General features: G+C 39.5%; 52 protein-coding genes, 2 pseudogenes and 1 riboswitch (2 of these 55 cut by a window edge). Of the genes and pseudogenes, 33 read left to right on the top strand and 21 right to left on the bottom strand.

The genetic code is table 11. The annotated features are described in order from the left end of the window. Positions 1 to 960, bottom strand: partial view of an AI-2E family transporter gene (locus SH603_RS10335; RefSeq protein WP_169471898.1) — the 5' portion only. Its footprint begins 153 nt before the window's first position; 960 of the gene's 1,113 nt are visible here — the first part of the coding sequence; it begins with the start codon at positions 958 to 960; its stop codon lies beyond the left edge, outside the window. Positions 961 to 962: 2 nt separating this feature from the next. After that, positions 963 to 1,802 (bottom strand): sugar phosphate isomerase/epimerase, encoded by an 840-nt coding sequence (locus SH603_RS10330; RefSeq protein ID WP_321533931.1) that lies wholly within the window; start codon positions 1,800 to 1,802, stop codon positions 963 to 965. Between the two features lie 59 nt (positions 1,803 to 1,861). Here SH603_RS10330 and SH603_RS10325 point away from each other — a divergent pair, with 59 nt between their 5' ends. Both SH603_RS10325 and SH603_RS10320 read left to right on the top strand, forming a co-directional pair. Further along, entirely contained in the window at positions 1,862 to 2,818 is a 957-nt protein-coding gene (locus SH603_RS10325) for a hypothetical protein (RefSeq protein WP_321533930.1), read from the top strand. A gap of 156 nt (positions 2,819 to 2,974) precedes the next feature. Further along, positions 2,975 to 3,682, top strand: coding sequence for an MIP/aquaporin family protein (locus tag SH603_RS10320; RefSeq protein WP_169473313.1), 708 nt, complete (start codon positions 2,975 to 2,977; stop codon positions 3,680 to 3,682). Between the two features lie 68 nt (positions 3,683 to 3,750). Here SH603_RS10320 and SH603_RS10315 read toward each other — a convergent pair whose 3' ends face one another. After that, positions 3,751 to 4,755 (bottom strand): D-2-hydroxyacid dehydrogenase, encoded by a 1,005-nt coding sequence (locus SH603_RS10315; RefSeq protein WP_321533929.1) that lies wholly within the window; start codon positions 4,753 to 4,755, stop codon positions 3,751 to 3,753. 189 nt (positions 4,756 to 4,944) lie between these two features. Between SH603_RS10315 and SH603_RS10310 the strand changes: the two genes are divergently transcribed. The 4 genes from SH603_RS10310 to SH603_RS10295 all read left to right on the top strand — a co-directional run bounded on the left by SH603_RS10310 (position 4,945) and on the right by SH603_RS10295 (position 10,998). Further along, positions 4,945 to 6,075: an IS30 family transposase gene (locus tag SH603_RS10310; protein ID WP_013923736.1), complete on the top strand. Its 1,131-nt coding sequence runs from the start codon at positions 4,945 to 4,947 to the stop codon at positions 6,073 to 6,075. 141 nt (positions 6,076 to 6,216) lie between these two features. Continuing rightward, entirely contained in the window at positions 6,217 to 7,959 is a 1,743-nt protein-coding gene (locus tag SH603_RS10305) for an ABC transporter ATP-binding protein (RefSeq protein WP_169473350.1), read from the top strand. Beyond that, the gene (locus SH603_RS10300) at positions 7,952 to 9,763 is read left to right on the top strand and encodes an ABC transporter ATP-binding protein (protein WP_419182120.1); all 1,812 of its coding nucleotides are present in this window, start codon (positions 7,952 to 7,954) and stop codon (positions 9,761 to 9,763) included. The genes SH603_RS10305 and SH603_RS10300 overlap by 8 nt, the downstream gene beginning before the upstream one ends. A gap of 104 nt (positions 9,764 to 9,867) precedes the next feature. Next, positions 9,868 to 10,998 carry an IS30 family transposase gene (locus SH603_RS10295; RefSeq protein ID WP_013923736.1) on the top strand — a complete coding sequence of 377 codons (1,131 nt, stop codon included), beginning with the start codon at positions 9,868 to 9,870 and terminating at the stop codon, positions 10,996 to 10,998. A 230-nt stretch (positions 10,999 to 11,228) separates the two neighbouring features. On the opposite strand, the gene SH603_RS10290 is transcribed toward SH603_RS10295, so the two are convergent. Together SH603_RS10290 and ybaK are read right to left on the bottom strand one after the other, a co-directional pair. Further along, on the bottom strand, positions 11,229 to 12,665 hold the full coding sequence (locus SH603_RS10290) for a C69 family dipeptidase (protein ID WP_321533927.1): 1,437 nt from the start codon (positions 12,663 to 12,665) through the stop codon (positions 11,229 to 11,231). Positions 12,666 to 12,752: 87 nt separating this feature from the next. Next, positions 12,753 to 13,259 carry a Cys-tRNA(Pro) deacylase gene (gene ybaK, locus SH603_RS10285; protein WP_321533926.1) on the bottom strand — a complete coding sequence of 169 codons (507 nt, stop codon included), beginning with the start codon at positions 13,257 to 13,259 and terminating at the stop codon, positions 12,753 to 12,755. A 131-nt stretch (positions 13,260 to 13,390) separates the two neighbouring features. On the opposite strand from ybaK, the gene SH603_RS10280 reads away from it, so the two are divergent. Continuing rightward, entirely contained in the window at positions 13,391 to 14,122 is a 732-nt protein-coding gene (locus SH603_RS10280; RefSeq protein ID WP_065867491.1) for a GntR family transcriptional regulator, read from the top strand. A gap of 269 nt (positions 14,123 to 14,391) precedes the next feature. After that, entirely contained in the window at positions 14,392 to 16,803 is a 2,412-nt protein-coding gene (locus tag SH603_RS10275) for a phosphoketolase family protein (RefSeq protein WP_169473344.1), read from the top strand. A gap of 102 nt (positions 16,804 to 16,905) precedes the next feature. On the opposite strand, the gene SH603_RS10270 is transcribed toward SH603_RS10275, so the two are convergent. Further along, positions 16,906 to 18,237 (bottom strand): ISL3 family transposase, encoded by a 1,332-nt coding sequence (locus SH603_RS10270; protein WP_321533925.1) that lies wholly within the window; start codon positions 18,235 to 18,237, stop codon positions 16,906 to 16,908. A gap of 171 nt (positions 18,238 to 18,408) precedes the next feature. On the opposite strand from SH603_RS10270, the pseudogene SH603_RS10265 reads away from it, so the two are divergent. From SH603_RS10265 to SH603_RS10245, 5 genes and pseudogenes are all read left to right on the top strand, one after another. Further along, positions 18,409 to 19,332: pseudogene (locus SH603_RS10265) on the top strand (IS30 family transposase). Positions 19,333 to 19,537: 205 nt separating this feature from the next. Next, positions 19,538 to 20,893, top strand: a pseudogene (locus SH603_RS10260) (APC family permease). Between the two features lie 34 nt (positions 20,894 to 20,927). After that, entirely contained in the window at positions 20,928 to 21,674 is a 747-nt protein-coding gene (locus SH603_RS10255) for an alpha/beta hydrolase (RefSeq protein WP_169472768.1), read from the top strand. 209 nt (positions 21,675 to 21,883) lie between these two features. Continuing rightward, positions 21,884 to 23,236, top strand: coding sequence for a branched-chain amino acid transport system II carrier protein (gene brnQ, locus SH603_RS10250; protein WP_169471084.1), 1,353 nt, complete (start codon positions 21,884 to 21,886; stop codon positions 23,234 to 23,236). A 25-nt stretch (positions 23,237 to 23,261) separates the two neighbouring features. Further along, positions 23,262 to 24,164 carry an ROK family protein gene (locus SH603_RS10245; protein WP_169478131.1) on the top strand — a complete coding sequence of 301 codons (903 nt, stop codon included), beginning with the start codon at positions 23,262 to 23,264 and terminating at the stop codon, positions 24,162 to 24,164. A gap of 207 nt (positions 24,165 to 24,371) precedes the next feature. On the opposite strand, the gene SH603_RS10240 is transcribed toward SH603_RS10245, so the two are convergent. Continuing rightward, entirely contained in the window at positions 24,372 to 26,300 is a 1,929-nt protein-coding gene (locus tag SH603_RS10240; protein WP_321533924.1) for a translation factor GTPase family protein, read from the bottom strand. A gap of 11 nt (positions 26,301 to 26,311) precedes the next feature. Then, the gene (locus SH603_RS10235; protein WP_003664906.1) at positions 26,312 to 26,779 is read right to left on the bottom strand and encodes a universal stress protein; all 468 of its coding nucleotides are present in this window, start codon (positions 26,777 to 26,779) and stop codon (positions 26,312 to 26,314) included. 200 nt (positions 26,780 to 26,979) lie between these two features. On the opposite strand from SH603_RS10235, the gene SH603_RS10230 reads away from it, so the two are divergent. The 3 genes from SH603_RS10230 (at position 26,980) to SH603_RS10220 (ending at position 29,140) form a co-directional block, all read left to right on the top strand. Next, positions 26,980 to 27,993 carry a lipoate--protein ligase gene (locus SH603_RS10230; protein WP_003669082.1) on the top strand — a complete coding sequence of 338 codons (1,014 nt, stop codon included), beginning with the start codon at positions 26,980 to 26,982 and terminating at the stop codon, positions 27,991 to 27,993. A gap of 284 nt (positions 27,994 to 28,277) precedes the next feature. Then, positions 28,278 to 28,685 carry a hypothetical protein gene (locus SH603_RS10225; protein WP_321533923.1) on the top strand — a complete coding sequence of 136 codons (408 nt, stop codon included), beginning with the start codon at positions 28,278 to 28,280 and terminating at the stop codon, positions 28,683 to 28,685. Continuing rightward, entirely contained in the window at positions 28,682 to 29,140 is a 459-nt protein-coding gene (locus tag SH603_RS10220; RefSeq protein ID WP_169472771.1) for a hypothetical protein, read from the top strand. The genes SH603_RS10225 and SH603_RS10220 overlap by 4 nt, the downstream gene beginning before the upstream one ends. A gap of 233 nt (positions 29,141 to 29,373) precedes the next feature. Here SH603_RS10220 and SH603_RS10215 read toward each other — a convergent pair whose 3' ends face one another. The 3 genes from SH603_RS10215 to SH603_RS10205 form a co-directional block, all read right to left on the bottom strand. Next, complete coding sequence (locus SH603_RS10215; RefSeq protein ID WP_321533922.1) at positions 29,374 to 29,658, bottom strand: hypothetical protein; 285 nt, start codon at positions 29,656 to 29,658, stop codon at positions 29,374 to 29,376. Between the two features lie 436 nt (positions 29,659 to 30,094). Then, a complete protein-coding gene (locus SH603_RS10210) occupies positions 30,095 to 30,973 on the bottom strand; it encodes an XRE family transcriptional regulator (protein ID WP_321533921.1) in 879 nt (292 codons plus the stop codon). Positions 30,974 to 31,147: 174 nt separating this feature from the next. Next, on the bottom strand, positions 31,148 to 32,317 hold the full coding sequence (locus tag SH603_RS10205) for an MFS transporter (RefSeq protein WP_169476632.1): 1,170 nt from the start codon (positions 32,315 to 32,317) through the stop codon (positions 31,148 to 31,150). A 154-nt stretch (positions 32,318 to 32,471) separates the two neighbouring features. On the opposite strand from SH603_RS10205, the gene SH603_RS10200 reads away from it, so the two are divergent. The 4 genes from SH603_RS10200 (at position 32,472) to SH603_RS10190 (ending at position 34,614) form a co-directional block, all read left to right on the top strand. Then, positions 32,472 to 33,884 (top strand): PTS galactitol transporter subunit IIC, encoded by a 1,413-nt coding sequence (locus tag SH603_RS10200; protein ID WP_321533920.1) that lies wholly within the window; start codon positions 32,472 to 32,474, stop codon positions 33,882 to 33,884. A gap of 150 nt (positions 33,885 to 34,034) precedes the next feature. Then, positions 34,035 to 34,121, top strand: coding sequence for a hypothetical protein (locus SH603_RS11415; protein WP_405083607.1), 87 nt, complete (start codon positions 34,035 to 34,037; stop codon positions 34,119 to 34,121). Further along, entirely contained in the window at positions 34,102 to 34,332 is a 231-nt protein-coding gene (locus SH603_RS10195) for a zinc-binding dehydrogenase (RefSeq protein ID WP_406565618.1), read from the top strand. Before SH603_RS11415 ends, SH603_RS10195 begins: the two co-directional genes overlap by 20 nt. 45 nt (positions 34,333 to 34,377) lie before the next feature. Continuing rightward, positions 34,378 to 34,614, top strand: coding sequence for a zinc-binding dehydrogenase (locus SH603_RS10190; RefSeq protein ID WP_225436748.1), 237 nt, complete (start codon positions 34,378 to 34,380; stop codon positions 34,612 to 34,614). Positions 34,615 to 34,668: 54 nt separating this feature from the next. Here the strand turns inward: SH603_RS10190 and SH603_RS10185 are convergent, their stop codons facing one another. Together SH603_RS10185 and SH603_RS10180 are read right to left on the bottom strand one after the other, a co-directional pair. Further along, the gene (locus tag SH603_RS10185) at positions 34,669 to 35,526 is read right to left on the bottom strand and encodes an SAM-dependent methyltransferase (protein ID WP_169471454.1); all 858 of its coding nucleotides are present in this window, start codon (positions 35,524 to 35,526) and stop codon (positions 34,669 to 34,671) included. A 10-nt stretch (positions 35,527 to 35,536) separates the two neighbouring features. Beyond that, positions 35,537 to 35,950 carry a helix-turn-helix domain-containing protein gene (locus SH603_RS10180; protein ID WP_003664887.1) on the bottom strand — a complete coding sequence of 138 codons (414 nt, stop codon included), beginning with the start codon at positions 35,948 to 35,950 and terminating at the stop codon, positions 35,537 to 35,539. A gap of 121 nt (positions 35,951 to 36,071) precedes the next feature. Here SH603_RS10180 and SH603_RS10175 point away from each other — a divergent pair, with 121 nt between their 5' ends. Together SH603_RS10175 and SH603_RS10170 are read left to right on the top strand one after the other, a co-directional pair. After that, positions 36,072 to 37,052, top strand: coding sequence for an alpha/beta hydrolase (locus SH603_RS10175; RefSeq protein WP_169471453.1), 981 nt, complete (start codon positions 36,072 to 36,074; stop codon positions 37,050 to 37,052). Positions 37,053 to 37,065: 13 nt separating this feature from the next. Continuing rightward, positions 37,066 to 37,422: a DUF1304 domain-containing protein gene (locus SH603_RS10170; RefSeq protein ID WP_169471452.1), complete on the top strand. Its 357-nt coding sequence runs from the start codon at positions 37,066 to 37,068 to the stop codon at positions 37,420 to 37,422. 46 nt (positions 37,423 to 37,468) lie between these two features. Here the strand turns inward: SH603_RS10170 and SH603_RS10165 are convergent, their stop codons facing one another. From SH603_RS10165 to SH603_RS10145, 5 genes are all read right to left on the bottom strand, one after another. Continuing rightward, positions 37,469 to 39,430 (bottom strand): sodium:proton antiporter, encoded by a 1,962-nt coding sequence (locus SH603_RS10165; RefSeq protein WP_321533919.1) that lies wholly within the window; start codon positions 39,428 to 39,430, stop codon positions 37,469 to 37,471. Between the two features lie 84 nt (positions 39,431 to 39,514). Further along, a complete protein-coding gene (locus SH603_RS10160; protein ID WP_169471580.1) occupies positions 39,515 to 39,856 on the bottom strand; it encodes a DUF4870 domain-containing protein in 342 nt (113 codons plus the stop codon). A gap of 41 nt (positions 39,857 to 39,897) precedes the next feature. Next, complete coding sequence (locus SH603_RS10155) at positions 39,898 to 40,551, bottom strand: energy-coupling factor transporter transmembrane component T family protein (RefSeq protein WP_169471581.1); 654 nt, start codon at positions 40,549 to 40,551, stop codon at positions 39,898 to 39,900. Next, a complete protein-coding gene (locus SH603_RS10150; protein WP_169472777.1) occupies positions 40,541 to 41,923 on the bottom strand; it encodes an ATP-binding cassette domain-containing protein in 1,383 nt (460 codons plus the stop codon). The genes SH603_RS10155 and SH603_RS10150 overlap by 11 nt, the downstream gene beginning before the upstream one ends. A gap of 4 nt (positions 41,924 to 41,927) precedes the next feature. After that, complete coding sequence (locus tag SH603_RS10145; RefSeq protein WP_169471583.1) at positions 41,928 to 42,488, bottom strand: ECF transporter S component; 561 nt, start codon at positions 42,486 to 42,488, stop codon at positions 41,928 to 41,930. A 67-nt stretch (positions 42,489 to 42,555) separates the two neighbouring features. Then, a riboswitch (TPP riboswitch) is annotated at positions 42,556 to 42,645 on the bottom strand. 106 nt (positions 42,646 to 42,751) lie between these two features. Between SH603_RS10145 and SH603_RS10140 the strand changes: the two genes are divergently transcribed. Further along, positions 42,752 to 43,537 (top strand): sulfite exporter TauE/SafE family protein, encoded by a 786-nt coding sequence (locus SH603_RS10140; protein WP_169472779.1) that lies wholly within the window; start codon positions 42,752 to 42,754, stop codon positions 43,535 to 43,537. A 62-nt stretch (positions 43,538 to 43,599) separates the two neighbouring features. Here the strand turns inward: SH603_RS10140 and SH603_RS10135 are convergent, their stop codons facing one another. Then, entirely contained in the window at positions 43,600 to 44,355 is a 756-nt protein-coding gene (locus SH603_RS10135; RefSeq protein ID WP_016496503.1) for a glucose 1-dehydrogenase, read from the bottom strand. Positions 44,356 to 44,495: 140 nt separating this feature from the next. After that, a complete protein-coding gene (locus SH603_RS10130; RefSeq protein WP_003664874.1) occupies positions 44,496 to 45,458 on the bottom strand; it encodes a nucleoside hydrolase in 963 nt (320 codons plus the stop codon). Positions 45,459 to 45,622: 164 nt separating this feature from the next. Between SH603_RS10130 and SH603_RS10125 the strand changes: the two genes are divergently transcribed. From SH603_RS10125 to SH603_RS10090, 8 genes are all read left to right on the top strand, one after another. After that, the gene (locus SH603_RS10125; protein WP_169471586.1) at positions 45,623 to 46,621 is read left to right on the top strand and encodes an NAD(P)/FAD-dependent oxidoreductase; all 999 of its coding nucleotides are present in this window, start codon (positions 45,623 to 45,625) and stop codon (positions 46,619 to 46,621) included. Next, the gene (locus tag SH603_RS10120) at positions 46,618 to 46,962 is read left to right on the top strand and encodes a zinc ribbon domain-containing protein (protein ID WP_321533918.1); all 345 of its coding nucleotides are present in this window, start codon (positions 46,618 to 46,620) and stop codon (positions 46,960 to 46,962) included. Before SH603_RS10125 ends, SH603_RS10120 begins: the two co-directional genes overlap by 4 nt. A gap of 191 nt (positions 46,963 to 47,153) precedes the next feature. Continuing rightward, on the top strand, positions 47,154 to 48,284 hold the full coding sequence (locus SH603_RS10115) for an IS30 family transposase (RefSeq protein WP_013923736.1): 1,131 nt from the start codon (positions 47,154 to 47,156) through the stop codon (positions 48,282 to 48,284). 60 nt (positions 48,285 to 48,344) lie between these two features. Next, complete coding sequence (locus SH603_RS10110) at positions 48,345 to 50,747, top strand: Xaa-Pro dipeptidyl-peptidase (protein WP_321533917.1); 2,403 nt, start codon at positions 48,345 to 48,347, stop codon at positions 50,745 to 50,747. 100 nt (positions 50,748 to 50,847) lie between these two features. Continuing rightward, a complete protein-coding gene (locus SH603_RS10105) occupies positions 50,848 to 51,759 on the top strand; it encodes a proline-specific peptidase family protein (protein WP_003669047.1) in 912 nt (303 codons plus the stop codon). An 88-nt stretch (positions 51,760 to 51,847) separates the two neighbouring features. Beyond that, positions 51,848 to 52,561 carry a helix-turn-helix domain-containing protein gene (locus tag SH603_RS10100; RefSeq protein WP_169472742.1) on the top strand — a complete coding sequence of 238 codons (714 nt, stop codon included), beginning with the start codon at positions 51,848 to 51,850 and terminating at the stop codon, positions 52,559 to 52,561. Continuing rightward, entirely contained in the window at positions 52,447 to 53,409 is a 963-nt protein-coding gene (locus SH603_RS10095) for an IS3 family transposase (RefSeq protein ID WP_318635842.1), read from the top strand. The genes SH603_RS10100 and SH603_RS10095 overlap by 115 nt, the downstream gene beginning before the upstream one ends. A 165-nt stretch (positions 53,410 to 53,574) precedes the next feature. Then, on the top strand, positions 53,575 to 54,498 hold the full coding sequence (locus SH603_RS10090) for an IS30 family transposase (RefSeq protein ID WP_321533676.1): 924 nt from the start codon (positions 53,575 to 53,577) through the stop codon (positions 54,496 to 54,498). A gap of 95 nt (positions 54,499 to 54,593) precedes the next feature. Here the strand turns inward: SH603_RS10090 and SH603_RS10085 are convergent, their stop codons facing one another. Continuing rightward, positions 54,594 to 55,724 carry an IS30 family transposase gene (locus SH603_RS10085; protein ID WP_013923736.1) on the bottom strand — a complete coding sequence of 377 codons (1,131 nt, stop codon included), beginning with the start codon at positions 55,722 to 55,724 and terminating at the stop codon, positions 54,594 to 54,596. A 241-nt stretch (positions 55,725 to 55,965) separates the two neighbouring features. Here SH603_RS10085 and SH603_RS10080 point away from each other — a divergent pair, with 241 nt between their 5' ends. Next, positions 55,966 to 57,057 (top strand): ABC transporter ATP-binding protein, encoded by a 1,092-nt coding sequence (locus SH603_RS10080; RefSeq protein WP_169471538.1) that lies wholly within the window; start codon positions 55,966 to 55,968, stop codon positions 57,055 to 57,057. Next, positions 57,057 to 57,671: the 5' portion of an ABC transporter permease gene (locus SH603_RS10075; RefSeq protein ID WP_169471537.1), read on the top strand. It continues 192 nt past the right edge of the window; 615 of the gene's 807 nt are visible here — the first part of the coding sequence; its start codon is at positions 57,057 to 57,059; the stop codon falls past the right edge of the window. Before SH603_RS10080 ends, SH603_RS10075 begins: the two co-directional genes overlap by 1 nt.

The following is a 57,671-nucleotide window of genomic DNA, read 5'->3' as shown; positions in this document are numbered from 1 at the left end:
ACCAATTGATCTTCCAACAACTAGTGGATAGGTAATGCGGTTATCTAACTGTTGAAGGAGAATAATAAAGATCAAGAAAATACCGGCTTGAAGTGGAGAAACGGCGAAAATGATAATTACTCCGACACTCGCTCCAAGGATTGCCCCAATGATTGGAATTAATGCACCAAATGCAGTTACAACTCCGATCATTGAAGCATATGGCATTCGTAAGATCGTCATCCCAATAAAACACGAGATTCCAAGAATAGCGGCATCTTTACATTGCCCAACAATATAGTTACTGTAACTTTCATCAAAAACTTTCAGAACTTTAATTATTTGTGTCTGGTATCGGCTAAAGTATGTTGAAAGTAATTTAGTAAATTGACGTTGCAACATCTCTTTATAAATCAAGAGGTAGATTGAAAAGAAAAACGCAATAATTGCGGTTGTGGCAACTGAAAATACAGACGAGGCTGTTGAAATAACCGTCCGGAAAGTTCCACCAACACCAGATGTAAGGTATTTACCAATTTTATCCCATTGAATTTTACTGGTATCAAAGCTATTGATGAAGCCCTTAAAATCACTGCTATGTTCAAAGTAATCAATAAAATGGTTGATAATGTGACTATGATTTGCAATAAGTAGTTTTACACACGTAATAAGTTCGGGAATTACCAGGGCAAAGACGATGGTGATTATTAGGAGGATTGTTAAGTAGGACATTATTATTCCAACTGGCCGCTTGAATTTTTGCGAACTTGGTTTCTTAAATAAATGCGAGTAAAGGTATTCATACTGTCTTAATAATAGGTTAACGATATAGGCGACTATTCCTCCTATTAAAAGAGGCATGGTTGCCGAAAAAATTGTTTGGATAAATTTAGCAACAACTTCCCAGTAAGTGATTGCTAAGTAGAGGATAAATAGGGCTAATACTAAAGAAATATGACGGCAATTAATATATTGCTTCACGATTAAACTCCTCTAATATTAAGCTTTTGGTAAAGTTTAACTAAATAATTATGACTGTCAATTTGTTCACGACAATTATTTTGATCGTGTAAGTTAATTTCATAAATACTAGTAGCAGCTGGATTTAAGTGAGGCAAAACGTTAGCCCAGTCGATTTTACCGGTGCCGAGAGTAAGACTATCATGAGTTTCGCCCATTGAATCAACTAGGTGATAGTGAACGGTACGATCTTTTAAGTGTTCTAGGGATACGGCCAATTTCTGATTATTCCCATGAAGCTCAATAAAACAATGGGAGGTATCAAAGGCAAGTCGATAATTATGCGCAAGAATTTCATCTTCTTGAAGGGGATCGCCGTAAGCAAAGACTGGTGCAATTGAATTTTCAAACATGATATGATCACCGCCAGCATCTGCAAAACGATCCAACCGCTGATAAACAGCATTTCGGGCGTCTTCTACACTAGGGTAGAGTGAAACAAAGTAACGTGACTCAGGACCAGCATAACCACCATGAACCAAAACTTGAACATCAAGATCATCAGCTAAATAAAGGAGCTTTTCAGTTGTGAATTCGATAAAGCGATATAGGTCAGGATACTGTTTTTCAGGGGCCACTACTTCTGAATGATGATCCTGAAACTTCATTGGGTGATGTAGAATAATATTTTTAATTCCAGCATCTTTAACGTATTGAATAGCATCATAGAGGCGTTGGTAGCCTTCATCAGTAAAGTCATCAGCATCAGTATAAAATTCATAAGTAGTAGGATTATACTGTAAGCGATCCTCAATTTGGTCTAGTTGACTGCTTCCTTTTAATCCTAATTGTGGTAAAAACATAAAAATTTACCTCCTAAAACTAACTACTATTTATCTTACCAGATTTTGAGCAATTTCTTATGGTAAGATACCATATTGAGGAGGTGTTTCACATGGAACAATGGTTGCCGCGTCAGCCATTAATCTTGACACCAACTATTCCATTGATGTGGATAGTGGGATGGCTTTGTACAATGTCAGCATATATTATTTTAGGTGGAGAACCCCCATCCCCAAATCAGTTGCAGGACTCTGTTTTACTGGTTTCAGCTGTCATTTTAGTGATGAATATGTATAACCTGATATTAATTTATCAACGAGCAGAAAAATATCGAAATCTGTCCCCTTATGCACCAAGGGCTTTGTTGTTAGCTATTATTTTAATTATTTCGATTGTATTGGCCTGGGGACAGCCTAAAGTAGTATTAATTCCTAGCTACTTAAATATATGGGTCATGATATTTATCGTTTTAAATTGCTTGCAAGCTCTTTTGGGACAATTTTTTGCTCTCCTGGAACGACCGCAATCACGCCGAAGATTTGCTTCGATGTATTGGCCAATAGTAGTTTTATGCACTGCAGGGATTGTAACTCCACCAAGTTTAGAACTACATAATGGTTGGACTTTGCCGTTCATTATTAGTGATTGTATTTTACTCAGTTTCTTTATTGTAAGAAGTTGGCAAGAGATCCCGAGAATACTTATTAAGGTTCAGGCTAATAATAGTATTATCTATGAAATGTTAGTTGGAATTAACCTTGCAACAATAATTTCAACAGTGGTGAGTGGAGTACTTTTTATTATTTTTAACTTTAATAATAATGAAATAAGCGAAGTGTCGGCGTCCTTTGCGCTTAGTCCAACAATAAATGGAATCAGTGGATTAATAATAGGAGCCATGCAACGTTATAATAATGATTATCGGTACGGACACGTAAAAGGACATCCGCAAAGATATATTTACTGTGGGTTTTTCTTGGTGATTATTTTCATAGGACTAGGTTTTATTTTAAGAAAAGCTAATAATTTCTGGTAAGGAACATGATTTTTTTGTGTATTAATTTGTAAAATATTGCCGTTATTGAACAGTTAATACAATAAAGACAATAAAATGCATAATTAATGTGTTAGCATTATATGTATAGAAAACGCATACAATTTGGGAATAATATAAAAAGGTTGGTGTTTAGACATGCATGGATTTATTGGCGAATTTTTTGGCACCATGGTTTTAATCCTATTAGGAGCAGGATGTTGTGCTGGTAATAGTTTGAATAAAACATATGGGAAACAAAGTGGCTGGTGGTTTATCTGTATTTCATGGGGCTTAGCAGTTACAATGGGAGTTTATGTTGCAGGATTTCTGGGTTCATTAGGGCACTTAAATCCTGCTGTAACAATTCCTTTTGCTATTTTTGGCTTATTCCCATGGAGTAACGTTATACCTTACTTACTTGGTCAATTTCTTGGTGCGTTTGTTGGAGCAGTATTAGTAATTGTTCAATTCTATCCACAATTTAAAGCAACCCCAAATGAAGAAGAAGGAAATAATGTTGGTATTTTTGCTACTCGTCCAGCGATAAATAGCCCAATTTTTAACTTTTTCTCAGAAGTGATTGCGACCTTTGCATTTATTTTCATCTTATTAAATCTTGGCAACTTTACGCAGGGATTGAAGCCATTTATCGTAGGAATGGTTATTGCAGTTGTTGGTACATGTCTCGGGACAACTACTGGCTTTGCCTTAAACCCAGCTCGTGATTGGTCACCACGTTTAGCATATACTATTTTGCCAGTTCCTAATAAGGGTGTTTCAGAATGGTGGTATGCATGGGTTCCAATGTGTGGTCCAATTGTTGGGGGCCTTCTTGCGTGTGCTTTACAAACGGCACTAGTTTAGTGAACAAAAAAAGCTCGATTATTAGTTTTGCACTAATAGTCGAGCTTTTTAAGAAAGATTAATAATTATTAACCAACTTTAACCGGTGTATCATCTTCTTCACCATTAATTAATTTAAGGTTATTGTCAAAGGCATTAAGAACCATGTTGCGGACAGCATGAGTAGTATAGAAAGCTGTATGTGGAGTAACAAGGACGTTTGAACGATCAATAAGGTCTTTAAGTCGCTTGTCAGGGAACTCCTTGCCACGCCAATCTTCATTAAAGATTCCAACTTCATCTTCGTAAGTGTCCATGATAAAGCCAAAGATCTTTCCGCTATCAAGTCCTTCGATTACAGCATCAGTATCAACTAATGCACCTCGTGAACAGTTAACAATTACAACATTGTCTTTCATTTTAGCAATTGCGTCTTTATCAATCATATGGAAGTTCTCTTTGGTAGCTGGAACGTGAAGAGAAATTACATCAGCTTGAGCATATAGATCATCAAGGCTGTCAACGTAATATCCTTGCTTCTTTAATTCTGGATTTTCAAATGGGTCATATGCAATTACCTTAGCACCGAAGCCTTCCATAATTTGCATATAGACACGTCCAATATGACCAGTTCCGATAACACCAACAGTTTGATCACGCACTTCTCGACCAATTGTTGGGGCCCACCGTAAATCGCCATTAGCAATCTTTTCATCTAAGACCTTGGTTTGGCGAAGAATTCGGGCTGTTTGAATAGCAGCATGTTCGGCAATTGCGTTTGGTGAGTAAACAGGAACATTGGTAATTTCAAAACCAAGTTCTTTTGCCTTAGCCATGTCAATGTTGTCAACACCAACATTACGTAGTGACATCTTTGTAATACCTTTGTCAGCCAGTGCTTGTAGCGTTTCTGGTGTGTAATCAAGTTGTTGGTAAACGACTACCCCGTCAGCTCCTTTAGCTTTTGCGGCAGTTTCAGGAGTTAAGAGTTCATCCGTATATTCTACTTCTACTTCGGGATGATCCTTAGCCCATTCTTTAACGTAAGGTTCTTCATCTTTTCGGATGCTAAAAGCAAAAATTTTTTTAACCATAAATATCTATCTTCTTTCTGTATGTGCCAAAAGTGTGTAATTGCTTTCAAATAATATTCTATCTTATATAAAAGGTGGATTATAGAATGAAGTTAGCCACCCAGTTGGTGGTAAATAAAAAACGCCATTCGGCGTGACATCAGGTATCATATTAAGTGAACCAAACCTATATGAAAGGATGTCCGTCAAATGACGCACTTAAATGATACCATGTCTACTAGTTTATTGACTACTCATAAAAAGAATGCTCATCTTACTAAAGAAGAACGTGTGATGATTGCGACTTTAAAGTCGCAAGGACTTTCCAATCGCGCAATTGGTCGCCAATTAGGAGTTAATCATCAAACAATTAATAACGAGCTCAACCGTGGTACGGTCCGCCAACTTCGTCGTCAAAAATCTAATGGTAAGATTTACGAATATTCTTACTACATCTATAGTTATGAAGCTGGTCAGGCCACATATCTTGAACATCACCGCCATTCTGGTCGTCGTCGCTTATATTATTCTTCAAAGCAATTTTTACGATTAGCTGATCAGCTAATGCTTGGTGAGTTTGACGACCACCATTACTCCCCACAAGCGGTTATTTATAAGGCTCGAGATTTAATGAATGATGGCACCCTGATCCCAAAGTCGGTTGTAACTTTATATCAATGGATTAATGAGGGTGTGCTTCGTACGTCCAATTTAGACCTCTTTGAAAAACCTAAACGTAAGCATCATCGAACTCATCCGCAAGCTAAAAGGTGCTTAGGGCCTAATATTGCTCAACGACCTCAAACTGCGGACCAACGGTCCGAAATTGGCCATTGGGAACTAGATACAGTTCAGGGACAGAAAAACGGTAATGACAGTGTTGTACTAGTAATGACTGATCGCCTTTCACGAGTTAATATCACGAGTAAAATTGCTGGTAAAACTGCGCATGCAGTAAATCAGTTCTTTATAAATTTACGCCAGAAAATGGGCACAGATGCTTACTATCGCATCTTTAAGACAATAACCTCTGACAACGGTTCAGAATTTAGTGAGTTAACACAAGTTCACGATCATGTTTTCTATGCTGATCCGTATTCCCCTTGGGAACGTGGATCCAATGAGATCAATAACCGGTTTCTCCGCAAGGAGATTACCAAAGGTGAAGCTATAAATAACTATAGTAGTGCTCAGATCATAGCGACTAATGATTGGATGAATCACTATCCACGAGCTATGTTTAATGGACATTCGTCAATGGATATCTATCGTAAGGCCTTCTACCAAGAGATATCACAGCTCCATCAACCAATAATCAATTGGTCAGTATTATTTATTTGAGTCCAGTGGCTAACTTATTCTTGAAATTTAGGATCTTATATAAAAGTGTTAATCAAAGGGATTATCAGAATAAAAGCTAATTTTCTAAAAAGTCTGTATAATAGTTCAAGATGACTAAAAATAGATGAAGGAAGGATTGTTTTGATACGGATAGCACGAAAAAATTTAGCCTTTTGGGCAACAATTGGTGCAATTTTCTTTCTGTTAATCCAAGTTTCGTGTGATCTATATTTGCCGACAGTTACCGCCGATCTTGTTAATCGGGGAATTGTGCAAAAAGATATGGGCGTGATTTGGAATGAAGGAATTAAAATGATAATTGTTGCTGCGATTGGATTAGTGGCCGCCGGATTAAATGTTTATTTTGCGGCGACCCAATCAATGAAGGTGGGTGAAAAGCTACGAAGCCAGATCTATCATAAGGTTTTACGTTTCTCGAATCGTGAAATGGATGAGTTTGGCGATTCATCTTTAATTACGCGGTCAACCAATGATATTGTGCAGATTCAAAATGTCATGGTGCAAATGCTTCGGATGATGCTTCAATCACCTGTAATGCTTGTTGCAGCCTGTGTTTTAGCGTATGTTCGAGAACCGCAACTAACTAAAGTGTTTTTTATTAGTTTGCCAGTTTTAGCGATTATCGTCATGGCAGTTATGTACTTTGCGGTTCCGTTATTCAAGAGCATTCAGAAAAAAACTGATCGCATTAACTTAATCTTTCGGGAAGGGCTAACAGGAGTTCGAGTTATTCGTGCTTTTCGGCAGGAAGAGCGGGAACAAAATCGCTTCAAAAAAGCAAACGAGGACTACACGCAAACCGGAATCAAGGCCTTTACAATTGTTTCGACACTATTCCCAGTGGTAACGCTTATTTTAGGAATGACAAATGTTGCCATTATTCTACTGGGTGGTCATCTTGTAGCTAATATGAGCATGCAAGTAGGGGATTTAATTGCCTTTATGACATATGCCACTCAGATTATGATTAGCTTTATGATGCTTTCAATGATCTTTGTCTTTGTTCCCCGAGCATCGGCATCTGCTACCCGAGTTAATGCTGTCTTGGACCAGCCAATCAGTATTCATAATGCACCGGAAAAGGATCAAGAAAAGATTTCGATTAATCAACCAGCTTCCCTTGAATTTAAAAATGTTGATTTTCGTTTCCATGGGGCAGAAAGACTAGCTTTGCATGACTTAAACTTTAAAGTTACAGCGGGTCAGACTTTAGCGATTATTGGAGGGACTGGTTCAGGTAAATCAGCTTTGGTTAACTTAATTCCGCGGTTATTTGATATTGAAAGCGGGGAGATTAAAGTTGATGGTGTTCCAGTTAAAAAGTTAAGTCAGCATAATCTGCATGAGGTTATTTCTATTACTCAACAGCAAGCAGTTCTTTTTAGTGGGACTATTCGGTCTAACCTTCAATTTGGGTATGAGGAAGCAACGAATAAAGAAATGTGGCATGCACTTGAAATTGCGCAAGCAGCAGATTTCGTCCGTGAAGAAGGCGGATTGGACGCAGTTGTTGAGCAAAACGGGAGTAACTTTTCTGGTGGTCAACGCCAACGGTTAGCGATTGCTCGAACAATTATTAAGCCCGCATCGATTTATGTTTTTGATGACTCATTTTCGGCCTTGGATTTTGAAACTGATGCAAAACTCCGGGCTGCTTTAGCAAAAGACCCACAAATTCAACGTGCCGTAACGGTTATCGTGGCCCAGCGAATCTCTACTGTTGTTGATGCTGATCAAATTATTGTGCTTGAAGAAGGACGGGTAGTTGGTCAAGGAACTCACCAAGAATTAAAAGCACATAATGAAACTTACCAACAAATAATTAAGTCACAAGTCGAGAAAGGGGATGTTGATCGTGCGTAGAGGGCCACAAGTACCTGAACAGGCTCAACACTTTTGGCCAACCACAAAGCGATTAATTGCCTATTTACGACCATGGCGAGTTGGGGTTATTGTTTCAATTCTCTTAGCTGTTATTTCTGTTATTTTGTCAATCTTAGCACCAAAAATTCTTGGTGAAGCTACTACGATCATTTATGATGGAATGCTTAAAGGGTATGCAGAAATGAAAGCTGGTGCCCACTTAAGTACCCTTCCAATTAACTTTACCCGGATTTGGCAAATTGGAATTACAGTCATTTTGCTTTATTTGTTCTCTGGACTATTTAGTTTCCTCCAATTACAAATTATGACACGAGTATCGCAACGTGTTATTTACAATTTGCGTCAAGATTTTGAAGAGAAAATGCGCCGGGTGCCAATTAAATATTACGATACTCATAATAATGGGGACATTATGAGTCGAATGGTTAATGATATGGATAATATTGCGGGAACTCTCCAGCAAAGTTTGATTCAAATCATTACGAGTTTGTTAACGCTTGTTGGTGTTTTCATTTTAATGCTTACGATTAGTTGGAAATTAACAATCATTGCCCTTGTCACAATTCCACTTAGTATTCTGGTAGTTGCTTTTGTTGCCCCTACTTCACAACGTCTATTTGGTCGTCAGCAAGCTGCTTTGGGAAAAATTAATGACCAAGTAGAAGAAACATACGCTGCGCATACGATCGTGCGGACATTTAACAAGGAACAAGATGAAGAAGAAAAGTTTAATAAAGAGAATCATCAGTACTACCAAGCAGCATGGGAAGCACAATTTTTCTCTAGCTTAATGATGCCAATGATGGTCTTTATTCGAAATCTTGGATACCTTGTTGTAATAGTGGTTGGAGCGATTCAAGTTATTCATGGTCAGATTACTCTTGGTAATGTGCAAGCATTTCTACAATATACCAATCAGTTTTCTCAACCAATTGCCCAAATTGCGAATTTAAGTAACACCATCCAACAAACAATTGCTTCGGCAGAACGTATTTTTGCTGTTTTGGATGAACCGGAGATGAGTGATAAGGTTGAGGATATTCCATCACTTACTGGAAAGGATATTCCGAAAGTTGAATTTAAGGATATTAAGTTTAGCTATACTGATGAACCGCTTATTCAAGACTTTAACCTTAAAGCACCGCGAGATAAGATGGTCGCCATTGTTGGCCCAACCGGAGCAGGGAAAACGACCATTATTAATCTTTTAGAGCGTTTTTATGATCCGCAAGGTGGCCATATTTATCTTGATGGGAAAGATACTCGTTCAATGACTCGTGATACCTTACGTAAGCATATTGCGATTGTTCTTCAAGATACTTGGCTATTTACCGGGACGATTTTTGAAAATATTAAGTATGGGAATGAGAATGCATCGGACGAAGAAGTCTACCATGCTGCTAAGATGGCCCGGGCGGATGCTTTCATTTGTGAACTGCCTGATGGTTACCAAACGGTCTTAGACGAGTCCGCTTCTAATATTTCACAGGGACAGCGACAATTATTAACGATTGCACGGGCATTTTTAGCTGATCCGGAAATTTTAATTCTGGATGAAGCTACTAGTTCTGTTGATACCCGAACAGAAGTCTTGATTCAAGAAGCGATGAATGCTCTGCAGCAAGAACGAACTAGTTTTGTTGTCGCCCACCGCTTGTCAACGATTCGGAAGGCTGACCAGATTGTCGTGGTTAATCATGGGAAGATTATCGAAACAGGTAACCATGAATCATTAATGAATAAAAAAGGTTTTTACGCTAATCTTTATAATGGTGGATTATAGAATGAAGTTAGCCACCCAGTTGGTGGTAAATAAAAAACGCCATTCGGCGTGACATCAGGTATCATATTAAGTGAACCAAACCTATATGAAAGGATGTCCGTCAAATGACGCACTTAAATGATACCATGTCTACTAGTTTATTGACTACTCATAAAAAGAATGCTCATCTTACTAAAGAAGAACGTGTGATGATTGCGACTTTAAAGTCGCAAGGACTTTCCAATCGCGCAATTGGTCGCCAATTAGGAGTTAATCATCAAACAATTAATAACGAGCTCAACCGTGGTACGGTCCGCCAACTTCGTCGTCAAAAATCTAATGGTAAAATTTACGAATATTCTTACTACATCTATAGTTATGAAGCTGGTCAGGCCACATATCTTGAACATCACCGCCATTCTGGTCGTCGTCGCTTATATTATTCTTCAAAGCAATTTTTACGATTAGCTGATCAGCTAATGCTTGGTGAGTTTGACGACCACCATTACTCCCCACAAGCGGTTATTTATAAGGCTCGAGATTTAATGAATGATGGCACCCTGATCCCAAAGTCGGTTGTAACTTTATATCAATGGATTAATGAGGGTGTGCTTCGTACGTCCAATTTAGACCTCTTTGAAAAACCTAAACGTAAGCATCATCGAACTCATCCGCAAGCTAAAAGGTGCTTAGGGCCTAATATTGCTCAACGACCTCAAACTGCGGACCAACGGTCCGAAATTGGCCATTGGGAACTAGATACAGTTCAGGGACAGAAAAACGGTAATGACAGTGTTGTACTAGTAATGACTGATCGCCTTTCACGAGTTAATATCACGAGTAAAATTGCTGGTAAAACTGCGCATGCAGTAAATCAGTTCTTTATAAATTTACGCCAGAAAATGGGCACAGATGCTTACTATCGCATCTTTAAGACAATAACCTCTGACAACGGTTCAGAATTTAGTGAGTTAACACAAGTTCACGATCATGTTTTCTATGCTGATCCGTATTCCCCTTGGGAACGTGGATCCAATGAGATCAATAACCGGTTTCTCCGCAAGGAGATTACCAAAGGTGAAGCTATAAATAACTATAGTAGTGCTCAGATCATAGCGACTAATGATTGGATGAATCACTATCCACGAGCTATGTTTAATGGACATTCGTCAATGGATATCTATCGTAAGGCCTTCTACCAAGAGATATCACAGCTCCATCAACCAATAATCAATTGGTCAGTATTATTTATTTGAGTCCAGTGGCTAACTTATTCTTGAAATTTAGGTATATTTATTTGAGTCCAGTGGCTAACTTATTCTTGAAATTTAGGTAATCTTTATAATAGTCAGTTTGCTGGAAATAATTAAAGAAAAATGTGGTTGTTTTGCACGTTATCTTGTTATTGTTCATAAAAATAGTTGAGGCTGAGAAAAAAACAGAGGGCGATAATACCCTAAGTTTTTTCTCAGCCTCATCTTTATTTTTACAAATTCTTATCGATTTGGAATGTTAACTTAGAAAGTTCGAGTCCATTCATTACTAACTCAGCCATTAAAGTTTTTGTTCGTTTAGCCATTTCAGCAACCATTTCATGCGTCTTTGAACTTAAGAAAGCACTGACTTCAGAAGATGACATCCCCTTAACCCGTGGAGCAACTTCATTTACCCAGCGGTAGAGGTATTCACGGGCATCTTTGAGATAATCCAAGTCGGCCTTAGAAAATTCTGCATGGTGTGATTCGACAATCATTGAAAGCGCCCGATACATCCAGTAAGCACTCTTTAAATCCATATTAAGTTTCTCTGGTGTTTCACGATAGCTTACATCAATATCTTCAGCATTACCAAAGAATGGAACGTATGGGGTAAAGGTAGGAATACCAAAGCTCATCCACATAATCGTTGAAGCAGCTTCTGGTAAGTCATTGCGGACTTGAAGAACGTGGGAATTTTGCGTCCGGTTTAGTGAAATTGGCCGGAACATATGCTTTTGCTGATCGGTACCTTCATGGCCTAGTGGATCGTAAGGGGTTCCTTGGTAGTGGCTACTGAGGATCTTTTCCACGTCTTCAAGGGTAATTCGATGATCCGTTTGCATAATAAATGGAATATCAAAATCAAGCGGATCAAATTCAGTTTCTGGATTTAACACCTTATGACCGTACCATTGGCGTGGCGTGTTGTAGTGTTGATCAAAAATATCAGCAGTTCCGAAAATATGACGGAAATTCCATTCGTACTTGTCTGGGTTAAGATGGTTCTTTGCAACAAATTCTTGAATTCCGTCAGACCACATAAAGTTAGCCTTATCATTAAAATCAACTTGCTGAATGGCAATTCGATTTCCAGTAACAGCGTATGCATCATCTGGAATCCATTGTGCAACCCAGTGATGTCCAGTAACGATTTCCATATACCAAACATCATCTTTGTCACTAAAAATAACCCCGTTTCCTTCTGCAGAACCGTATTTAGCGATTAATTTACCGAGGTAAGCAACCCCATCGCGTGCACTATCGATGAAGGGGAGGGTAGCGGCAACGATAAGGTCTTCATTAATTCCTGTTTCAGTATTAAGCGGATCACAGGCTAAAACCCGTGCATTAGCATAAACACTTTCTGTGGCGCTCATCCCAACGTTCTTTTCATTAAAACCACTTTCGTCAAAGACTCCTTCAGTTTTGTAGTTGACATTAGGAGTGCCTTGGTAACGGTAACCATCAGCAGGCCGGTCAATCACACACTTATTTAAATAAGCTTTGACTTGATTGGGATGATTATGGTATGCCGGATAAGTTACAAAACGTTGTGGTGTAAGTGGGGCGAAAGTATCATCGTTCCGTGCTGCCATGGTTGAACCGTCAATTGTAGCATTACGACCTACGAGGACAGTCGTACAAGCAGATAGATTTTTCTTCATTTTTTCAGGACCTTTCTATAATGACCTTAAATAAAACTATAGTAATAAGTTTAGTCTTCACATCTAGGGAGGTCAATCAATCGGAAACTACTTTTGTTCTAAATCAGCAAAAGTTGCATGAACTAATCCGGCTAAGTCTTCAGCGTTTAGTTTAACCGATCGACCAACTTTTCCAGATGAAACATAAATTTCGCCTTGTTCTTTTGCTTCAGTATCAATAAAAATCGGATATTGAAATTTTTCATAGATTCCTACAGGCGTGTTAGCACCATGAACATAACCTGTTGTCTTTAACAAGTTTTTAAGCGGAACCATATTAACTTTTTTGTTGCCGGAAACTTTAGCTAATTTCTTTTCGTCAAGGTGAGTATCGACGGGGATGACTCCGACTAAGGGGCCAGTTACATTACCAGTAAGGACAAGGGTTTTATAAATGACATGTTCATCAATACCGGTACGGTCAACGCTCATTGAACGGACATCGCCACCTTGATGCGTCGGAAATTCAGCTTGCTCATATGGAATATTATTTTTATCTAAGATTTGTTCCACCTGCGTTTTTTTTATTTTACTTTTTTTATTCTTTTTACTCATAAGAAGATCATCTCCTAAATTTATCTGGGTCGCACCAATATTTTACAAAAAGATCCCAATTTAAAATAGGTCTGCTATACTTAAAGTGTATCATTAAAATTCGAATTAAATAAATCCGAGGAGTTAATTAGATGGCAGACTTAGTATATCGCTCAGTGATGCGTGATATAAAACAAAAAATTTTAGGCAATGAATACCCCGGAATGCGGCTACCGGACGAACGAAGCTTAAGTGAGATTTACGAGGTAAGTCGAAGTTCAATCAAACGAGCGCTAGGTGTATTGGCGCAAGAAGGAATTATCTTCAAAAAGCGCGGTTCGGGAACATTCATTAATCCGCTCTACCTAAAAAATCAGTCCTTATTTCATTATGAGGGGAGTAATTTGGGAGTTACGGATAGTTTCCGTGCTGATGGGAAGAAGCAAGGAATTAAGTTGCTTGATTACCAGGTTGTTCCCGCAAATAAGGATGTACAAGAAGAGTTGTTCCTCAATGATAATGACTTTGTATACCAAATCAAACGGTTACGGCTAATTGATGACCAACCTTTTATGATTGAAACTGGTTTTATCCCGATTAAGATTACACCAACCTTATCTCCTGAAATTGTTAACGGCTCTATTTTTAATTATCTTGAGGATAAGATGGGAAAACGAGTTACCAAGTCATTCATGACCATTGGCGTATCACCGTCAGATAAACAAGACCAAGAATTATTAAAGTTAAGCTCGACAGAACCGGTGGGCATAATTGATGGAATCTTCTTTTTAGATGATGGAACACCATTTGAAGTTTCAAATATGCGTATTCACTATAAATACATGAAATATAGTACTTTTGTTAGCTTAGACCAGGAAGGCTAATATTAATTTAAGTTCATTAGATTGTCATAAGTTTGCGCGAGATAACCGTAGAATGTGGCAAATGGTGTTAGACTAAAGATGTTAGCCGGTTTGCAAAACTAAAGAGCGGCTTAAAATTATTAATTTTTTATAATTGGACCGTATCAATTTGTAAAAAGGTTGACTTTTTGAAAAAACAGTTTATCATTAACATTGTAAATTTAATGATTTACGTTATGTTGTTAGAAAGCACAGGACGTATTGATTTATATAGAAGGAGTGTTTATTAGATGGCAGTAGATTACGATTCCAAGAAATACTTGGAAAGTGTTGATGCTTACTGGCGTGCAGCTAACTACCTTTCAGTTGGTACATTATACTTAATGGGTGATCCATTACTTCGCCAACCATTAAAGGCAGAAGATGTTAAGCCTAAGCCAATTGGTCACTGGGGTACTATTGTTCCTCAAAACTTCATTTACGCACACTTGAACCGTGTAATTAAGAAGTATGACCTTGATATGTTCTACATCGAAGGTTCAGGTCACGGTGGCCAAGTTATGGTTAACAACTCATACTTGGATGGTTCATACACTGAAATTTATCCTGAATATACTCAAGATACTAAGGGAATGGCTAAGTTATTCAAGCACTTCTCATTCCCAGGCGGTACTGCATCACACGCTGCACCTGAAACACCAGGTTCAATCCACGAAGGTGGGGAACTTGGTTACTCACTTTCACACGGTGTTGGTGCTATCTTAGATAACCCAGAAGTTATTGCCGCTGTTGAAATCGGTGATGGTGAAGCTGAAACTGGTCCATTAATGGCATCATGGTTCTCAGACAAGTTCATCAACCCAATCAAGGATGGTGCGGTATTACCAATCATCCAAGTTAACGGATTCAAGATTTCTAACCCTACTATCCTTTCACGGATGAGCGACGAAGAACTTACTAAGTACTTCGAAGGTATGGGTTGGAAGCCATACTTTGTTTCAGCTTACAAAGAAGCTGACCGTGATGGTGAATTCAATGGTTACAAGCCTCACATGGAAGTTCACGAAGAAATGGCTAAGACTTTGGACAAGGTTGTTGAAGAAATCAAGGCTATTCAAAAGAACGCTCGTGAAAACAATGATAACTCATTACCACAATGGCCAATGATTATCTTCCGTGCACCTAAGGGTTGGACTGGTCCTAAGACTGACCTTGATGGTAACCCAATTGAAAACTCATTCCGTGCACACCAAATTCCAGTTCCAGTATCCCAAGATGACATGGAACACAAGGACATCCTTGTTGACTGGTTGAAGTCATACAAGCCAGAAGAATTGTTTGACGAAGATGGTCACCCAGTTGCTCTTGTTGAAGAGAACACACCAGAAGGTAACCGTCGTATGGCTATGAACCCTATCACTAATGGTGGTATCGATCCTAAGCCACTTGTATTGCCAAACTACCGTGATTTTGCTATTGATGTTCAAAATCCTGGTTCTGTTGTAAAGCAAGACATGCTTGAATGGGGTAAGTACCTCAACAAGATGGCTGAATTGAACCCAACTAACTTCCGTGGATTTGGTCCTGACGAATCTAAGTCAAACCGTCTTTACGCATTCCTTGATGGTCAAAAGCGTCAATGGATGGAAAGTGTCCACGAACCAAACGACGAAGATGTGGCTCCACAAGGTCGTATGATCGATTCACAACTTTCAGAACACCAAGCTGAAGGATTCCTTGAAGGTTACACATTAACTGGTCGTCACGGATTCTTCGCAACTTACGAAGCATTCGGTCGTATTGTTGATTCAATGCTTACTCAACACATGAAGTGGTTACGTAAGGCTAAGGATCTTTACTGGCGTCACCAATACCCAGCATTGAACTTTGTTGATACTTCTACTGTATTCCAACAAGATCACAACGGTTACACTCACCAAGATCCAGGTCTATTGACTCACTTATTTGAAAAGGAACGTCCAGATCTCGTTAAGGAATACTTGCCAGCAGATACTAACTCATTAATGGCTGTATCTAACAAGGCATTCCGTAACCAAGAATGCATCAACCTCTTCGTAACTTCTAAGCACCCACGTGCACAATGGTTCTCTATTGATGAAGCTACTCAATTGGCTGACAATGGTCTTGGCTACATTGACTGGGCATCTACTGACCAAGGTACTGAACCAGATGTTGTATTTGCATCTTCTGGTACTGAACCTACTGAAGAAGCTCTTGCAGCTATTGACATTCTTCATGACAACTTCCCTGAATTGAAGATTCGTTACATCAACATCATCGAAATTATGCGTTTGATGAACACTGACAAGAACCCTGAAGGTTTAACTGATGCTGAATTCAATAGTTACTTCACTACTGACAAGCCAGTTATCTTTGCATGGCACGGATTCCGTGACATGATCCAAGCATTGTTCTTCGATCGTGCTAACCGTAACGTTCACATTCACTCATACGAAGAAAATGGTGATATCACCACTCCATTCGACATGCGTGTATTAAACGAACTTGACCGGTTCCACTTAGCTAAGGACGCTATCCAAAGTGTTCCTGGTTACGAACAAAAGAGTGCTGCATTTGTTGCCAAGATGGACAACATGATCAACAAGCACAACCACTACATCCGTTCAGAAGGTAAGGACTTACCAGAAGTTACTAACTGGACTTGGAAGGGTCTTAAGTAATCAGCTACTGATTGCTAATTAAACACTTAATAAATTAAGAAAAGAGATCGAGTTTAACGGCTCTTCGTCAAGAAGTACTGATGAGAAAATAAAATAATTTTACTAAGCAGCTTGTGCCTGGACTTTGGCATGAGCTGTTTGTTTATTTCTCCAGTTTATTGCAATGTAGGTATTTGGTAATGCAAGGAGGATTCTAATTCGGAAATTAAAGAAATTACGAAAGCCATAAGTAGTTCGTTTAATAACTTTAATTTTATTGTTAGTTCCTTCAACGGGACCATTTGTATAGGTATCATATTTAAAACTATTGTAAATTTCTTGTTTATGGCTGCGAAGAGTATGCTGAACTTTTTGCAGTGCTTGGGGAAGCTGCGTCCATTTAATCGCGAGTAAGTTTTTTAATTCTTTCTTGCTACGATGAGCAATCACCAGAATTAAGTTTTGATAGTATTCATAAGCCCTTTTTAGTTCATTATCAAAGCTTAGAAGACGATGAATGACTTCCACATCGGTTAATTGAGCGTAACTAAAGTTACGCCTTGACCAATAATTATCATATTTAAGCTCATTAGCAGGCGTTAGGAGTAATTTCCAAAAGTGCTTAAGTGCACGCCATTTATGAGTGCCAGCACCGGCACGATTCATTACTTGGATCCTAATTTTGTTAAATGCACGATATGCTTGAGCAACAATATGAAAATGATCAGCGATAATTAAAGCGTGGGGGAAAAGCTCATGAATCAAATGGCGGTAAGGAGTGTACAAGTCAACCGTTACTGTTTGAACTGCTAAGCGTGCTGAACGGTCATATCGAAGAAAGTATTTTCGCAGATAGCTATTTTTACGTGACAAGATAATATCAAGCGTCCGCTTATTTTCAATATTCATTAGAATCATACTCATTCCGCTGGGGGCAAAGCGACCAGACTTGAAATCATCAAAGGCAATATGGCGAGGTAACCAATGATAGTTAGGCTTAAAAAACTGATCAAGATTTGTAATGACTCGTCTAATTGTCCAGTCAGAGACATTTAATTCTTTGGCTAAATCACTTTGTGATTCGTTTTTTGTTAGAAGCATCATTGCCCGTTGTTTTATCGCTAAAGAGATATGATTACGATAATGAATATCTTCAACGGCTGCTAATTTAGTAACTACTTCAGGGCAAGAAGAAGAAGCTTTACAGATATATTTTTGCTTTTTAATCGACCAGATTGTTGGCTTAAAGTGAAGCTCTGGTCCCAAGCAATTAACTGTTCTATAGCCATTTTTACACATTAAGTGTACACATTTTGGGCAATGCATGGGGTAAGTTTGAATAAGATGGACAATGATTTGATTAGGTTGATCTTCAATTGGGTTATCAAAATTCTTTTCATCTAGTTTGAGGTAAGGATCTTTAATTCCTAAGATAGTTTTGATAGAATTGTTCATGAAAGATGGTCCTTTCTTAGCGAAGACGGGGTCCAACCATCTTTCGCTTTTTTATTTTAAATTTTAAACAAGGCAGATTGTAAAATTTAAGTTGAACATTTAAGTGGACAGAAAAACCCATCAAGGTCTTTAATGGTGTTACCACACAATCCATTAGAAAGAAGGACCTTGATGAGCACCACTATTTTATCATTCCAGAACCGTGTTGTCATTGAAACGCTTCATAATGAAGGACGTTCCTTGCGATACATCGCTAACTACTTAGGCTTTAGTAAGACCACCATCTTTAACGAACTTCACCGGCTAAATAGTGGGTATTAAGCTGAACTAGCGCAAACTGACTTTGAACGCAAGGTTAGTCAACGGGGGCGGAAGTCTTCACTCACTAAAAGCCTTAAGCACTTGATTGAGGAAAAGATTCAAGTCCAGAAGTGGTCCCCTGAACAAGTTGCCCATGTAGTTGGGATTGCCTACAAGACGGTCTATAACTGGATTGATCAAGGATGGCTTGATGTACAGTTACCCGATTTGCCTGATCATGGAATTCGTCGTCATCGTGCTAAAGAAAAGCGTGGTACGTTCAGTCACGGCCGCTCCATTGAGGAGCGTCCTCATAAAGTCGAAACTCGCCAAGAATTCGGCCACTTTGAAGCTGATACCGTACTTTCTGGCAAACGTAAAGGTCAAGCTGTGGCGACTTTTGTGGAGCGTAAGAGTCGCCTGACAATTGTTAAACGGCTCCATGGTCGCGACAGTCAGTCCATGACTCAAGCCGTACTTGAACTAGCTAGTCAACTTCAAGACAAGCTCAAGACGCTTACCGTGGATCATGGGAAAGAGTTCGCTAACTATCAGGCAATTGAACAGCTAACGGGTACTCAGGTTTACTTTGCCCATGCCTATTCACCGCACGAACGCGGTAGTAATGAGAACCGTAATCGAGTTTTGCGACGGTTTATTCCCAAGGGACAAGCCATTGAAGAGCTGAGCGATCGCCAGCTGGTTCAAATCAATTGGTATCTGAATTCCCGACCACTTAAATGTCTTAACTGGCACACACCAATCGAGATCTTCTTGATTAATCTACGTCACTAAATTCGTTCAAGTTATTTCTTGCAATCTGCCACAAATAAAGCACTGATGTTAAATTCATCAGTACTTAAAATTGTAGAGCCAGTTTAACTCGGTCTCTTTTTGTTTGTAAATATAAAGATTGGTTACCTTGCTTACTTGTAAACCCTTTAAAATAAGAATAGACTTTAGATGAAGGTAATATTATTTTTGTTATAAAGGATAGAAGGTGGGGCTTATCAATACGAAAAAGAAAAATCCTAAAAAGTTATCGTTTATTTCAATTTATTTTTTAGGTATTAATGGTGTTATTGGTTCAGGTGCTTTTTTGCTACCACAAGTTATCTATAAGGATATGAATTTAGCAAGTGTCTTTGTCTTACTCTGTGCAGCGATTACGGTTAGCATGGTTGCATTATGTTATGCAGATCTTTCTAGTCGGTTTACCGGATCGGGTGCCGCATGGCTTTATTCCTATAATGCATTTGGCCGGTTTACTGGCTATGAGCTCGGCTTCTTTACATGGTTTCTAGGATGTTGTACTTTATCTGCCGAAGTGGTAGCTTTGTTGACAACTCTCCGAAGCTTTTTGCCGGTTTTTAATACTCATTGGGTTTACTATGTTTCTGTTTTTGGCTTAATTTTATTATTCTCAATTATTAATTTCTTTGGCCGGACGCTTGTTAAGTTGGTCGATAACCTCTCTTCAGCTGCAAAAATGATTACGATTCTTACTTTTATTGTAATTGGCGTTTTTTGCATTCATTTTGCTAATTTTTCACCGGTAATTCCTTATGCAGCAACCACCGGAGCAATGCCGCTTGCCAAACATTTTGGCGCAGCTTTTAGTGTTGTTTTCTATATGTTTACCGGCTTTTCGTTTATTCCAATTGCCGCAAAACAAATGACTGATCCGGAGAAAAATATTCCGCGTGTATTAATCGCCGTAATGGTTAGTGTAACGATTATGTATTCGCTAATGATGCTAGTAGCAATCGGTATTTTGGGAACTAGGATGTCAAAATATAGTACGCCAATTGCAAATGCCTTTGGAACTGGTGTCGGTAAATGGGGGTACATTTTAGTAATTGTGGGAATGTTAATCAGTATTTTCGGGGTGGCATTTGCGGCCTCCTTTAACACTCCGTCATTAATTTCCTCACTAGCGAATGAACACGCGATGTTGCCAAAGTGGGTTGGTAAAAAGAACCGCCATGATGCACCCTGAGTAGCAATCATTCTGACAGCCATTGTTTCAATGCTATTAGTTACGCAATCTTACCTCTTTCTTGTTTCTTGTATTGTGCTTGCTTCATTTGTTCAATATGTTCCGTCCATTTTAGCAGTAATTAAGTTTGAACATACTAATGAATTTCCTAATCATGGGTTTAAGCTTCCCGGAAAATATATCATTCCAGTGCTGGCACTCTTAATCTCGTGCTACATGGTAACCAATTTCACAATTAAGACGATTACGGTTGGTGTTGTAGTTGCCATCCTAGCCGCGGTTTCTTACTTCTTTGTTAAGGTGGATGAGAAACACGAGGCACACCACCGTGCAATGTTGGAGAAACTAAAATACTAAGTCAAACAGTGTATAATAGGCGAGAGGTGGTTTGATGGAAATAACAATCAAACGAGATGGTCTAAAACTATATGGCCTTCTTGAAGGAACAACGACGATTAAAAACGATACGGTTGCAATTCTGATGCATGGCTTTAAGGGCAATCTGGGATATGATGATTCTAAAATTCTATATGCTCTTTCGCACTATTTAAACCAACAAGGAATTCCAACGTTACGCTTTGACTTTGATGGAACTGGCCATAGTGATGGTGAATTCAAGAATATGACAGTTTTCAGTGAAATCCTGGATGGAATGAAAATCATTGACTATGCTCATACCACTATGCAAGCAAAGAAGATTTACCTTATTGGTCATTCGCAAGGTGGGGTAGTTGCTTCGATGCTGGCGGCTTATTATCGCGATATTATTACAAAACTGGTACTGCTGGCATCTGCTGCAACCTTGAAAGATGATGCGCTAAAAGGAGTTTGTCAGGGAAGCCAATATGACCCTAACCATATACCAGAAACGGTTGATGTGCATGGCTTTACCGTTGGTGGTGACTACTTTCGAACGGCGCAGCTTTTACCAATTTACGAAACAGCACAGCATTATAGTGGACCGACACTGCTAATTCATGGGTTAGGTGATAATGTAGTTTCCTCGGAAGCTTCAAAGAAATATAATGTGATCATGCCTAACAGTGAGTTGCATTTAATTCCGGAAGAAGGGCATATGTTTAATGGCTCACAACGCCAAGAAATTTTGGAACTGGTAGCTAACTTTTTAAAAAATTAGATTTAAAGGGACTGTGACATAAGCCAAGTTATTTTTATAAAAGACAAATGGCGCAGTACAACAATGGCCTCCAACGCCCGGTAAAAAAAACGAACATTGGAGTCCTATTGTTGCTTGCGGGGCTCGAAATGTACTTCTGCCTGGGCGCTTATTTCATGGTATAATTTAGCGTCAGATTAAATTTAGAGAAAAGAAATGAGTGATTAACTATGAGCTCAATTAAAGCAGCGTGTAAAACCTACTTGGTAATTGGGTCGCTAATTTTTGGAATGTTATTTGGGGCAGGAAATTTAATTTTTCCTGTGCATTTAGGACAATTAGCCGGTAACCAGTGGATAGCAGCGACGGGTGGATTCTTGCTTTCTGGTGTTCTTTTACCGCTATTTGCATTACTAGCGATTAGTATTACACATGCAAATGGATTATATGAACTAGCTTTACCAAATGGGAAAAGGTTTGCCCTTATTTTCCTTGTCCTGGTTCAAATAATTATTGGACCTTTATGTGCAACCCCGCGTACGGCAACTGTTCCTTATACGATTGGAGTTGCGCCATATTTAAGTAAAGGGATGCAAGGCTGGGGATTATTAACCTATACCGGAGCATTTTTTCTAATTGTTTACTTTTTTGCAACGCGTGAAGGAAAAATCACTGAAATAATTGGTAAGGTTTTAAATCCGATTTTCCTTATTATGTTATTTTTGATCTTTCTTCTCGCCTTTATTCATCCAATGGGAAGTACAACTACTCCCCAACCAACTCCAGAATATGTTAATCATGCCTTTAGTAATGGTTTTATTCAGGGATATAACACTGTTGATGCATTAGCAGCATTGGTTTTTGGCGTTACGATTATTACTGCAATCCGCCAACTTGGTTTTAAATCTCAACAATCAGTTTCACTCGCTACTACCAAGGGTGGAATGATTGGAATTTTGGGAATTGGGATTTTATATATTGGACTAATTTATTTAGGGACAACGAGTCGGCACCAATTCGCAATCGCAGCTAATGGGGGAACAACATTAAATCAAATTGCTCATTATTATATGGGAGATTTTGGAAATGTATTATTGTTAACCCTTGCGACAATCACGTGTATGACAACGGCGATGGGGTTAGTAGTTGCTTTTGCTCAGGACTTTCATTATCGTTTTCCCCAGATTTCTTATAAAGCCTTTTTACGGGGCAATTGCCTATTGTCATTTCTAGTTGCTAATATGGGATTAGATCGGATCGTTTCATGGTCGATACCAGTTTTAATGTTCCTTTATCCGTTAGCCATTGTGTTGATCCTACTAGGTATTTTTTCGCCCCTATTCAAGGGAGATTCGTTAATTTACCGGGTCACGACAGGTATAACAATGATTCCTGCGTTTTTTGATATGGTAAATGCTTTCCCACCGGTTTTACGGGATACCTCATTTAGTATGTCATTAATTCATTTTGCAGAAAAATACTTTTCCTTGTATCAACTTGGCTTTAGTTGGTTGCCTTTTACCCTGGTGGGCTTATTCATCAGTATTTGTATATGGTACCCTCAGCAGCGGAGTCGTGTATAATATAAGAAAGATGAGGTGAGGAGTTATGCAACGACAGTATTTGAGTATTGATATTGGTGGGACAGAGATAAAGAGTGCGTTAATTGATCACTCTGGTAATATTTTTGAGAAAAATCATGTCCCAACTCCTCATCAAAAAGAAGCATTTCTGGCTGCAATCTTTGCTGTTGTGGAGCCGGTTTTAGACAGGGTCACTGCGATTTGTGTCAGTCTTCCAGGAGTCGTCAATCCGGCGACGGAAGAGGTAAAGTTTACTGGTGCCCTTGGCTTTATGGGGACCTTTAACTTTGCAGCCTATCTAGAATCACGAGCTCATTGCCCAGTATATGTTGGTAATGATGCTAATTGTGCGACATTGGCGGAAATGTGGCTTGGCAATCTCAACGGTATCAGTAATGGCGCTGTAATTACATTAGGAACTTCAGTTGGCGGCGGGATTGTTATTAATAACCAGCTCTTGCATGGACCACATTTTCAGGCTGGTGAATTAAGTGCCATGATCATTGATAATGATGCGCCTGAACTTCACTATTCGACAATGGGGGCTACTACTTCAGCAGTTAAGATGATTGAAACCATGGCTGACATTTGTGATATTAAGGATAAAACGGATGGCCGACGAGTATTTAAAGAAATTAATCGTCATAATCCAGTTATTTGGTCTTTATTTGAAGGCTTTTGTCGGCGAGTAGCTATCCTAATCTTAAATATTCAGACAGTTGTTGACCTTGAACGGGTCCTTATTGGTGGTGGCATTAGTGCACAAAAAATTTTAATTGATGAAATAAAGAAACAATTTATGCTTTTACAAAAGGGTGATTATCGTCTTCATGATGATGTCACGATGCCAGAAATAATGACCGCAAAGTTTGGCAATAAAGCTAATTTATTAGGTGCATTGTATGGATTGCTATTGACAATTGAATGAAAAAAGAGAGTGAGTGGGAATTAACCTTCTCGACAAGGCGGTGGGCTAAGGATAGAACGGTGATTAGCACGGCACGGGCTGATTATAGTTCGAACTTAGCCTCGAGCCTTGTGGTTAATTTCCACGATATCTTAAATAATGTTCGTATAAATAAAGAGGCTGTTGAAAAAACGAAGTTTTTTCTCAGCCTCTCTCTTTATCAACAACCTATTTTCTATATGGATAATGCGCCATTGCTGGGACTTCATTCCATGGAACGGGGAAAACAGCACCATGCGCACAGAAGACAGAATCAGGAGTGTTTTCTAGGTCAGCAACCGGATCATAATTAACATCACTAATAACATTTTCAGCGTTATGACATGGATAATAGCCAGCAACAACAAGCTCGAGCTGAGCTTGGCCGTGAGTGTAGGCGCGAACACTTTGGGCGTAGTCGCGCATACCCACAACAGGAGCGGTTCCCGTAATCAGGATTAGGTCTTGACTATTAGCTTCATCAAGCTCGAACGTACCATGCATTTGTTGAATATCATTAATTGCACGTCCTACTTGGTCATTCGGGACTTTAAGATGAAAAGCATACCAAGGCTCTAATAATTGACATTCGTTTTGTTTTTTCAACTCCATCAATCCTTGGCGAACCGCTCGCCAACTAGCCTGACGAAAATCTCCACCAACTGTATGTTTAATATGGCCGCGACCACCAATGAGGGTGATTTTGACATCGGTAAGGGGAGCTCCTGTAAGAACCCCTAAATGTTCTTTGGTCTGTAAACTAGTTAAGATCTGGTGTTGCCAATTGCGATCCAGGATATCAAGACTGCAATCACTACTAATAGTAATTCCAGATCCTTGTTTTCCTGGTTCTAAAAGAAGGTGGGCTTCGGCATAATGACGCAAGGGTTCAAAGTGACCGACCCCCTCAACTTTGTTAGTAATTGTTTCCTGGTAGAGAACATTTCCCTCGTCAAATGTAACTTCTAGTTGGTAACGTTTCTGAAGTAATTGTTGTAGGATCTGAAGTTGGACTTCTCCCATAATTTGGACATGGATCTCTTGGATGTGGGTATGCCAAGAAATCTGTAGTTGCGGATCTTCATCTTCAAGCTCTTTTAAGGCGTTGAGACAAGCATGAAGATCTTCTTTAGCAACTTTAACGGCATAATTTAAGACGGGCTTTATAACTGGCGATGGAAGTGGTTTTGTTTTACCAAGGCCAAGCCCAGGGGATGTAGAAGTTAGTCCAGTAAGAGCACCGACTTGACCTGCGTTTAAAACCTGACTTGGGGTAAATTTAGCCCCGTTATATATTCGGATTTGGTTCACTTTTTCTTCATTTAACAAAACTACTTTAGCTGGAATTTTGCCACCGAATACGCGAACCCAACTAAGCCTATTACCCTTGTCATCATGGGAAATCTTAAATACCCGCGCCGCAAACTCATCAGCGAACTCAGGCGTAACAGTCCATTTCTCAAGTCCCTTTAAGAATTTAGTGATTCCAGTTAACTTTAGGGCTGCTCCACGATAACAGGGGAACACTTTACGTTGTTTAATCAATTGCTGAATTGTTTGATCGCTAAGACTGCCAGTATTGAGGTAGTTTTCTAAAACTGTATCATCCTGCATGGCAATTGTTTCACTAACTTCATCAGTTAATGGATCAGCAAAATCAAGGCAAGCCGGCGAAAAATCTTTTTGCAGTTGCTCGATAACACCGCTAGGATTAGCACCAATCACGTCTTCTTTGTTAATGAAAATGAAGGTCGGGATATCATAACGCGCAAGAAGATCCCATAATGTGCGCGTGTATCCCTGAATACCATCGGTGGCTGAAACGACAAGAATTGCATAATCAAGAACTGGTAAGACTTGTTCTGTTTGACTAGCAAAATCGACGTGTCCCGGAGTATCGAGAAGGGTAAGCGCAAGGTTATTGTAGGTTAGTTCAGCTTGATGGGTAAAAAGAGTGATTCCGCGCTGTTTTTCGAGCGTATTAGGATCTAAAAAAGCATCTCCATTATCCACGCGGCCTAGCTTTCGAATAGCGCCGGTTTCATACATGAGGGCTTCGGTTAAAGTCGTTTTTCCAGCATCGACATGAGCAACGATGCCAGTAACAATTTGTTTCACCGTTTTTTCACCTAGTTAACATGGTCGTTTTTGCGAACAACAAGAACATCACATTTTGCCATCCGACTAACATAGTGGGTAACAGAGCCAAGGACAAAGCGTTCAAGACCAGATACACCAGTCGCACCGAGAACAATCAAGTCGGTGTTGTGATCTGACGGAAATTCATGAGCAATAACACGTTTTGGATTTCCAAACCGGATATGAACGTTAACATCTTCAACCCCCGCATCGACCGCGCGCTTTTTCAAGTCATCGAGTCGTTCCTTGGTGGTTTTAACAATGTTATATGTTTCTTCGTTGCTAAGGGCCGCATTACTATAGCCATCTGTTAGTTGCGTTACTTGAACGATCCGTAAGATATCAAGGCTAGCATGATTCCGTAGTGCAGAATCAATGGCACTTTCTAAGACGTTACTAGTAATTTTTGAGCCATCGACAGCAACTAGAATGTGTTTGTATGGATAAATTTCTGTCATAATAGATACCTCCGAAAGTTTATACCTTTATTATAAAATGTTTTCGCCCTAAAAAGATGTAAAAAAGAAAGTATTTTTTGCTTTGTCGATAATATATTGCAAACGCTTACTAAAAGACGTACACTACAAATGGATGACTAAATGACAAAAGTAAATTTTTAGTCTATTTATGTTGATGTTTTTATAAGAGGGTGCTAGTTATGCGTTATGTTTCAATGACTTCTCATAATATTGGAATGAATTTAGCTACAGAACAATATTTAATGAATAATAAGGATTTTGGGAAAGAGCCTTTAGTACTATTTTATTATGAAGAACCATGTATTATCGTGGGCCGGAACCAAAATACGCTTGAAGAGATTAATCATGATTATGTAAAGGAACACAATATCCGGGTAACCCGACGTTTATCAGGCGGTGGTGCTGTTTATCAAGACTTAGGGAACCTCTGTTTTAGTTTTGTGGTCCCAAGCGATAGTGAAGAATTCGGTGACTTTAAATCGTTTACCCAGCCAATTGTTAATGTTCTTCATCAAATGGGTGCTACTAGTGCAGAAGTCAGCGGTCGTAATGATATTTTAGTTGATGGTAAGAAATTCTCGGGGAATGCGATGTATTCACGTAATGGAAAGACGTTCTCCCATGGAACTTTAATGCTTGATGTTGACTTAAGTGTCGTCGCGGATGCACTTCATGTGGCAAAAGATAAGATTGCTTCAAAGGGGATCAAATCAGTTCGATCACGGGTTACGAACCTTCGTCCATACTTGGATGAAAAGTACCAAGATATTGATGTGCCAACATTTAGGGATGAATTGCTAAAAGGTCTCTTCCATGTTGACGACCTTGAGGAGATTAAGGATAAGCAATACGTGGTTACCCCTGAAGATCAAAAAGAAATTGATAAGATCTATGAGCAGTACTATAACAACTGGGATTGGGTCTATGGTAAGTCGCCAGAGTTTACGGTTAAGCGGCGGAAACACTTTGATATGGGGACAATTGATGCCCGCTTTGATGTTAAAGATGGCGTAATCAAAAACGTGAAATTCTATGGCGATTTCTTTGGCCCACAGGATATTAACCAACTGGCAGAAAAGCTCCAAGGGGTTAAGTATGACCATGATGAAATTGCTAAAGTCCTTGAAGCGGAAGGAACCCAACAATATATTACGGGAATTCCAACCGCTGAAGTAGCTGATTTACTCGCATAATTGAGCTTTTTAACTTAATTTAGTAAAATGGAGGCTGAGAAAAAACTTCGTTTTTTCAACAGCCTCTTTATTTATACGAACATTGTTTAAGATATCGTGGAAATTAACCACAAGGCTCGAGGCTAAGTCCGAACGATAATCAGCCCGTGCCGTGCTAATCACCGTTCTATCCTTAGCCCACCGCCTTGTCGAGAAGGTTAATTCCCACTCACTTTTCGTTAATTAAGGGATGTAAAAATATTGGTCATCCGCGGGGATAGCAAAAAAGAAAGTTGGCAAAATAAATGAAAAATAATGAAAAAGTTGTTATTGTAACATCAGTAGCAGCAGTAATTGCATTAGTCCTTGATGCTTTTATGTTTGTTCAGCACGGTCACTCGCTGACATCATCATCTGTATGGCCGCGGCTGCTCCTCTTTATCGTTTTAGCAATCATTGTTAACGGATTGTCGTTTTTAAAGATGCGCTTTTGTGGATATGCAACGATTTTAGTAAACCTTTATTTTGCAATCGCTAGTTTAGCCGCATTTCAAATGGTAAGTCCACGAGAAAGTGCATACGGATTATTTATTCAAGCACTAAGTATTGTTGGAATTTTAGTAGGAGCTACTGGTGTTTATTATGGTGCAAAACAGCGTGCAGACTATACAAAAGCTAAAATTGAAAAAATGAAGGAGCAAATGAAAAAATGAAGATGTCAGTAGCTGATTATTTGTCACAGTTGACGAGCGATCAGGTTGTGACAGAAGAAGTTGAAAAAACTGCTGCCCAATCACAGCAAAAAACAGTATTAACAACTGCGATTAATTTTATGATTGAACAGCTTGATACGGGACACCTTGGTCAATATAAGATGAATATTAAAATGAAAAAAGGTGACCCGGTTAGTTTTCGCTTAGAAACCAACCTAATCAACATACCGATGGATGAGGCAGAGCGATTAGATGTTAAATTATTGGATAAAGAAATCGAGTACCCTGTTAATCTTTATTTAGTAATGGAGAGTGAAGATATTAATAAAACGGGATTGCGGATCGATGAATTAGCAAATGAAACCAATCAAAGCGGAAAGACAACTGATTTGGTTACTAAAGCTCAAGAATGGGTAGCCGAACATCTTGCAGATATAATGGAAGCAAGAGCATAAAATTTGCATCAATGGGGCAAATATGCTAAATTATAGTTTGCGATGAGTCGAGAGGTCTGGTAGCGACCCTAAGAGCTACCATTGACATTTTGACAAGTGGGACACATTAACTCACCGGATTGTGAGGTGTCTAGTTAATCGGCCATGTGGACAGTGCTGATTGACTTGAGATAGTATCAATACACGAAAAACCGGAATACTTAGTATGCTTAGTACTAGGTATTCCGGTTTTTTTAATTGATTAATTTTCGATAGATAAAGCCAAGCCAAGGTAACAGAGTAATAATCGCAGTTACAAATAGTAGCCCAAGATGACTAACCGATAGATGATCAAGGTCGGCATAAAGATAATAAGTTGGAAATAGCTTTTGAATATTAGTAAAAAAATCAATAAAAGAATTAGCTGGTAAGAGATGTTTCCATGGAATAATAAAAGTTGCGATTATAAATAGGATTGGGGTTCCAGCGGCATCGACAGTTGGTGCGTCAAAGGAAAGACCAATTGCAAACCCGATCACGCTTAGATATATTCCGATGATATTGGTTAACAAAATGCTAGTGATAGTAATGAAGTTGAACTCGATAGTATGAAGAAAAATAGCAAGAATCATGATTACGATGGTGATGAACAAATTGATGATAACTTGGGTAATTAATTGCGAAAATAAATAGTTCCACAGAGAGTAGTGAGTAATGTGCGATTGAAGAATGTAGAAGTCTTTATTACTGCAAATCCGTTTGCTGAAAGTAACGATTGAATTACCGAGTATTCCCATCAGGAGAGCAAGCAAGAGTAAAGCGAGCCGGAAGTTGCCTGTAGCGGGGAGGGATGTACTAGCAACTTAAATCATAAATACATACCAAATACCCGGCAGGAGAATAGTAAAAAGAAAGAAACGACGATTGCGTAAAACTTGTTTTAGTTGAATTGCTATGATACTCATAAGAAAGCTCCTAACGATTATGTTGACGATACCATTGTTCGATTGTTTGATTATGTTGGTGGATTTCCTTGACAGGGATGTCTTGAGAGATTTTGCCATCTTTAAGGAGCAGAACACGGGAAAAGAATTTATCAATTTGATTGAAATCATGAGTAATAACTAAAATACTTCCCGAAACCTTTTCAATAAAATGCCAAAAATAGTCAATTGATTCTAAATCCATCCCCACAGTCGGCTCGTCTAGGATCAAAAGCTTGGACTGGCGGAGGACACTAAGCAAGAGCGAAAGGCGACGTTTTTGTCCACCCGATAATTTCGCAATAATTGTATTTTGCTGGGATGATAATTTAAATTGATCAAGAAGATAATTGATTCGTTGTTTTGAATCAACCTTAGTTATGGCAGCCGTCAAGATAATCTGCTCTTTAACTTTTAGGGTCGGAATTAAAATATTTTCTTGGGACATGATATTTAAAGAATCATTTTTATTAAAATACCATTTAACAGTACCTTCGTTGGGTTTCAAAGCACCAATTATCTTTATTAAAGTTGTTTTACCAGCGCCGTTACTACCAAGGAGGGCAATGCGTTCATTATTATAAATAGTTAAATCAAGGTTGTTGAGAATTGGTGCGTTAAAGGCTTTAACAATATTATTAAGTGTTACCAGTGGTTGATTAAAGTCGTTTGTTCCTAAGATGAGACAATCCAATGAAACATTAAAAACTTTGGCAAGCAAAATTAGCTTGTCGATACTTGGTTCAGCGTCCCCATTTTCCCATTTGGAGACGGCCTGGCGGGAAACAAATAGGCGCGTAGCCAGTTCAGCTTGTGATAGTTGTTTTTCAGTCCGCAATTTGAGCAGTTGATGTGGGAAAGAGTACGGCATAGCAAAAAGCTCCTTTTCAAAATCTATATTTAGAATTTAATTGGATCTAGTCAAAAGGTCAATAGAATCCTTAGATAACAACAATTGCTCACCTCGCTACTATTAGTTGCATATAAATTTCCCGGGAAATAAAAAAGCACAGATAGAAAAATCCATCTGTACTCAAAGTTAAGATTAATAATTGCGCATCCCCGTATATTTTTTGCTAAGGACGATGACTAGTATTGTTGCAAGAAGCCCATAGACTGCGCCAACATAACCGAGGTTTTTCATGGCAGTGAAGGTAACACCCTGAGAGGCAGTAAAAGAGCCTAGTGAAATACCAATATTAGCAAAAATCGAGTTTAAGGATGAAGCTAAGTCAAGTGATTGGGGATATTGTTTTTCGGCAATATCAAGGAACATTAATTGGGTGGAAGAACCATAGCATGAAAAGGCAATACATAAGACAGCCACAATAATAATGGCACCCCACTTGAATGGTAAGACGGGGCCAAAGATGAGGAATAAGACTGTCATTGCCGCGTAGATTCCACTGAGCCGGTGGATTCCGCCACGGTCAGCTAAGTATCCGCCAAATTTATTACCAATAATAAAGAAGATTCCCATTCCGGATAAGAGCCAGTTCAACCAGGTATTATCAAAGCCCATTTCGTTAGTGATTAAAGGACGAATATAGGTATAAATTGTGTAGTCAGCCGCACAAATAGCAACAATGAAACTAACACCGAGAATAATTCGTGAGTCCTTAAATAACACAAACTGCTTGCTAAGGGTACTCTTAAAATGAGGCGTATCACGTGGGACGAGCCAAATCAAGGCGACAAAAACAATGATCGTAATTCCAGAAATCATCCAAAAACTGTCATGCCAAGTAAGGGTGGTGCTGATAACGGTTCCGATTGGAATGCCGATAACTGAAGCAATACTAAATCCAGCAAAAACCCATGAAACCAGGCTTGCTCTTTTTTCACGCGGCGCAACATAGCTCGCCATTACGAGGACCATTGAGATAATCGCACCGGCAACACCAGCAGTTAGAATCCGCGAAAGCAACATTGAAATAAAGTTTGGCGCCATTGCTGTCCACGTATTGCCGATAAAGAAGATGACCATGAGAACTAATAAAACATGATGTCGTCGCCACCGATTTGCCATTGAAGTAATAATCGGAGTGAAAATAGCATAAACCAAGGCAAAGACAGTTACAAGTAGGCCTAACTTACCAAGCGAATCATGGTATTCGTGGGCGATATCAGGTAAAACGCCGACAATCATATATTCGTTACACCCGAGCATAAAGGCAACGAAGACAAAAATAATAGCTTGTAAACGATATTTCATAAAACGTACCCTCTCTAATAGATTAAACTCATTATACTTTAGCAAACTTCTGAATAGATTTCTACAGCAAACGCAAATAAACCTTTTGCCTTGCTAAAAAGACTGGTCTTAGGGAAAATATAGGTAACAGTTTATTCGATGGAGGGAGTAAAACATGCTTCAAGAAATTAATGCTATTTTTCAAACTTTTGGCGCGAGTGTAGTTGTCCCAATAATAATTTTTATCATTGCTTTATTACTACGAGTGCAGCCTAAGACAGCAATGATGAGTGCTTTCTATGCTGGTGTCGGTTTAACTGGTTTTACCTGGATTATCACAGAATTTACGCCAGTGGTGACTAAGATTGTCCGCCAAATGGTTGATAATACGGGGATTAAACTACCAGTGGTTGATATCGGCTGGCAAGCAGGGTCATTAGCAGCGTTTGGATCAACGGTTGGTTTATCGTTTTTTGTTTTTGGATTACTAGCTGAATTAATTTTATTTGCGCTTGGCGTTACCAAAGTATTTCTGCCTTCTAATATTTGGAATAATTTTGGGTATATGATTTGGGGCACGCTAGCTTTTTATGTAACTCATAATTATTGGCTATCATTAGGACTGGAATTTTTTATGCTCCTGTACTCGCTAGTCTTAGCGGAGATTCAAGCAGATCGGTGGGCCGACTATTATGGAATTGAGAATACCACCGTCGACTCCTTACATAATATCGAGCAAGTGGTTCCAGCGATTATTTTAGATCCGTTATGGAATTTATTGGGATTTAACAAAGTGAAAATGACCCCTAAAGATTTTCAGAAAAAACTAGGTGTCTTTGGGGAACCAATTACAATGGGAATCATCTTGGGATTAATAATTGGAACCTTGGGTAATTTGTCTTCACTGGGGAAAATAAGCGCGTGGGGACAGATTACTAAATTTGCGATTCAACTAGCTGCCGTTATGGCGATCTTTCCCCTTGTTACAAATGTATTCGCAAAGGCATTTATTCCCATCGCGAATGAAATTGATGAGCAGCAGAAAAAACGACATGGCGAAAATAAAAATAGCCGTTATGATAAAAAGCGGTGGTTCCTAGCAGTTGATGATGGCGTTGGCTATGGAGAATCAGCCACTTTAATTTCCGGAATCATTTTAATCCCGATTATGGTTTTAATTGCTTTTATCCCTCCTGGCAATAAGACCCTTCCGGTAGTTGATTTAATTGCAATTCCGTACATGATTGAATCAATTGTCGCGGTGACTCGTGGAAATATCTTAAAGGTAATTGCGACGGGAATTGTGTGGTTTAGTTTAGGCTTATATGCGGTCAGTTGGCTCAGTCCGGTCTATACTGCAGCAGTGGCTCACTATGGCGTTGCAATTCCAACCGGGGTGGTCTTGGTAACAAGCTTTAATTTAGTGGCACGCCCATTGAATGCATTGGTTTTTGCTGCCTTTATATCAGAAAGTCCCGTTTGGATTTCACTAGCAGTTATCATTTATCTTGTGATGTTATTCGGATTACGAAAATATCGTTCGCAAATTTGGCACTACCTTAATAAGATGGCCATGAAGAATGCTTAGGCAAAGTGCTATAATAATTGTCATAAAATTAAGGAGAACGAAAAAATGAAAGCCTTAGTAGTCGAAAAAGCGGCAGATCGTTCATTGTAAGATTTGAATTTTGCGGAAGTTCCAGTTCCTACGCCAGCTGAGCATGAAGTCTTAATCAAGGTGCATGCTGCTGGACTTAATCCAGTCGACTACAAAATTATTGAGGGCGGCGTTAGCGCTTGGCAGTATCGCTATTCAACTTGCTAAACTTCATGGTTGTAAGGTATTTACAACTGTTTCATCTAGTAAATATGACTATGTAAAGCAGCTTGCTCCAGATGCAATCATCAACTACCAAACGGAAGATGTGGATAAAAAGTTAGCCGATCTCACCGATGGGCTTGGCGTTGATTTGATCATTGATACAGTAGGTAAAAAAGAAGCAGAACTTGATTTACGACGGTTAGCCTATAATTGACGCTTAGTAACGATTGTTGACGTCCCTTCGCTTGATAATGTTCCAATGTTTGATCGCGGTCTAGGGATGGATGTCGTTAATCTTAGTGGGGCACATCTCAGTGGTAACCCATCTCAGCAGGCTGATTTAGACCGAATGAATGCGGAAATGTTAAAATTAATAGCTAATGGGGATGTAAAGCCTTTGATTGAGAAAGTGATTCCGTTTGATCAAATTATTGAGGGCTTAACAGCGATTAAAAATCATGAAGTAGTCGGAAAATTAGTGGCTGAAATTGATTAAATAAAAAGTTGAGGTTAAGAGAAAGTTTTTGTTCTCTTTTAACCTCAACTTTTTTTATTTCGCTAGATAAATCTGTTCATCAATCAAATCAAACGAGTGCAAGTTAGCATTAACTTTCTGTAACTCATCGTCTTGACTCAATTGTGCTTCTTGCCAGAATTTCTTAGAGTTAGTTGCACCATTTTTTTCGCCAATAACTAATAATTTGACTTCGGGGTATGTTGAACGAAGAAGTTGCAGAACATCCCAGTCAATTTCACCCTTGTCGGGAGCCCATGACATAATGACATATTCGACCTCGTCACCATACTTTTTGATTGCTTCTAGAGCGTCCAACTTCTCAATCTTAGTGACAGGGTGTTTGCCCGTTTCATTTTCTTTTATCCATGCCTGACTATCGGTAGTATAAATCGTTTGAGTCACATTGTTATTGCGTAATCCCTTAGAAATATAACCATTACCGGCCATAATCTCCAGTGTCGGCGCCCCGCCTAAATAATCAGAAAGTGCTTTGGCAAAAGGTGCATTGACGTATGACCACATACCGTATGTTTCCTCGAGATAATCACGATAGTTGCGCAACGCCTTATCTAATTTTGGCAACGCCTCGCTATATTTATTCCAAAGTTTGTCGCCACGTGGATCACCTTGTGGGAACTGTTCATTAACCTTTTTGAAAATGGTATCTTGAATGTTATCCGGCAATAATAATTTTGGTAGAGGTTGTGGCAATAAGCCATTTTTGAGTAGTCGATCACTTTCTAAAACATTATTAATGAGGTATTTTACAGGAGGAAAGTCATCGAATAAGTCACGGTAAGTATTTAGTTCTTGAATATATGAAGGCTCATTAACAATTTGATGAGCTTTTTTTACCCGCTTTTTTAGCTGTTTTAATTTTTTAGGATTCATCAGAAACTCCTTATTTAAGTTTTAAATCTAGTTGCTCTTGCTTACCATAGAAAGTGTCTGTATCCCGGCGATTATGCCGTCCCTTTAAGTAACCATCAATTAGTTGAAAAATTTCATATCGATCATCACTTGAAAGTACAGTTTGATTAAACGACAGGTTCTTACTAGAGAAAAATAATTTTGCTAAATCAAAATCATCACGATCAGTTTTTCCGGTAAGGTAGTCCAGACTGACATCAAAAAATTCGGCTAGTTTTCGTGCTTCAACGTATGACGGGGTCCGAATACCGCGTTCCCAGTTACCGATTTGCGAAGCAGTGTTTGGCTTTTCATTGGGGCCAAGGTTTTCATTGAGATGGGTAGCAAGCTCCTTTAAGGTTATCTTTTGTCCCTTACGAAGTGCTCGTAGGCGTTCTGGAAACATTATTTCACTCCCTTAATCTATCATTATCTATTTTAACATTAGCATCGCGATTTTGAATGAAAAGAATATGCAAAATAACAGAAAGTGTGCTAAACTAGGCGCATTGATTAAATAATATAACATGGGGTTAATTATTTTGAGAATAAAGACAAAAAAGAAGCAGTGGCATCCTTGGCGATGGCTCATTGGAATTGTAGTTGTAATTGCAGTGGCAATCTTTGCTGCTAGTAGCTATTTTTTCTCGGTGGCAATGGTACCGGGGCATAAAGATTTTATTAATAATTCAACTAAAATCTCACGAAATGATCCATTGTATGAACAAAAAATGTGGTTTAAGCATGCTAAAAAAGAAAAATGGACAATGAAATCGGCTAGTGGAAATTATAAACTAGTTGCTGATTACATCCCTGCTGCTAAAACAACAACAAAAAATGTGGTAATTGCCCATGGATTTATGGGTGATAAAGAGAAGATGGGCGAATATGCCGCGCTTTTCCATCAGATGGGGTATAATGTTCTAATGCCAGATGCGCGGGCTCATGGTCAAAGCCAAGGGAAATACATTGGTTATGGATGGCCAGAGCGTTATGATATTCGTAAATGGATTAATAAACTTATTCGGCATAATGGGGAAGATAGTCAGGTAGTCTTGTTTGGGGTCAGCATGGGTGGTGCGACAACAATGATGACTAGTGGCATTAACCTTCCATCACAAGTAAAAGCATTTGTCGAAGATTGTGGATATACGAGTCTTAATGATGAACTGAATTATGAAGCTGGTAATTTATATGGGATTCCGAAGTTTTTACGGGTGCCATTAATAAGTACGATGAGTTTAATTAATCGGGTAAAGAATGGTTTTTACATTCATGAAGCTAGCTCCTTAAATATGCTGCATCATAATCATCGCCCAATGCTATTTATCCATGGAGCAAAAGATAATTTTGTTCCAACTGAAATGGTTTATCGCAATTACCGTGCAACAGAGGGAAACAAAGAATTGTGGGTAGTGCCAGGAGCAGCGCACGCAAAGTCATATGCGACCCATCCCAGCGAATATCGCCACCATTTGACAAGATTTTTAGATCACTATATTAAATAGTTGGAGGAAAAAGATGCTTGCAATTATTGTTACGATGTTTGTTGCAATCGAACATTTAGGTATTATGGCCTTAGAAATCTTTGGTAACCCGGCACAGCAAGCCAAGGCGTTTGACTTACCGCTTAAGTTTACGCAACAGCATGAGGCACGGGTTTCATTCGCTAACCAGGGTATTTATAACGGAGCCTTAGGAGCAGCTATCATCGCCAGTTACTGGTTATTTAGTGGGGCAACCTTAGTATTAGTATGGCAAATGCTCTTGGTTTTTGTGATGGTTGTTGCATTATTTGGTGCACTGACTGCAACCAGAAAAATTATTCTAATTCAATTTTTACCAGCATTGATTGCGTTTTTACTTACATTTCTTTAAACATAAAAAGGAAATTGCTTTGCAAGATTTTGCAGCAATTTCCTTTTTAGTCTAATGATTGAGTGTAAACCAATTCATCAATTGAGATCTGTTCGTTTAATGCGTTTGCCAATTCTTGTGAAAATTGGTCATCAGCAAGTTGCATTTGAACATAACTATGCTCAAGTTGAAATGCCTCAATAAATAAAGAAGTAATGAGGTCAGTATCCATCGAAATATCGTGTAGGAAGAATCGTTTTCGTTGGAAGTACGTCCGTCGTACCATGGCAACTTCATTCGCGTTTTGTGGAGTTTCAATCGAATGAAGATATTTATCGATTTCACGATTAATTATTTCTAGGATTTCAGCTGTTTCAGCGCGCTGTTCCTTAGTTAATTGATATTTTGGCCCCACATTATAGCGGGAGCCTTTTTTGAGATGGCGGTAGCGAATAAAACGCCATTTTAACCGGTGCCATAAGATGACCCATAATTCAAGAAAGCTGTGTTTATTTACGCGGAAAATCGACCGTGTAACAAAATTAACGAGAAATTTGGCCTCCTTGTCAGAGATTCGGCCTTTTTCGTTAAGGCGGTCTAAGGTAGCTAATTCAATTTGATGAGCTTTACCCATTAATTGACTATAAACATTGCGATTGAATTCATGGTATTGCGTCATTTGACTACTCAATTGGTCAATAACAGCCGCTTTTTCTGGTGAATATTTTTCTGAAGTCCGTAGCTCATTAATAGCATATTGAACTGTTTTAATAAGTTCTTTTTGAAATTCACTCTTCGAATAGCTCTTAGATTTGGGCGGTAAAATAATTGGATACCCAATTGCGCCGACAGCAATACTAATCAAAATAACAATTGCGGCAATCAAGATCATTGAATTACGAAAGGCAAATTGATGGTTGTTAATCAGTACTGGTAACGAGAAAGCTAATGCCAGAGTGATCGTTCCGTGAATTCCTCCTAACGCCATTAAGAGACTATCACGGTTGAGGTTAGTCGATTGAATGTTGACGAATTTAAACCGGACCCATAAGAATCTTAAGAGGGTTGTAATAATATAGATAGCAAAGGCTAAGGCAACGATTGCACCTAGATTTTGCCAAGAAGTCCTTCCAAGTACCTGCGGAAGCATTACCCCTAAAAGGACAAATACTAACCCGTTTAACGCATCACTAATGATGTTCCAAATAGTGGTAGTAGACATTTGCACTTTAGTAGATGTAAGCCGCATTCGATCATAGAGGATACTATGAACAACTCCCGCTGCAACGACGGCTAGGATTCCTGAAAGGTGTAGTTCTTCAGCCAACCAGTAAACAACGATGGGAGTCATTACGTTGATCGGAATAACGATGGAGCCAATATCAACGTGCTTTCGCATCAAACTAGTACGGAGACTAATTAATAGGCTTCCTAGCACTGCCCCAAAGATAATTCCGCCGAAGAAAACATAAACAAAGATCCAGATCCCATGACTAAGCGAAAATTGTCCAGAACGGTATGTTTCCAGCGCCAAATCTAAAAGCACAATTCCCGATGCATCATTAAAGAGCGATTCATATTCCAGAGCACCGTTAACGTTTTTGGGGACCTTCATATTAGTAGTAATCGACTTTACAGCGACCGCATCAGTCGGCGTAACAATCGCGGCTAGCATAAAGGCGAGTGCTAAAGAGAAAGTTTCCGGTTGAAGCCAATGTAAAAAGCCACCAGTAATCAAGACCGTTACAAGTGCTAATCCAACAGTCATTGATAGGATCGATTTGATATTGCTTGAAAGATAACGGAATGATTGGTTCTGCCCGTCATTGAACATTAAAGGAGCAATGACTACCATCATGAATAATTCTGGATGCATGGTAAAGTTAGTGGCTTCAGTAGGCAGGGATGCTAAAAGAATTCCTGCAATAATTTGATAGATGGATAGTGGAATCTTAGGGTAAACAAGATGAACAACATTAGCTGCAACAACAGCAGTCAATAGAAGAACAATGCCTAAAATCATTTCCATCGATTAATCACCTCACTTGATATTTTGGATAAAAAACGAGAGACCGGGAAAATACTAGCATTTCCTGGTCTCTACTCTCTTAGCTTACTCACGGCCAATCAGCATTTTCACGGCCATGGCAATATTATAAATAAATAACAAAAGGGCTAATAAAAGAGCAAATGTTAGGAGAATTCCAAACAATGCGCCCCCGTGGAAGTTAGCGGGGTTTAATGAAAAGACACTAAAGACTAAAATTGCGCCTATTACATATAACAATGGGAAAATTTGACTCCAAAATGCATAGCGAGCGTTCTTAGCAATAGTTGGTCGATCACTGCTTTTGGCAATTATCCACACGGTTAGTGGAAAGATAACTGGTAAAAATAAGATGCTTAAATAGGATAAAGCATTAACGATCCGGTCCGTTAAATTATTATCGTTCACTATATCAGTCCCTTCTTTTTATATTATTATCGCATGTAATCTTAGGGAAGCGCAATTACAATTATCTGTACAAGGCAAATAATACTCAAAAAATAAAGCCAATCGCGACTGGTAATTGGAATATCCACGGTAGCTGTTCGTGCTTGTCCTTCAACGAAACCGTGTGATTCCATGGCTTGTGCTAATTGATCTGACCATTGAATCGCAACCAGAATCGCTTTGAAGTAGAGCGTTGGTGACCACCAATGTAAATTAACGCCCCGCATTTGTCCTGCCGTATAAATAGTTGTAACGGCTTGTTTCATTTTTGGAATCAGATTAAAAGCAGCGAGCACCCCATAAGCATATTTGCTGGGAAGGTGACAATTTTGTTCTAATGAGCGAGTAAGCGTTAAGGTATCGGTTGTGAACGTAAAGACCGTTCCAAGGCAGACATAAACGTAAAGTCGACTGAAAAGAACGGTTCCATCGAAGAGACTATGACTAGGACTAAAGAAGACAATTGTAATGAAAATAGCTAGCGCCGGAAAGAGGGGGACAAAAGCCAACCAGCAAAATTGTCGCCAGTGAAATCGTTGATGAATAAGGATTAGCAAACACACCACAATGACAATCAGGTTAATCCACAGCTTAGTCACAAAAGTCAGCTCAAGTGAAAGCGAAATAACAAGTAATAATTTTAAACTAGGATTCATAACTCCCTCCAACATAATTAAGACGTTGATGATTCATTGTAAGGTGATAATCAATGAAACCATCAAGTCCGCTTAATTGATGACTAACAATTAGCAAAGTTTGTGGTTTTTCTTTTTGGGATACTTTGATTAGTTGCAGGACAGTCTTTAAAGATGCCGGATCTAAACCAGTAAATGGTTCGTCAAGCAATAATGTTTCTTGTCCGCGCATTAACATCAGCAAGATTTGCAGCTTTTTCTTTTGACCACCACTCAAAGAATAAACAACTTGATCTTCTCTTCCGTTCAAGCCAAGAGCTGTTAATGCTTCGTTGACTTGTTGCTGATTAAAATAGGGGTTCTGGCAAGTCTTAAAGCCTAATGCCAGTTCTTCACCAACAGTTACATTTAGGAATTGATCGTTTGCATGTTGGAAAATCAATCCCAGATGCTTGTAATATTTTCCGGGTGATATTTTTTGAATGCTTTCCCCCTCATAGTCAATCTTTTCTTCATATTTCAAAAGCCGGGAAATTGCCTTTAGAAGGGTAGATTTACCAATCCCATTCGGCCCGGTTAATAAAGTTATTTTATTTTTAACAATGCCTAAATTGGTTGGTAAAAGTAAGAAATGATTCTCTCGTTTTATTGCTAATTCATCAAATTTGATAATCGCGGGCAAGGTTGACGGGGGAAGAGGAGTGGCAACTTGAGGATTAACGCTTTCTGCTAAAAGTTGGTCCCTATCTTTACTGGAAAGCTGGGCAAGGCGCCCCTTAGTTAATTGCCAAACTAGTGGATGTAGTTGCTCGTAACCATGCAAATCGTGATCAGTAATGATAATTGTTGTGTGATAGTCACTGTTGAGGTGTACTAATTGTTTAAGGATAAGTTGCCGGTTTTCTTCATCAATATTGGCAAAGGGTTCATCTAATAAGAGGACGTTTGGTTGCATTGCCGTAGCAGCTGCTAAAGCCACGCGCTGTTGTTGCCCACCGGAAAGAGTGGTGATTAACCGGTTAGCAAGGTCGTCAACTTTGCTGAAGCGTAAAGCCTCTTTAACACGTTCTGGAATTTTGTCAGTTGGTACCTGGCAGTTTTCCAGAGTGAATTCTAATTCATGGCGTGGCGTATCAAGGGCAAATTGCATTAACGGATCTTGGAATACCATCCCAATTTGGGCATTAGTTGGCACTTCGACTGCTCCAGCAACTATTTCACCACCATATTTAGGCAAAAGCCCAGCGATTAACTTGAGAATGGTGGATTTGCCGCTCCCAGAAACTCCGGTAAGTAAGTGAATCTTTCCAGCAGTAAATTCGGCGGTGATATTTTTAAGGATGGATCGCTGATCAAAATTAAATGAAAGATCTTTAAAACGTATATTTTTCATAGTCTTAGTGTTTAATTAAGTGGGCTCGTTGGAGAAGGTTAGAAATTAATTTAACCAGAATTCCAGAGAAGACAAACATTGAAATGAAGCGTGCAATGAGCATAATAATGAGCATTTGTCCGCTGAAGTGATTATAACCATTGCGGAACCAATCCCAGCCAAAGGTAACAAATGTAAGGGTGAGGGATGAGATGAGCAAGGTCAACCAGTTATACATTTTATAAAGCGTAAAAGTAAAACCTAACTCAGACCCGATACCTTGAACTGCTCCAGAAATTAGGTTGGCTGCTCCCCACTGATCGCCGAGAAGCATTTCAACGGCTGCTCCCAAAAACTCACCAAGGAAAGCCGCTCCCGGTGTCCGAAGCAAAAAGCCGGCAAGCGGTCCAGCCATACACCAGATTCCCATTGTTAAATCATTCGCCATTGGACCATAACCAGTTGGTGTCAGTAGAACGGTTAGCCCGTTATAGACAAAGCCGGCTGCAAAATAAATTACACCAAAAATAATTCCAATTAGGGCAAGCAAAATAATGTCACGCAAATGTAATGAACGTTTAGTCATAATAAAACTCCTTAAGATATAAGGGCAAAAAAACTCCATGACAAAAAATCATGGAGTTAATCATTAAGTTAATATCACTGAATCTCCCTTCGCTGGTATTAACCAGAGCAGGTTCAATGGGTATTATCTCAGCCGTTTGGCACCCCAGATTTGTTCTCTACTATCATAGCTAATATTATAACGGAATGCAATCGTTAATTAGGTTACTTATCTTAGAAAAGTGGTTTACAATTAGTACTAGCATTTAAAGGGATGGTTCAAAAATGAGTGGAGTAGTTTTTGTTTTATTATTACTAGGAATTGGGATTCTTTCGGGGATTATTAGTGCAGCCGCTGGTTTGGCATCACTAGTCTCCTATCCTTCACTGCTTGCATTGGGGTTACCGCCAGTGATGGCAAACGTAACGAGTGCATTTTCGACAGTCACTGGTAACTATAGTTCGGTCTTTTCATCGTTTAAGGAATTAGAGCATAATCGGCGACAATTATGGATTATTTTGCCATTGGTATTTGCTGGTTCCATTATTGGGGCTTTTTTGCTATTTGCTGTCCCCAGTAAGTGGTTTGCGGAACTGGTGCCATTATGCATTGCGTTAGCCGGAATTATCTTGTTGTTTCCCCATCATCCGAAGCAAAGTACAGGGACAATGGGAGGAAACAGTAAATTATTTGGTAAATCACGGATCGGCCAATTTTTATCAATCATTGGTATTTTTATTGTTGGGATCTATTCGGGTTTCTTTAATGCCGGTGCCGGAGTGTTAATGCTAACTTTGCTGACGGTGATCAATCGCCAGAAGAGTTTTGCCGTTAATAATGCGCTAAAAAATGTTGCGATGACGGTTACAAATACAACATCCTGGATAGTGTTCGCGCTTGAGACGACAATTTATTGGAATTATGTTATTCCGTTGATGATGGGAAATGTAATCGGGGGCTACTTAGGACCGATTATTGTTCGCCACCTGCCTGGCCGTTTGATGCAAATAATTGTCGGGATTGGATCATTGATTTTGGCAGTTTCATTGGTAATTCGGAATTTAATGTGAAACAAAAAGGATCACTGTCATCTAGTTTGGCAATGATCCTTTTGTTTTTGTCCTTGTGAATATTATTGAGCCGTGTAGCCACCATCAGCGACAAATTCTGAACCAGTACTAAAGCTTGATTCGTCTGAAGCAAGGTATAAAGCAAGGTTAGCAATCTCTTCTGGCTTTCCAAGACGGCCAAGGGGATGAAGGCTTTCTAGGTGTCCTTCTGCCTTTGGGTCATCCTTGACTAAATTATCAACTAGTGGAGTTGAGATATAACCAGGATGAATTGTATTTACCCGGATGTCGTAGCCTTTCCGAGCACAATCAAGCGCAGCGGACTTAGTTAAGAGGCGGACACCACCTTTAGAAGCATTGTATGCAAAGAGATCAGGATCACCAATCAATCCTTCAATGGATGACATATTGATGATTGAATTCTTTTCCCCGTTGTTCTTCATTGCTTCAATACCAAGCTTGGTTCCCCACATCGTACCAGTGAGGTTAACAGCAATTGTTTTATCCCAAATTTCAGCATTTGTCTTTTCAACATCGGCATATTCGGCAATTCCCGCGTTGTTAACCACAATATTGAGTTTCCCGAAGACTTGGACAGTTTGACGGATTACCCGGTCCCAGTCTCCTTTCCGAGCAACGTCTTGTTGGATAAAGATCGCATTGTCACCTAGTTGGTCAGCGACTTTTTGTCCCTCATCCATCTTCCGAGCGGTTAAAACAACCTTTGCGCCTTCTTCGATAAACTTTTTTGCGACAGCGGCCCCAATTCCTTTAGAACCACCAGTAATAATTGCAACTTTATTATCTAAACGACCCATTAATAAGACACTTCCTTAGTAAAATCAAAAACAATCCTTTACAAATTTTATTATAACAACTATCGAAGAAAAACAGGAGAATAACGCCTTACAAAATTAAAAGAGACTGGAGAATTATTTTCAACAGCCTCTTTATTAATTTAATTTTCTTTGAAAAGCTTGTTTAAGCGGTCCATGAAGGCCTTGAGGTAACGTTCTTTGTCAACGTTAACGGCAACCTTAACATTAGGGTTAGGATCGTTTAACTTAGCGTTGTCACCGATTGTCCGACCATAGTAAGGTCCTTCTTGGTAAACAACCTTCATGAATAAGCTAATAGTTGAAACAAATGATGGGTCAATACCAACACCAACAGCTAATGGATCGTGGAGGGCACAACCACGCTTATCAATATCAAGGTTGTAGTAAGCGTCGATGTAGAAGTCGGTAATATCAGCAAAAGCCTTACCAGAAGCAGTACCTAATTCACGCCATTGCTTTGTTTCGTTCTTAGTAAGGAGAGTCCGCAAAGTAACATCAAGACCAACCATCGTAAGTGGCAAGTTGGACTTCATTACTTCATCGGCAGCCTTTGGATCTTGGTTAATGTTAGCTTCTGCGACAGGAGTAACATTACCTTCAACAGTTAAGGCACCACCCATGAATGTGACATTACCAATCAAGTCAGCAATTTCAGGATCCTTCTTCAAGGCAGCAGCTAAGTTAGTCATTGGACCAGTAGGGATGATGATTAAGTCCTTGCCATACTTGTGAGCGGCTTCGATGTAGAAATCAACACCGGATTGTTCTTCAAGAGCCCGACTTGGTGCTGGTAATTCAACATCACCGATCCCGTTATCACCGTGGATATCCTTTGAAACTTGCATTACATCAAAGTGGTCGGTAGTGCATGAATGTGGAAGACCCTTAAATACTGGAATATCAGTGTGACCTAATAATTCCAATAACTTAAGGCTGTTTTCGGCACAAACATCTAATAGGTTGTTACCGTATGAACTTACAATTCCGATTAGATCAACTTCTGGGTCAGCGAGCGCATAGGCAATAGCTAAAGCGTCATCAACACCAGTATCTAAATCAAGAATCATTTTACGTTTTGCCATAGTATTTATTCCTCCAATTTTAAGCAAAATCAATCTCTGTATATAATATGTTAATTTAAATTTGGAATAATTACAATTAAAATTTGAGACCGCTTACGAAATTTCATCAAAAATAAAGATGATATAATAATTTTAAATATGAAAATGAAAGGATTAGAGGAGAAATGGCAGAGAAAATTTATGATGTGACAATTATTGGTGGAGGTCCAGCAGGGATGTTTGCTTCATTTTATTGTGGCCTTCATGAATTAGATGCCCAGCTAATTGAAAGCCTTCCGAAACTTGGCGGGCAAGTAGGGGCGCTCTATCCTGAAAAACAAGTTTGGGATGTAGCGGGAATGCCAGGCGTAACTGGACGTGACCTAATCGCTAAGCTAGAAGAACAAATGGCAGTGGCACCGATTGATCAATTCCTTGGTGAAACTGTTGAGGACGTCATCAAAGAAGATGATGGAACCTTTACCATCAAATCAGCAAAGCGGGTATCACGGTCACGAGCAGTAATTATTGCTCTCGGTAACGGAGCGTTTACTCCCCGTAAGCTCGGTTTAGAGGGAGCAGCTGAGCTTGAAGGCAAACAACTTTCCTACTTTGTTAATCATAAAGCTGATTATGCGGACAAGCGGGTTGCCATTCTTGGTGGGGGAGACTCCGCGATTGATATTGCCTTAATGCTTGAACCGGTTGCCAAGGAAGTGCACCTTGTCCATCGGCGGGACCAATTCCGTGGCTTAGAGCATACTGTAACTCAGCTTAAACAATCATCTGTCCAACTGGATACGCCTTTCTTACCACGCGCATTAACGGTAGAAGATGATAAGACGGTAACGCTCGATCTTAAGAAGATGCGTAGTGACGATGAAGCGCAATTGAATGTGGATAAGATTGTAGTTAACTATGGGTTTACCTCTAATAATGCGGCCTTGAATCAGTGGTCTCTTGACTTAGCAGCAGAGCGCAACTTGATCAAGGTTGATTCAATGATGGAGACCAGTATTGAAGGGGTATACGCGATCGGGGATGGTGTGACCTATCTGGGGAAAGTCGCGTTGATTGCGGCCGGCTTTGGGGAAGCACCGACTGCGGTAACCGCCCTCGCTAAGAAACTCTATCCCGATAAGCGAATGGCAATGCATAGCTCTTCAATGGGGATTACTAAATGAAAAAATGTCCCTACTGTAACACATTAAATCCAGACGATGCCGAAGTCTGTGAGAATTGTGGGAAACCACTTAAAGGGCGAATGCTTGCCTTGGTCTGTCCTAATTGTGGAAAAGTTAATGCATTAGGGTCACGAGAATGTTCGGTATGTCATACGAAGCTAAGTCAAAGTAATCATCAGCTAGTTTCACGTGAAATTACACCCAGAAAAAATAATAAGCGGTGGGGATATATCGCCCTCATTACTTTTGGTATTTTAATTGCTTTGTTTACTTATTTAGGAGGAAGATACGCTCGAAGTACCTCTATTCCTGGAAAGATTGAAGCACTAGAATTTGAATAATATGATGGTAATCGCAAATTACTTTATAAATATTATTATATTTTTAATTCAACAGATAATTTATCGCAAACCAATGGTGGATTATAGAATGAAGTTAGCCACCCAGTTGGTGGTAAATAAAAAACGCCATTCGGCGTGACATCAGGTATCATATTAAGTGAACCAAACCTATATGAAAGGATGTCCGTCAAATGACGCACTTAAATGATACCATGTCTACTAGTTTATTGACTACTCATAAAAAGAATGCTCATCTTACTAAAGAAGAACGTGTGATGATTGCGACTTTAAAGTCGCAAGGACTTTCCAATCGCGCAATTGGTCGCCAATTAGGAGTTAATCATCAAACAATTAATAACGAGCTCAACCGTGGTACGGTCCGCCAACTTCGTCGTCAAAAATCTAATGGTAAGATTTACGAATATTCTTACTACATCTATAGTTATGAAGCTGGTCAGGCCACATATCTTGAACATCACCGCCATTCTGGTCGTCGTCGCTTATATTATTCTTCAAAGCAATTTTTACGATTAGCTGATCAGCTAATGCTTGGTGAGTTTGACGACCACCATTACTCCCCACAAGCGGTTATTTATAAGGCTCGAGATTTAATGAATGATGGCACCCTGATCCCAAAGTCGGTTGTAACTTTATATCAATGGATTAATGAGGGTGTGCTTCGTACGTCCAATTTAGACCTCTTTGAAAAACCTAAACGTAAGCATCATCGAACTCATCCGCAAGCTAAAAGGTGCTTAGGGCCTAATATTGCTCAACGACCTCAAACTGCGGACCAACGGTCCGAAATTGGCCATTGGGAACTAGATACAGTTCAGGGACAGAAAAACGGTAATGACAGTGTTGTACTAGTAATGACTGATCGCCTTTCACGAGTTAATATCACGAGTAAAATTGCTGGTAAAACTGCGCATGCAGTAAATCAGTTCTTTATAAATTTACGCCAGAAAATGGGCACAGATGCTTACTATCGCATCTTTAAGACAATAACCTCTGACAACGGTTCAGAATTTAGTGAGTTAACACAAGTTCACGATCATGTTTTCTATGCTGATCCGTATTCCCCTTGGGAACGTGGATCCAATGAGATCAATAACCGGTTTCTCCGCAAGGAGATTACCAAAGGTGAAGCTATAAATAACTATAGTAGTGCTCAGATCATAGCGACTAATGATTGGATGAATCACTATCCACGAGCTATGTTTAATGGACATTCGTCAATGGATATCTATCGTAAGGCCTTCTACCAAGAGATATCACAGCTCCATCAACCAATAATCAATTGGTCAGTATTATTTATTTGAGTCCAGTGGCTAACTTATTCTTGAAATTTAGGATATCAAATTTTATACGAGGTGTTCCAGATGAAAATCAATCAATTTAGTATTACTTCGACTACACCACAAGCACGGCGCCAAGAATTAATGCAGATTCACTTGCTTCGGAAAAACGAAGAACAAACTTTAACACCGAACGCAATGTTTGAAACCTTCTTAGCACGAATTCATATGGCAAGTGCCCAACCGATCATCACTAAACAGTGGCTTCATGACCTATTAGCTACTCCTGACCTTGCTCTTGATGATTGGTTTGACCAGAATCAAATATTAACCGATGAAGTATTTTACCTCGTCGCTCTCCAACTACTCGATTTTGAGGCCGCAGTTGATTTTGATATTACAGATCCCCTTGCTACAGTTAAGAAAATTGGCTTGCCAGTCGAATCACATCAAAAATGGACAACCGCAAACGTTACCGATGCTTTTTACCTTCTTTTAAATACTCACAACAAAAATGGTCAATCGCTTATTGATCATTTAACGGCAGAGGGCTTTATGGCTTGGAGTTACCAGCTTCCAGCTGAACAAAAACCACTCTTTTTCAATGGAAAGCCGCTTGCTAGTTTTGATCCTGCTAAATTCATTCGTGAGGTTGTTTACATTGAGACCGATATGGATACTGATTTTGATGGTAAAGCAGATTTAGTTAAAGTGGAAATTATGCGGCCAATCGAATCGGACCATGGACTAAAAGTTCCCGTTGTCTTTACTGCTAGTCCTTATAATCAAGGAACAAACGATGAGTGGGGTGAAAAAGCAACGCATAACGTCAATCTTCCTTTGAAACATAAGGATCCTGATTATCAGGCCCCGACTGAAGAAAAATTTCCGACTGACTTTTCACGCCAAAAAGTTACTGGCGAAAGCCGGCAAGCTACTGAGACATTTAGTACCACGCCAGCCTACACACTAAATAATTACCTCGCCGCCCGTGGTTATGCGGTTGTTTATTCAGCCGGAATTGGTACCAAAGATTCGGACGGTCTGCAAACGTGTGGTTCTCCAGAACAGACTGATGCGATGAAGGCTGTCGTCGAGTGGCTTCATGGTGATCGGCAAGCCTTTACTGAACGTCATAGCGGTACCACAATCAAGGCGACCTGGTGTAATGGTAAAGTCGCAATGACAGGACGCTCATATCTCGGCACTCTAGCCACCGCTGTCGCAACCACTGGTGTACCTGGCCTCGAAGCAATTATTAGTGAAGCTGGCATTTCCAGCTGGTATGACTATTACCGAGAAAATGGCCTTGTCCGTGCACCCGGCGGCTTTCAAGGAGAAGACACCGACGTTTTAGCCGATGAAACATTCAGTCGGACCAAACGTCCCGCAGACTACCGCCGAATTGAAAAAGTAAATGATAAATATATCGCTAAAATGCAAGGAGCAATGGATCGGACGACTGGTAATTATAATCAATTCTGGGACCACCGCAATTATCGGCATGATCTCGAAAACATCAAAGCTGCCGTGATGATGGTGCATGGCCTTAATGATACCAATGTCCGTCCTAGTAACGTTAAAGCACTTTATGACGGCATTCAAAGTCTGCCAATTACAAGCAAACTCATCCTTCACCAAGGACAACATATTTATATCAATGCCTTTCGTTCATTAGATTTCTCTGACATGGTTAATCTCTGGCTTGCTAATAAGCTCTGGGGTCAAGAAAATCATGCTGATGATACCCTGCCAAGTGTTCTTGTGCAAGACAATAGCACCCCCGAAACTTGGACCGCATATGATCAATGGACTGCAGGCGAACAAAAACAGTACCAATTTAACGACCATCGCCTAACGAATTTGCCCGGACTAGGAATCCAAAGCTTTAATGACCAACAACCAGAAGAAAAGTACCTTCAATGGTGTAAACAACCCCAAGCATGGGCAAAGGCACTCGTGAATGATAACGGTCAATTTAGTTGGCGCTTCGTAACTGCTGTATTTAATGATGATACGCTTCTCCGCGGAACTCCGACTGTCACATTAAAAGTAGCTTCTTCGAAAAATTATGGAATGATTAGTGCCCGGCTTGTTGACTTGGGCAGCAGCAAGCGTCTTACAATGTCACCTGTTCTGTTTAATCGTAATGGTCTTGAATTAGGTTATCACTGGAAGACAGATGACCTTCGTGAATTTAAATTAGCAAAAGAAGCAACTAATTATAAAGTAATCGCAAGTGGGCATATCAATTTGCAAAATCGAAACAATCCAGCACAAGTTGATGAATTAGCCGCTAATCAATTTGTCACTGTTAAGTTTGATCTTCAACCAATTTTCCACCGAATTGTAGCTGGTCATCAATTAGGGATCATTATTTATAGCACTGATTACGAATACACGCTTCGTGGCAACGAACGGATTGAATATCAATTAGCGTTGAATGGCTGTCATCTTAGTATTCCAGGTGTTACTATTTTGAACTAAATGCTCACTAAAAAGACAGCGCGTTAAAACTAGTTTTAGCAGAATTCAGCTAATTGCGGTAAAATAGTTAGTATTACTAATAAAAAGGAGAGATTCGAGAATGAAACAAGGCACTAAAATTATTACCCTTGATAATGGCTATCATCTATGGACGAATACCCAAGGTGAAGGTGATATTCATTTATTGGCTTTGCATGGGGGTCCTGGTGGCAATCATGAATACTGGGAAGACGCTGCTGAACAATTAAAGAAGCAAGGTCTGAACGTTCAGGTAACAATGTATGATCAATTAGGTTCACTCTATTCTGATCAACCAGATTTTTCTGACCCTGAGATTGCGAAGAAGTACCTTACTTACGAATATTTCCTTGATGAAGTAGATGAAGTACGAGAAAAGCTTGGCTTAGACAATTTCTATCTTATCGGTCAAAGTTGGGGTGGCCTTTTAGTTCAAGAATACGCTGTTAAGTATGGGCAACATCTTAAAGGCGCAATTATTTCTTCAATGGTTGACGAAATTGATGAATATGTCGACCGAGTTAATGAATTACGGGAAAAGACTCTTTCTCCAGAAGCGGTTGCCTTTATGAAAGAATGCGAAGCCAAGAATGATTACAGTAATCCTAAGTATCAAGAATACGTTCAAGTAATGAATGAACAATACGTTGACCGGAAGCAGCCATCCAAGCTTTATCATCTTAAAGACCTTGGCGGCACGGCGGTTTACAACGTCTTCCAAGGTGATAACGAATTTGTGATTACCGGTAAGCTTAAAGACTGGCATTTCCGTGACCAACTGAAGAACATTAAGGTGCCAACTTTAATTACATTTGGTGAACACGAAACGATGCCAATCGAAACTGCTAAGACAATGAATAGTCTCATTCCAAATTCACAGCTAGTTACTACTCCCGATGGTGGTCACCACCACATGGTAGATAACCCCGATGTTTATTACAAGCACCTCGCTGACTTTATTCGGAATGTTGAAAATAATACGTTTAATAATTAATAAAAAGACCGGGGAAACGTTGGCTATAATGCCCTCTGAGTATACAGATGAAATAGAAAATTCATCTTATACTCGGAGGGCTTTTTCTATGGGAAGAAAATCTAAATACTCAGCAGAGGAAAAACTCTTAATCCTCAATGAAGTTTTACGAAATGGAATCCATAAGGTAATAACTAAGTACAAGATTAGCCAAAAAACTATCAGGCGGTGGAGTCTTCTATACAAGTATCAGGGAATGCCAGGACTTCAAACAAGTCATCATAATCAAAGCTACTCTAAAGAATTTAAAAACTCATTGGTTGAACAATATCAACAAACAGATGAGGCATTAGATTTATTTGCGATAAAACACGGTTTACGATCTCAAAGGCAACTAGAACAATGGATTATCCGGTATAATGAATCTAACTTAAAGGCCTATACGCCAAGAAAGCGAGATTCAAAAATGAGTGGACGAAAGACTGACTTTGAAGAACGACTTACTATCATTGAAGAGTTGATTAAGCATGATGTGAACTACAATTGGGCAGTTGAAAAGTACCATATTAGTTACCAACAAGTTTATGGCTGGTATCAAAAGTATCGCAAAAGCGGTAATGACCCAGAATCACTTCGTGATCGCCGAGGCAAAGCTAAGCCAGAAGAGAAGTGGACGGAAGTTGACCGACTCAAGGCAGAAAATCACTTATTAAGGGCTCAGCTAGAAAAGCAAGAGATGGAGATTGCGTTCGCAAAAAAATTAACAGAAATACGCAATCGGGAGGTGGAAAAGGACTCCGGTACCAAGCCATCAAAGAACTAAATCAAGAAAATGGATGGTCAATTAGCCAGTTGTGTAAAATAGCTGATTCTTCGCGAGATGGTTATTACAAATGGCTCAATCGAAAGCCAAGTCGATATCATAATGAGCAAGCAGAGTTACTTGAAGCGATTGTAGAGTTAGAAGAAGAACATAATTGGACGCTGGGATATTTAGCGATGACTACACAGTTAAGCTTTGAAAACCGTTTAAGCTTTACCGCTGGATTAAAACGAATAACTAATTGCATGCGTAAGCATGGAATTAGAGCAAATATTAGGAAGAAGAAGCGCAATCGAATTCAACGCCATGAAGAATACATCAATGACAACTTATTGCAGGGACAATTCGACCGTGAAACTAAAAATGAAGTGTGGGTTACCGACACAACGGAAGTTGCCTACGGCGAACACACACTTCATAAAGTACGAGTACACGTTATTTTAGATTTATATGGTCGTTACGCTTTAAGCTACAATATTTCAGACACAGAAACTTCATCAGCAGTAATTGAAACCTTTAATCGTGCTTTTACGGTTGAACCTGATGCGCAACCAATGATCCATACTGACCGCGGATCAGCTTACTGCTCAAGTATGTTCAACGACTACTTAGCCTCTAAAAATTGTATTCATAGTATGTCACACCCCGGTCATCCTTGGGAAAACTCCCCCATAGAGCGTTGGTGGAATGACTTCAAGCTAATCTGGATTAACAAACATAATCGTCCTAAGACGCTAGCAGAGCTAGAACAGCTCGTCAAAGGAGCCATTGAATACTTTAATACCAAACGCGCTTACACAAGCAAAAACGGCTTGACCGCGGAACAATTCCGCAATCAAGCTGCCTAAAATTTTTATCTATTTGATCTGTATACTTGACGGGACATAGTGCCGTTTCTCGGTCTTTTTATTAAGGCAGATTGTAAAATTTAAGTTGAACATTTAAGTGGACAGAAAAACCCATCAAGGTCTTTAATGGTGTTACCACACAATCCATTAGAAAGAAGGACCTTGATGAGCACCACTATTTTATCATTCCAGAACCGTGTTGTCATTGAAACGCTTCATAATGAAGGACGTTCCTTGCGATACATCGCTAACTACTTAGGCTTTAGTAAGACCACCATCTTTAACGAACTTCACCGGCTAAATAGTGGGTATCAAGCTGAACTAGCGCAAACTGACTTTGAACGCAAGGTTAGTCAACGGGGGCGGAAGTCTTCACTCACTAAAAGCCTTAAGCACTTGATTGAGGAAAAGATTCAAGTCCAGAAGTGGTCCCCTGAACAAGTTGCCCATGTAGTTGGGATTGCCTACAAGACGGTCTATAACTGGATTGATCAAGGATGGCTTGATGTACAGTTACCCGATTTGCCTGATCATGGAATTCGTCGTCATCGTGCTAAAGAAAAGCGTGGTACGTTCAGTCACGGCCGCTCCATTGAGGAGCGTCCTCATAAAGTCGAAACTCGCCAAGAATTCGGCCACTTTGAAGCTGATACCGTACTTTCTGGCAAACGTAAAGGTCAAGCTGTGGCGACTTTTGTGGAGCGTAAGAGTCGCCTGACAATTGTTAAACGGCTCCATGGTCGCGACAGTCAGTCCATGACTCAAGCCGTACTTGAACTAGCTAGTCAACTTCAAGACAAGCTCAAGACGCTTACCGTGGATCATGGGAAAGAGTTCGCTAACTATCAGGCAATTGAACAGCTAACGGGTACTCAGGTTTACTTTGCCCATGCCTATTCACCGCACGAACGCGGTAGTAATGAGAACCGTAATCGAGTTTTGCGACGGTTTATTCCCAAGGGACAAGCCATTGAAGAGCTGAGCGATCGCCAGCTGGTTCAAATCAATTGGTATCTGAATTCCCGACCACTTAAATGTCTTAACTGGCACACACCAATCGAGATCTTCTTGATTAATCTACGTCACTAAATTCGTTCAAGTTATTTCTTGCAATCTGCCTTAATTATTCATGAATCATATTTTAAAAATATCCCTAAATTTCAAGAATAAGTTAGCCACTGGACTCAAATAAATAATACTGACCAATTGATTATTGGTTGATGGAGCTGTGATATCTCTTGGTAGAAGGCCTTACGATAGATATCCATTGACGAATGTCCATTAAACATAGCTCGTGGATAGTGATTCATCCAATCATTAGTCGCTATGATCTGAGCACTACTATAGTTATTTATAGCTTCACCTTTGGTAATCTCCTTGCGGAGAAACCGGTTATTGATCTCATTGGATCCACGTTCCCAAGGGGAATACGGATCAGCATAGAAAACATGATCGTGAACTTGTGTTAACTCACTAAATTCTGAACCGTTGTCAGAGGTTATTGTCTTAAAGATGCGATAGTAAGCATCTGTGCCCATTTTCTGGCGTAAATTTATAAAGAACTGATTTACTGCATGCGCAGTTTTACCAGCAATTTTACTCGTGATATTAACTCGTGAAAGGCGATCAGTCATTACTAGTACAACACTGTCATTACCGTTTTTCTGTCCCTGAACTGTATCTAGTTCCCAATGGCCAATTTCGGACCGTTGGTCCGCAGTTTGAGGTCGTTGAGCAATATTAGGCCCTAAGCACCTTTTAGCTTGCGGATGAGTTCGATGATGCTTACGTTTAGGTTTTTCAAAGAGGTCTAAATTGGACGTACGAAGCACACCCTCATTAATCCATTGATATAAAGTTACAACCGACTTTGGGATCAGGGTGCCATCATTCATTAAATCTCGAGCCTTATAAATAACCGCTTGTGGGGAGTAATGGTGGTCGTCAAACTCACCAAGCATTAGCTGATCAGCTAATCGTAAAAATTGCTTTGAAGAATAATATAAGCGACGACGACCAGAATGGCGGTGATGTTCAAGATATGTGGCCTGACCAGCTTCATAACTATAGATGTAGTAAGAATATTCGTAAATCTTACCATTAGATTTTTGACGACGAAGTTGGCGGACCGTACCACGGTTGAGCTCGTTATTAATTGTTTGATGATTAACTCCTAATTGGCGACCAATTGCGCGATTGGAAAGTCCTTGCGACTTTAAAGTCGCAATCATCACACGTTCTTCTTTAGTAAGATGAGCATTCTTTTTATGAGTAGTCAATAAACTAGTAGACATGGTATCATTTAAGTGCGTCATTTGACGGACATCCTTTCATATAGGTTTGGTTCACTTAATATGATACCTGATGTCACGCCGAATGGCGTTTTTTATTTACCACCAACTGGGTGGCTAACTTCATTCTATAATCCACCATAAAATTTGATATATTAATTATCGCACTTTTATAATAATTTGCTTAGGATAAACAGTGTTGCGATTTAAGGCGTATACTTTATACTAAGACTTAGTTTAAAAAATGATGATTGGAGAAACGCTGATGGTAAAAAGCATAATGGAATTTCAGCATGTAAGTAAACAGTATGATGATAACGTTGTGTTGCGTGATATAAGCTTTGAAATTGAGGCCGGTAAATTCTATACCTTATTAGGACCATCGGGATCAGGAAAGACAACGATTTTGCGCTTAATTGCTGGTTTTGATCATCCTAGTAGTGGAAAAATTTATTTTGATGGAAAGCAAATCAATGATATTCCAGCCAATCAACGGCAAGTCAATACCGTCTTTCAAGATTACGCCCTTTTCCCTCATATGAATGTGGCAGAAAACGTTGCCTTTGGATTACAAATTAAGGGTGTCAAAAAAGCAGAAATTAAACAACGCGTAAAAGAAGCTTTGCACCTGGTTCAATTAGATGGCTATGATGATCGGGAAATTACCGCGATGTCTGGTGGGCAAAGACAGCGAGTTGCCATTGCCCGGGCAATAGTTAATAAGCCGAAAGTACTATTGTTGGATGAAGCCTTGTCTGCGCTGGACCATAAGTTACGAGTTCAAATGCAGACTGAATTGCGGCAATTGCAACGGCGGCTGGGGATTACTTTTATCTTTGTTACTCATGACCAAGAAGAAGCATTAGCCATGAGTGACCAGATTATGATTATTAATGACGGTAAGATCCAGCAAAGTGGGACGCCCGTTGATATTTATGATGAACCGCTTAACCATTTTGTGGCTGATTTTATCGGTGAAAGCAATATTGTCCCGGGCATTATGAAAAAAGACTATGTAGTTTCAATCAATGGTCAAGACTTTGATTGTGTCGATGCGGGGATGAAACCAAACGAAAAGGTTGAAGTTGTCATCCGGCCAGAAGACCTTGACATTACGACGGTTGAGAAAGGAAAATTAGTCGGCACTGTTGAAACCCAGCTTTTCCGTGGCGTTGATTATCAAATTACGGTGATTGACCAACGTAACCATAAGTGGAAGATCAATTCTATTCATAAAACAAAGGTCGGGGCTAAAGTAGGGATTACATTTGATCCCGAAGATATTCACGTTATGCGGTATAACGAAAGTGAAGAAGATTTTGATGCTCGCCTTGATAGCTATGAGGAGGGGGACTAATGCGGCAAAAAGCGATGTTTATCGTCCCATATGCATTGTGGATTATCCTATTTGTGATTGCGCCATTGGTATTGATCCTTTATCAATCATTTTTTAATATCAATGGTCAGCTGACCCTTAATAACTATGCTGAATACCTGACATCGGGTGTTTATCTTAAGATGACGCTTAACTCTGTCTGGTATGCCTTTTTGATTACCCTTGTGACATTGGTGATTAGTTATCCGACAGCTTATGTTTTGAATAGATTGCCTAATAAGCAGTTTTGGCTATTGTTGGTGATTTTGCCAACATGGATCAACTTATTATTGAAGACTTATGCATTTATCGGCTTGTTTAGTCGAACGGGGACAATTAACGGTTTCCTCCAGTTTATGGGTCTTGGAAGCCACCAGCTTTTGTTCACGGATGCCAGTTTTATGTTTGTGGCTGCTTATATTGAAATTCCGTTTATGGTTTTGCCAATTTTTAATAATCTTGCCGAAATTAACCCGTCACTAATAAATGCCAGCTATGACTTGGGCGCTACTCGTTGGCAAACCTTTCGCCGAGTGATTTGGCCCCTTTCTATGCCGGGCGTAAAAGCTGGAATCCAAGCGGTCTTCATCTCATCG

The sequence above is a fragment of the Limosilactobacillus reuteri genome (genome assembly GCF_034259105.1).
In the GTDB taxonomy this organism is placed as follows: Bacteria; Bacillota; Bacilli; order Lactobacillales; family Lactobacillaceae; genus Limosilactobacillus; species Limosilactobacillus reuteri_G.
This window is presented reverse-complemented; position numbering and strand designations above follow the sequence as displayed.

What these genes read in the sequence shown, in the direction of transcription:
- SH603_RS10330 (WP_321533931.1), bottom strand. Translation starts at nt 1,802, where the DNA reads ATGTTTTTACCACAATTAGGATTAAAAGGAAGCAGTCAACTAGACCAA.
- SH603_RS10325 (WP_321533930.1), top strand. Translation starts at nt 1,862, where the DNA reads ATGGTAAGATACCATATTGAGGAGGTGTTTCACATGGAACAATGGTTG.
- SH603_RS10320 (WP_169473313.1), top strand. Translation starts at nt 2,975, where the DNA reads ATGCATGGATTTATTGGCGAATTTTTTGGCACCATGGTTTTAATCCTA.
- SH603_RS10315 (WP_321533929.1), bottom strand. Translation starts at nt 4,755, where the DNA reads ATGGTTAAAAAAATTTTTGCTTTTAGCATCCGAAAAGATGAAGAACCT.
- SH603_RS10310 (WP_013923736.1), top strand. Translation starts at nt 4,945, where the DNA reads ATGACGCACTTAAATGATACCATGTCTACTAGTTTATTGACTACTCAT.
- SH603_RS10295 (WP_013923736.1), top strand. Translation starts at nt 9,868, where the DNA reads ATGACGCACTTAAATGATACCATGTCTACTAGTTTATTGACTACTCAT.
- SH603_RS10290 (WP_321533927.1), bottom strand. Translation starts at nt 12,665, where the DNA reads ATGAAGAAAAATCTATCTGCTTGTACGACTGTCCTCGTAGGTCGTAAT.
- ybaK (WP_321533926.1), bottom strand. Translation starts at nt 13,259, where the DNA reads ATGAGTAAAAAGAATAAAAAAAGTAAAATAAAAAAAACGCAGGTGGAA.
- SH603_RS10280 (WP_065867491.1), top strand. Translation starts at nt 13,391, where the DNA reads ATGGCAGACTTAGTATATCGCTCAGTGATGCGTGATATAAAACAAAAA.
- SH603_RS10275 (WP_169473344.1), top strand. Translation starts at nt 14,392, where the DNA reads ATGGCAGTAGATTACGATTCCAAGAAATACTTGGAAAGTGTTGATGCT.
- SH603_RS10270 (WP_321533925.1), bottom strand. Translation starts at nt 18,237, where the DNA reads ATGAACAATTCTATCAAAACTATCTTAGGAATTAAAGATCCTTACCTC.
- SH603_RS10255 (WP_169472768.1), top strand. Translation starts at nt 20,928, where the DNA reads ATGGAAATAACAATCAAACGAGATGGTCTAAAACTATATGGCCTTCTT.
- brnQ (WP_169471084.1), top strand. Translation starts at nt 21,884, where the DNA reads ATGAGCTCAATTAAAGCAGCGTGTAAAACCTACTTGGTAATTGGGTCG.
- SH603_RS10245 (WP_169478131.1), top strand. Translation starts at nt 23,262, where the DNA reads ATGCAACGACAGTATTTGAGTATTGATATTGGTGGGACAGAGATAAAG.
- SH603_RS10235 (WP_003664906.1), bottom strand. Translation starts at nt 26,779, where the DNA reads ATGACAGAAATTTATCCATACAAACACATTCTAGTTGCTGTCGATGGC.
- SH603_RS10230 (WP_003669082.1), top strand. Translation starts at nt 26,980, where the DNA reads ATGCGTTATGTTTCAATGACTTCTCATAATATTGGAATGAATTTAGCT.
- SH603_RS10225 (WP_321533923.1), top strand. Translation starts at nt 28,278, where the DNA reads ATGAAAAATAATGAAAAAGTTGTTATTGTAACATCAGTAGCAGCAGTA.
- SH603_RS10220 (WP_169472771.1), top strand. Translation starts at nt 28,682, where the DNA reads ATGAAGATGTCAGTAGCTGATTATTTGTCACAGTTGACGAGCGATCAG.
- SH603_RS10210 (WP_321533921.1), bottom strand. Translation starts at nt 30,973, where the DNA reads ATGCCGTACTCTTTCCCACATCAACTGCTCAAATTGCGGACTGAAAAA.
- SH603_RS10205 (WP_169476632.1), bottom strand. Translation starts at nt 32,317, where the DNA reads ATGAAATATCGTTTACAAGCTATTATTTTTGTCTTCGTTGCCTTTATG.
- SH603_RS10200 (WP_321533920.1), top strand. Translation starts at nt 32,472, where the DNA reads ATGCTTCAAGAAATTAATGCTATTTTTCAAACTTTTGGCGCGAGTGTA.
- SH603_RS10190 (WP_225436748.1), top strand. Translation starts at nt 34,378, where the DNA reads ATGTTTGATCGCGGTCTAGGGATGGATGTCGTTAATCTTAGTGGGGCA.
- SH603_RS10185 (WP_169471454.1), bottom strand. Translation starts at nt 35,526, where the DNA reads ATGAATCCTAAAAAATTAAAACAGCTAAAAAAGCGGGTAAAAAAAGCT.
- SH603_RS10180 (WP_003664887.1), bottom strand. Translation starts at nt 35,950, where the DNA reads ATGTTTCCAGAACGCCTACGAGCACTTCGTAAGGGACAAAAGATAACC.
- SH603_RS10175 (WP_169471453.1), top strand. Translation starts at nt 36,072, where the DNA reads ATGGGGTTAATTATTTTGAGAATAAAGACAAAAAAGAAGCAGTGGCAT.
- SH603_RS10170 (WP_169471452.1), top strand. Translation starts at nt 37,066, where the DNA reads ATGCTTGCAATTATTGTTACGATGTTTGTTGCAATCGAACATTTAGGT.
- SH603_RS10165 (WP_321533919.1), bottom strand. Translation starts at nt 39,430, where the DNA reads ATGGAAATGATTTTAGGCATTGTTCTTCTATTGACTGCTGTTGTTGCA.
- SH603_RS10155 (WP_169471581.1), bottom strand. Translation starts at nt 40,551, where the DNA reads ATGAATCCTAGTTTAAAATTATTACTTGTTATTTCGCTTTCACTTGAG.
- SH603_RS10150 (WP_169472777.1), bottom strand. Translation starts at nt 41,923, where the DNA reads ATGAAAAATATACGTTTTAAAGATCTTTCATTTAATTTTGATCAGCGA.
- SH603_RS10145 (WP_169471583.1), bottom strand. Translation starts at nt 42,488, where the DNA reads ATGACTAAACGTTCATTACATTTGCGTGACATTATTTTGCTTGCCCTA.
- SH603_RS10140 (WP_169472779.1), top strand. Translation starts at nt 42,752, where the DNA reads ATGAGTGGAGTAGTTTTTGTTTTATTATTACTAGGAATTGGGATTCTT.
- SH603_RS10135 (WP_016496503.1), bottom strand. Translation starts at nt 44,355, where the DNA reads ATGGGTCGTTTAGATAATAAAGTTGCAATTATTACTGGTGGTTCTAAA.
- SH603_RS10130 (WP_003664874.1), bottom strand. Translation starts at nt 45,458, where the DNA reads ATGGCAAAACGTAAAATGATTCTTGATTTAGATACTGGTGTTGATGAC.
- SH603_RS10125 (WP_169471586.1), top strand. Translation starts at nt 45,623, where the DNA reads ATGGCAGAGAAAATTTATGATGTGACAATTATTGGTGGAGGTCCAGCA.
- SH603_RS10120 (WP_321533918.1), top strand. Translation starts at nt 46,618, where the DNA reads ATGAAAAAATGTCCCTACTGTAACACATTAAATCCAGACGATGCCGAA.
- SH603_RS10115 (WP_013923736.1), top strand. Translation starts at nt 47,154, where the DNA reads ATGACGCACTTAAATGATACCATGTCTACTAGTTTATTGACTACTCAT.
- SH603_RS10110 (WP_321533917.1), top strand. Translation starts at nt 48,345, where the DNA reads ATGAAAATCAATCAATTTAGTATTACTTCGACTACACCACAAGCACGG.
- SH603_RS10105 (WP_003669047.1), top strand. Translation starts at nt 50,848, where the DNA reads ATGAAACAAGGCACTAAAATTATTACCCTTGATAATGGCTATCATCTA.
- SH603_RS10100 (WP_169472742.1), top strand. Translation starts at nt 51,848, where the DNA reads ATGGGAAGAAAATCTAAATACTCAGCAGAGGAAAAACTCTTAATCCTC.
- SH603_RS10090 (WP_321533676.1), top strand. Translation starts at nt 53,575, where the DNA reads ATGAGCACCACTATTTTATCATTCCAGAACCGTGTTGTCATTGAAACG.
- SH603_RS10085 (WP_013923736.1), bottom strand. Translation starts at nt 55,724, where the DNA reads ATGACGCACTTAAATGATACCATGTCTACTAGTTTATTGACTACTCAT.
- SH603_RS10080 (WP_169471538.1), top strand. Translation starts at nt 55,966, where the DNA reads ATGGTAAAAAGCATAATGGAATTTCAGCATGTAAGTAAACAGTATGAT.